50 protein-coding genes and 5 tRNA genes (1 of these 55 running past the window's edge) are annotated in these 57671 nt (G+C 47.5%); 27 read left to right on the plus strand and 28 right to left on the minus strand.

The window, feature by feature from the left end; genetic code table 11:
- Positions 1-85: 85 nt before the first annotated feature.
- On the plus strand, positions 86-853 hold the full coding sequence (locus C9I99_RS08135; protein ID WP_107348348.1) for a DUF3108 domain-containing protein: 768 nt from the start codon (positions 86-88) through the stop codon (positions 851-853).
- A 32-nt stretch (positions 854-885) separates the two neighbouring features.
- Here C9I99_RS08135 and C9I99_RS08140 read toward each other — a convergent pair whose 3' ends face one another.
- The 7 genes from C9I99_RS08140 to C9I99_RS08170 form a co-directional block, all read right to left on the minus strand.
- On the minus strand, positions 886-1137 hold the full coding sequence (locus tag C9I99_RS08140) for a hypothetical protein (protein WP_107348349.1): 252 nt from the start codon (positions 1135-1137) through the stop codon (positions 886-888).
- The gene (locus C9I99_RS08145; RefSeq protein ID WP_107348350.1) at positions 1121-1699 is read right to left on the minus strand and encodes a gamma-glutamylcyclotransferase family protein; all 579 of its coding nucleotides are present in this window, start codon (positions 1697-1699) and stop codon (positions 1121-1123) included. The genes C9I99_RS08140 and C9I99_RS08145 overlap by 17 nt, the downstream gene beginning before the upstream one ends.
- A 22-nt stretch (positions 1700-1721) precedes the next feature.
- Positions 1722-2675: a 5-oxoprolinase subunit C family protein gene (locus C9I99_RS08150; RefSeq protein ID WP_107348351.1), complete on the minus strand. Its 954-nt coding sequence runs from the start codon at positions 2673-2675 to the stop codon at positions 1722-1724.
- Positions 2657-3376, minus strand: coding sequence for a 5-oxoprolinase subunit PxpB (pxpB, locus tag C9I99_RS08155; RefSeq protein WP_107348352.1), 720 nt, complete (start codon positions 3374-3376; stop codon positions 2657-2659). The genes C9I99_RS08150 and pxpB overlap by 19 nt, the downstream gene beginning before the upstream one ends.
- Positions 3369-4112, minus strand: a complete 744-nt coding sequence (locus C9I99_RS08160) for a 5-oxoprolinase subunit PxpA (protein ID WP_107348353.1) — start codon at positions 4110-4112, stop codon at positions 3369-3371. The genes pxpB and C9I99_RS08160 overlap by 8 nt, the downstream gene beginning before the upstream one ends.
- A gap of 166 nt (positions 4113-4278) precedes the next feature.
- A tRNA-Gly gene (locus C9I99_RS08165) sits at positions 4279-4354 on the minus strand.
- A gap of 3 nt (positions 4355-4357) precedes the next feature.
- Positions 4358-4431 (minus strand) — tRNA-Cys (locus tag C9I99_RS08170).
- Between the two features lie 281 nt (positions 4432-4712).
- On the opposite strand from C9I99_RS08170, the gene C9I99_RS08175 reads away from it, so the two are divergent.
- Positions 4713-5561 carry a hypothetical protein gene (locus tag C9I99_RS08175; RefSeq protein ID WP_107348354.1) on the plus strand — a complete coding sequence of 283 codons (849 nt, stop codon included), beginning with the start codon at positions 4713-4715 and terminating at the stop codon, positions 5559-5561.
- Between the two features lie 114 nt (positions 5562-5675).
- Here the strand turns inward: C9I99_RS08175 and nspC are convergent, their stop codons facing one another.
- The 7 genes from nspC to C9I99_RS08210 all read right to left on the minus strand — a co-directional run bounded on the left by nspC (position 5676) and on the right by C9I99_RS08210 (position 13934).
- The gene (gene nspC, locus C9I99_RS08180; RefSeq protein WP_107348544.1) at positions 5676-6809 is read right to left on the minus strand and encodes a carboxynorspermidine decarboxylase; all 1134 of its coding nucleotides are present in this window, start codon (positions 6807-6809) and stop codon (positions 5676-5678) included.
- A gap of 418 nt (positions 6810-7227) precedes the next feature.
- Positions 7228-8472, minus strand: coding sequence for a carboxynorspermidine synthase (locus tag C9I99_RS08185; protein WP_107348355.1), 1245 nt, complete (start codon positions 8470-8472; stop codon positions 7228-7230).
- Between the two features lie 73 nt (positions 8473-8545).
- Positions 8546-11443 (minus strand): pyridoxal phosphate-dependent class III aminotransferase, encoded by a 2898-nt coding sequence (locus C9I99_RS08190; protein ID WP_107348356.1) that lies wholly within the window; start codon positions 11441-11443, stop codon positions 8546-8548.
- Positions 11444-12539: 1096 nt separating this feature from the next.
- Complete coding sequence (locus C9I99_RS27665; protein ID WP_107348357.1) at positions 12540-12839, minus strand: helix-turn-helix transcriptional regulator; 300 nt, start codon at positions 12837-12839, stop codon at positions 12540-12542.
- A 711-nt stretch (positions 12840-13550) separates the two neighbouring features.
- Positions 13551-13637: transfer RNA gene (locus C9I99_RS08200), tRNA-Leu, on the minus strand.
- 144 nt (positions 13638-13781) lie between these two features.
- A tRNA-Gly gene (locus tag C9I99_RS08205) sits at positions 13782-13857 on the minus strand.
- Between the two features lie 3 nt (positions 13858-13860).
- A tRNA-Cys gene (locus C9I99_RS08210) sits at positions 13861-13934 on the minus strand.
- Between the two features lie 248 nt (positions 13935-14182).
- On the opposite strand from C9I99_RS08210, the gene C9I99_RS08215 reads away from it, so the two are divergent.
- Complete coding sequence (locus C9I99_RS08215; protein WP_166645382.1) at positions 14183-15337, plus strand: family 16 glycosylhydrolase; 1155 nt, start codon at positions 14183-14185, stop codon at positions 15335-15337.
- Between the two features lie 54 nt (positions 15338-15391).
- Here the strand turns inward: C9I99_RS08215 and pgsA are convergent, their stop codons facing one another.
- From pgsA to uvrY, 3 genes are read right to left on the minus strand one after another with little or no spacing between them, the layout of a single operon-like run.
- Positions 15392-15949, minus strand: a complete 558-nt coding sequence (pgsA, locus tag C9I99_RS08220) for a CDP-diacylglycerol--glycerol-3-phosphate 3-phosphatidyltransferase (protein ID WP_107348359.1) — start codon at positions 15947-15949, stop codon at positions 15392-15394.
- Positions 15950-15987: 38 nt separating this feature from the next.
- Positions 15988-17820 carry an excinuclease ABC subunit UvrC gene (gene uvrC / locus C9I99_RS08225; protein WP_107348360.1) on the minus strand — a complete coding sequence of 611 codons (1833 nt, stop codon included), beginning with the start codon at positions 17818-17820 and terminating at the stop codon, positions 15988-15990.
- On the minus strand, positions 17820-18464 hold the full coding sequence (gene uvrY / locus C9I99_RS08230) for a UvrY/SirA/GacA family response regulator transcription factor (protein ID WP_039468571.1): 645 nt from the start codon (positions 18462-18464) through the stop codon (positions 17820-17822). The genes uvrC and uvrY overlap by 1 nt, the downstream gene beginning before the upstream one ends.
- Positions 18465-19202: 738 nt before the next feature.
- Between uvrY and C9I99_RS08235 the strand changes: the two genes are divergently transcribed.
- The 6 genes from C9I99_RS08235 (at position 19203) to C9I99_RS08260 (ending at position 26718) form a co-directional block, all read left to right on the plus strand.
- Complete coding sequence (locus C9I99_RS08235; protein WP_107348361.1) at positions 19203-19754, plus strand: ECF-type riboflavin transporter substrate-binding protein; 552 nt, start codon at positions 19203-19205, stop codon at positions 19752-19754.
- A 3-nt stretch (positions 19755-19757) separates the two neighbouring features.
- Positions 19758-21452: an ABC transporter ATP-binding protein gene (locus tag C9I99_RS08240; RefSeq protein ID WP_107348362.1), complete on the plus strand. Its 1695-nt coding sequence runs from the start codon at positions 19758-19760 to the stop codon at positions 21450-21452.
- Entirely contained in the window at positions 21452-22291 is an 840-nt protein-coding gene (locus C9I99_RS08245) for an energy-coupling factor transporter transmembrane component T family protein (protein ID WP_107348363.1), read from the plus strand. Before C9I99_RS08240 ends, C9I99_RS08245 begins: the two co-directional genes overlap by 1 nt.
- A 674-nt stretch (positions 22292-22965) precedes the next feature.
- A complete protein-coding gene (locus C9I99_RS08250) occupies positions 22966-24051 on the plus strand; it encodes a glycosyltransferase (RefSeq protein ID WP_107348364.1) in 1086 nt (361 codons plus the stop codon).
- 5 nt (positions 24052-24056) lie between these two features.
- Positions 24057-25055, plus strand: coding sequence for a glycosyltransferase family 52 (locus tag C9I99_RS08255; protein WP_107348365.1), 999 nt, complete (start codon positions 24057-24059; stop codon positions 25053-25055).
- Positions 25056-25353: 298 nt separating this feature from the next.
- Positions 25354-26718, plus strand: coding sequence for an ABC1 kinase family protein (locus C9I99_RS08260; RefSeq protein WP_107348366.1), 1365 nt, complete (start codon positions 25354-25356; stop codon positions 26716-26718).
- 9 nt (positions 26719-26727) lie between these two features.
- Here the strand turns inward: C9I99_RS08260 and C9I99_RS08265 are convergent, their stop codons facing one another.
- Both C9I99_RS08265 and C9I99_RS08270 read right to left on the minus strand, forming a co-directional pair.
- Positions 26728-27033, minus strand: coding sequence for a hypothetical protein (locus C9I99_RS08265; RefSeq protein WP_133638217.1), 306 nt, complete (start codon positions 27031-27033; stop codon positions 26728-26730).
- Positions 27034-27239: 206 nt separating this feature from the next.
- Positions 27240-28148 carry a DMT family transporter gene (locus tag C9I99_RS08270; RefSeq protein ID WP_107348368.1) on the minus strand — a complete coding sequence of 303 codons (909 nt, stop codon included), beginning with the start codon at positions 28146-28148 and terminating at the stop codon, positions 27240-27242.
- A 98-nt stretch (positions 28149-28246) separates the two neighbouring features.
- Between C9I99_RS08270 and C9I99_RS08275 the strand changes: the two genes are divergently transcribed.
- The 4 genes from C9I99_RS08275 to C9I99_RS08290 all read left to right on the plus strand — a co-directional run bounded on the left by C9I99_RS08275 (position 28247) and on the right by C9I99_RS08290 (position 32501).
- On the plus strand, positions 28247-29695 hold the full coding sequence (locus C9I99_RS08275; RefSeq protein WP_107348369.1) for an aminotransferase-like domain-containing protein: 1449 nt from the start codon (positions 28247-28249) through the stop codon (positions 29693-29695).
- A gap of 59 nt (positions 29696-29754) precedes the next feature.
- Entirely contained in the window at positions 29755-30933 is a 1179-nt protein-coding gene (locus C9I99_RS08280; RefSeq protein WP_107348370.1) for a PQQ-dependent sugar dehydrogenase, read from the plus strand.
- Positions 30934-31122: 189 nt separating this feature from the next.
- On the plus strand, positions 31123-31293 hold the full coding sequence (locus C9I99_RS27170; RefSeq protein ID WP_166645383.1) for a hypothetical protein: 171 nt from the start codon (positions 31123-31125) through the stop codon (positions 31291-31293).
- A 2-nt stretch (positions 31294-31295) separates the two neighbouring features.
- Positions 31296-32501, plus strand: coding sequence for an MFS transporter (locus C9I99_RS08290; RefSeq protein ID WP_107348372.1), 1206 nt, complete (start codon positions 31296-31298; stop codon positions 32499-32501).
- Between the two features lie 99 nt (positions 32502-32600).
- Here C9I99_RS08290 and C9I99_RS08295 read toward each other — a convergent pair whose 3' ends face one another.
- Positions 32601-34247 carry a methyl-accepting chemotaxis protein gene (locus tag C9I99_RS08295; RefSeq protein WP_107348373.1) on the minus strand — a complete coding sequence of 549 codons (1647 nt, stop codon included), beginning with the start codon at positions 34245-34247 and terminating at the stop codon, positions 32601-32603.
- Positions 34248-34528: 281 nt separating this feature from the next.
- A complete protein-coding gene (gene htpX / locus C9I99_RS08300; protein WP_107348374.1) occupies positions 34529-35407 on the minus strand; it encodes a protease HtpX in 879 nt (292 codons plus the stop codon).
- A gap of 548 nt (positions 35408-35955) precedes the next feature.
- Here htpX and C9I99_RS27175 point away from each other — a divergent pair.
- A complete protein-coding gene (locus C9I99_RS27175; protein ID WP_166645384.1) occupies positions 35956-36114 on the plus strand; it encodes a hypothetical protein in 159 nt (52 codons plus the stop codon).
- Between the two features lie 153 nt (positions 36115-36267).
- Complete coding sequence (locus C9I99_RS08305) at positions 36268-36924, plus strand: hypothetical protein (protein WP_107348375.1); 657 nt, start codon at positions 36268-36270, stop codon at positions 36922-36924.
- Positions 36925-36991: 67 nt separating this feature from the next.
- On the opposite strand, the gene bioD is transcribed toward C9I99_RS08305, so the two are convergent.
- Genes bioD through bioB form a run of 4 tightly spaced genes read right to left on the minus strand, consistent with a single transcriptional unit; the run spans position 36992 to position 40678 of the window.
- The gene (gene bioD / locus C9I99_RS08310) at positions 36992-37672 is read right to left on the minus strand and encodes a dethiobiotin synthase (RefSeq protein WP_107348376.1); all 681 of its coding nucleotides are present in this window, start codon (positions 37670-37672) and stop codon (positions 36992-36994) included.
- Positions 37665-38489 (minus strand): malonyl-ACP O-methyltransferase BioC, encoded by an 825-nt coding sequence (gene bioC, locus C9I99_RS08315; protein WP_107348377.1) that lies wholly within the window; start codon positions 38487-38489, stop codon positions 37665-37667. Before bioC ends, bioD begins: the two co-directional genes overlap by 8 nt.
- Positions 38479-39639, minus strand: coding sequence for an 8-amino-7-oxononanoate synthase (gene bioF, locus C9I99_RS08320; protein ID WP_107348378.1), 1161 nt, complete (start codon positions 39637-39639; stop codon positions 38479-38481). Before bioF ends, bioC begins: the two co-directional genes overlap by 11 nt.
- Positions 39626-40678, minus strand: coding sequence for a biotin synthase BioB (gene bioB, locus C9I99_RS08325; protein ID WP_107348379.1), 1053 nt, complete (start codon positions 40676-40678; stop codon positions 39626-39628). The genes bioF and bioB overlap by 14 nt, the downstream gene beginning before the upstream one ends.
- 140 nt (positions 40679-40818) lie before the next feature.
- On the opposite strand from bioB, the gene bioA reads away from it, so the two are divergent.
- Together bioA and C9I99_RS08335 are read left to right on the plus strand one after the other, a co-directional pair.
- Positions 40819-42099, plus strand: coding sequence for an adenosylmethionine--8-amino-7-oxononanoate transaminase (gene bioA, locus C9I99_RS08330; RefSeq protein WP_107348380.1), 1281 nt, complete (start codon positions 40819-40821; stop codon positions 42097-42099).
- A gap of 118 nt (positions 42100-42217) precedes the next feature.
- Positions 42218-42784 (plus strand): LON peptidase substrate-binding domain-containing protein, encoded by a 567-nt coding sequence (locus C9I99_RS08335; protein ID WP_107348381.1) that lies wholly within the window; start codon positions 42218-42220, stop codon positions 42782-42784.
- 74 nt (positions 42785-42858) lie between these two features.
- On the opposite strand, the gene mlc is transcribed toward C9I99_RS08335, so the two are convergent.
- Entirely contained in the window at positions 42859-44073 is a 1215-nt protein-coding gene (gene mlc / locus C9I99_RS08340; RefSeq protein WP_107348382.1) for a sugar metabolism global transcriptional regulator Mlc, read from the minus strand.
- 252 nt (positions 44074-44325) lie between these two features.
- Here mlc and queE point away from each other — a divergent pair, with 252 nt between their 5' ends.
- The 8 genes from queE (at position 44326) to C9I99_RS08380 (ending at position 54503) form a co-directional block, all read left to right on the plus strand.
- On the plus strand, positions 44326-45006 hold the full coding sequence (gene queE / locus C9I99_RS08345) for a 7-carboxy-7-deazaguanine synthase QueE (protein WP_166645385.1): 681 nt from the start codon (positions 44326-44328) through the stop codon (positions 45004-45006).
- Between the two features lie 150 nt (positions 45007-45156).
- Positions 45157-48003, plus strand: a complete 2847-nt coding sequence (locus C9I99_RS27325) for a hydrogenase expression protein HypA (protein WP_208113362.1) — start codon at positions 45157-45159, stop codon at positions 48001-48003.
- 163 nt (positions 48004-48166) lie between these two features.
- Positions 48167-48982, plus strand: coding sequence for a helix-turn-helix domain-containing protein (locus C9I99_RS08355; protein ID WP_107348384.1), 816 nt, complete (start codon positions 48167-48169; stop codon positions 48980-48982).
- Positions 48983-49069: 87 nt separating this feature from the next.
- The gene (locus C9I99_RS08360) at positions 49070-49690 is read left to right on the plus strand and encodes a GNAT family N-acetyltransferase (protein WP_107348385.1); all 621 of its coding nucleotides are present in this window, start codon (positions 49070-49072) and stop codon (positions 49688-49690) included.
- A gap of 226 nt (positions 49691-49916) precedes the next feature.
- Positions 49917-51536 (plus strand): methyl-accepting chemotaxis protein, encoded by a 1620-nt coding sequence (locus C9I99_RS08365; RefSeq protein WP_107348386.1) that lies wholly within the window; start codon positions 49917-49919, stop codon positions 51534-51536.
- 102 nt (positions 51537-51638) lie between these two features.
- On the plus strand, positions 51639-53039 hold the full coding sequence (asnS, locus tag C9I99_RS08370) for an asparagine--tRNA ligase (RefSeq protein WP_107348387.1): 1401 nt from the start codon (positions 51639-51641) through the stop codon (positions 53037-53039).
- Between the two features lie 237 nt (positions 53040-53276).
- Entirely contained in the window at positions 53277-53795 is a 519-nt protein-coding gene (locus C9I99_RS08375; RefSeq protein WP_166645386.1) for a DUF2937 family protein, read from the plus strand.
- A gap of 129 nt (positions 53796-53924) precedes the next feature.
- Positions 53925-54503, plus strand: coding sequence for a hypothetical protein (locus C9I99_RS08380; RefSeq protein WP_107348389.1), 579 nt, complete (start codon positions 53925-53927; stop codon positions 54501-54503).
- An 85-nt stretch (positions 54504-54588) separates the two neighbouring features.
- Here the strand turns inward: C9I99_RS08380 and C9I99_RS08385 are convergent, their stop codons facing one another.
- Positions 54589-55059, minus strand: coding sequence for a YehS family protein (locus tag C9I99_RS08385; RefSeq protein WP_107348390.1), 471 nt, complete (start codon positions 55057-55059; stop codon positions 54589-54591).
- A gap of 148 nt (positions 55060-55207) precedes the next feature.
- On the opposite strand from C9I99_RS08385, the gene C9I99_RS08390 reads away from it, so the two are divergent.
- Together C9I99_RS08390 and C9I99_RS08395 are read left to right on the plus strand one after the other, a co-directional pair.
- Entirely contained in the window at positions 55208-55429 is a 222-nt protein-coding gene (locus C9I99_RS08390) for a VF530 family protein (protein WP_107348391.1), read from the plus strand.
- Positions 55430-55739: 310 nt separating this feature from the next.
- Positions 55740-56489 carry an enoyl-CoA hydratase-related protein gene (locus C9I99_RS08395; protein WP_107348392.1) on the plus strand — a complete coding sequence of 250 codons (750 nt, stop codon included), beginning with the start codon at positions 55740-55742 and terminating at the stop codon, positions 56487-56489.
- 92 nt (positions 56490-56581) lie between these two features.
- Here the strand turns inward: C9I99_RS08395 and C9I99_RS08400 are convergent, their stop codons facing one another.
- On the minus strand, positions 56582-57671 hold the 3' portion of the coding sequence (locus C9I99_RS08400) for an MFS transporter (RefSeq protein ID WP_107348393.1). 257 nt of this gene lie beyond the right edge of the window; the window shows 1090 of its 1347 coding nt (coding positions 258-1347); its start codon lies off the right edge, out of view; its stop codon occupies positions 56582-56584.

Genomic DNA, 57671 nt, shown 5'->3' on the forward strand with positions numbered 1-57671 from the left:
ATGAGACAGGCCAATTTGGCATATTGCCACCAGCCCTGCTAATTTAATTACATTGTCCAACGTCTTATATCATTAAGGTGACAGTGTGCAGGTTAACCTTTTTTTGCCCCTAGCGGCTTACCTCAGCATTTTCGCCTCATCCCAGACTCAAGCGGAGCCAGCCCCGTCTTTTCATCAGTGTACAAAAACGCTGACATACCAGCTTTTTTTCAACAACCTGAAGATTGGCCAGATGACACGGATCCTGCGCTGGCAAGGTAAACAAGCCCAAATTAATGCCTACAGCAATATCGAAGTATTGGCGACAAAAACCCGGTTTAACCAACAAAGTAACGTCTTCTGGTCTGATGAACAGCAAAGCTTTCTCTCTAAAGGCTTCCAGCGCGAGGTCAAAGGCTTACTAGGTGGTAAAACGGAGGTCTCATTCAATGGTAACGGAACATCATCCAAAGTCACTGTCGATGGGGAAGTATCCTCTTTTGACAGTGATGCGCTCCCGCTTCTTGATGCCGATGCCATTGGCAGCCAAATGAGGCTGGGACTCATCGAAGGAAAAACGCAGTTTGAATACAACTTGCAAGATACAGACGATGTAAACCGTTACTATTTTCAAGTCGCTGGCAAAGAGCAGATTAACTCCAACTTCGGTAGTATCAATACCATCAAAGTTAAACAAGTCAGAAAAAGTGACCGACAATTTGTCATGTGGTTCTCACCAGATGTGGACTACCAACTGGTCCGTGCCACCTATAAGCGGAAAATATTGGATCTCAAAGCCGTTTTGCTTAGCAATAAAAAGGTTTGTCCCCCAATAAGTCAATTCTCATTAAACACCGCACCGAGTCATCCCTAACCCCATTCTAATATTTTGCCTTGGCAGCCGTGCTACTTCATCGTGACTTTGCCACCAATCATTTTCAAGGCTGGCGCACCGCGTATCAGGGTGTCTCTGGCAAAGACTTGTTCACAACTGGGACAGACGCCTTCCTGCTGAGTGAAGTCTTTGACGATTCGCTCCTTGAAACACTTCACCAAGGCCCCCTTGCCTCCTTTGCGGTATTTATACAGCTGAGTTTTACAGCCTGCACAATAGATATCGACAGTTTTGGTTGGGCCTTTCTTATTCGGTTTTGCCATGGCGATGCTTTGCTCTTACCTGTGCTAATAATTGATCGATTCGCGCGATATGCTCATCACGGACACCCGCATGATTACCGTATTTAGGTTCATGACGATCATTTTCCAAAGGATGATGCCAGCCCAGGGTTGTATCGACAAACGTTTTGGCAAAAACGCTAGATATTGCGAGGCAACCAGCGAGTACCGTATCGACATACGTTTGCATGATCGGCTGGATATGACACGGAGGCTCATGATCCGCCTTGGTATACACCCACACAGGCAAACGGTCTTCTATCGGCTGGTGACTCTCTAGCTGAGTCGGATCTAGCTCTATACGGCGGTAACCTTTTTCGCGGTGGTCAAACTGCTGCAGCGCCTTTTCATCCACCCTGACCAGAACCCCATTACAAACCCCTTCACCGAGCGCAGCCACAAGCGGTGAAATATGGTAAGTACTATCGATTTTTCCCCAATAGCGCTGCAAACCATGAACAGTAACCGGTTGTGCTTCTTTTGCCTGCCCGGTTAACAACCGAGAAGCATTGTTGATCAAACTTCCGTAACCAAAGATATACATAAACCTGCCAATGCCTCTCTCATCATTTGCTTAACCCAAAAAAAAGGGAAAATTGCAGCCATTGGTCAGAGACCTCAGCCAATGTAGCGCGTTTAAATGCCACGTCGGTGCCCGGCCTTGCTTGAGCCAAGCGGGGCAAGTCAACTCGGGCGACACAGCCAAGTTTGGGATAGCCTCCCAGGGTTTGCCTGTCATTCAGCAAAACAATCGGCTGTCCATTTGGCGGGATCTGAATCGCGCCAAGTGCAATACCTTCAGAAACAATACCTTCAATTTCAGCATGGATCGGTTCACCGGATAACCGGCAACCCATCCGATCTGTTTCCTGACTAACAGTATAGCGACTAGCATAGAAGCGCTGTTTTTCACCTTCTGGGAAGCTTTGATGCTGATATGACTCAATCACTCGCAACTGAATCGGGGTGCTGTAATCCGGAATAAACCGCGCTGAGGTCTGCCTAGTTATAGCCTGTTCGTGCTGAATGTGTAGCGCATCCACCGAGACTTGCTTGGTTGATAAGATATCGCCTTTTTCGAGTCCCTTCCCTTGGTGCAATCCGCCCAATTGGTTACGCGGTACCGCAGAGGCACTTCCCATTATCAAAGGCACGTCCAGTCCCCCTTGTATGGCTAGATATGTCCGCAACCCTGTTCGGGCAAAACCAAATACAAGATGTTGCCCTTGTTTGACCGTAACACTTTGCCACATGGGTAAAGGGCTACCGTCTAGGGTCGGTTGCATATCAGCACCCGTGACGGCTATTTGGCCATCGTATAAAATCTGAAATTCAGCTTGGCCAAGGGTAATTTCTAGCATTGCGCTATTCGGCTTATTGGCTAACAAATAATTGGCCCAGCAATAAGCGTGTAAATCAACCGCTCCGCCTTGGCTCACCCCCTGCCCTCCAGCACCATATCGCCCGATGTCTTGAATAAGGGTTAGCATTCCAGGGCGGATCACTTCCATTGCGGCCATATTTGTCCTCCTTGCTGTAAAAACTCGTCTTTGGAGATAGCGGTAAATCGTACCTGATCACCGACCTGAAACGGGGTCATGGGGGATTGCTGTGGTTGAAACAAAGGTAACGGACAGTTGCCGATAATCTGCCAGCCTCCTGGGGATTCATTGGGGTAAACCGCAGTCTGCTGGTTGGCAATACCGACGCTGCCGGCCGGGATCCATTTCCTTGGTTCAACATGACGAGGGGTGGCAATGGACTCGTCAACTGGCGCGAGGAAGGCAAACCCCGGTGCAAAGCCGATAGCACAAACCGTATATGTACGCTCAGAGTGGAGGTGAATAACCTGTTCGATGCTTAAGCCTTTTTCATCCGCTACCACAGCTAAGTCAGGGGCAACCTCTGAGCCATAGTACACCGGCAATGTAATTTGCTTGGCTTGATAATTTCCTTCCATCTCAACACCTTCAACCGGCCCTTCCTCAGGCTGAGCAAAGTAGTCCACCAGTAAACGATATAATTGTTGATAGCTCAGCACATCGGGGCGATATTGAATAAGTACCGAGGTATATGACGGGATAACCTCAACAATGGCGGGATGAGCCAAAGTTTGAAGGTGAGCGACGAACTCGCTGATCTTAGGTGTAAGCAAAAGATCAATCTGATCACCGAAGTAGATAATAGCGTTGCATTCCGATACCGCTTCAATCTTAAACATGACGAAGATCCTCAGCGAGCTGTCGAACAATCGCTATGGACTCCTCGTTATCACCGTGGACACAGACCGTATCAACGTGTAATGCCAGCGTCTGTCCGTCTATGGTGGTGACTTTGCCATTGGCTAGTTCAGCAACTTGCTGGCGGATACGATGGCTGTCATGGTATACCGAACCAACCTGAGTTCTCGGCACTAACAACCCATTGCTGCTATATGCCCTATCCGCAAAGCCTTCGAAAAGTAGTTCGACGCCCATTTGTGCCGCTAGCTCTGTATAGTGCTGGTTATCCCGCTGGGCTAAGATCATCAGTTTCAGCGCCGATGAGCGGTGTTGGTTTAAATCAGAAACGGCGCTGAGAATAGCTTCGAAAATACGAGGCTGTGCCATCATATCGTTGTACAGTGCACCGTGAGGTTTGACATAACTGACTTCACCACCAGACAACTGGCACAATGCCTCGAGCGCTCCGATTTGATAGGCAACCAAGCGGGTAATCGCTTCCGCGCTATGGGGGATAGAACGTCGCCCGAAACCACTTTTGTCGTCATAACCGGGGTGGGCACCAATTTCAACATTATCTTCAACGGCTAACTGAATGGTTTTGGCCATATGATCCGGATCGGAGGCGTGAAAGCCACAGGCAATGTTAGCCATGTCAACATACGGCATCACGTCAGAGTCCTTCCCCATCGTCCAACTGCCATAGCTTTCGCCCATATCACAATTGAGTTTCATATTTGCTCCCTGCTTCATACCAAACTAAGTCATTGATATTAAATTGACTCAAGTAAGTATAACAAGTGGGATAGCAAATGGGATGAGGAGCAAGCAGAAAGGTAACGTGAGCGGAGGGAGAAGCTGAAACGAAAAAGCCCCAGCATTTCTGCTGGGGCTTAAAATTTGGAGCGACACACGAGGTTCGAACTCGTGACCTCAACCTTGGCAAGGTTGCGCTCTACCAACTGAGCTAGTGTCGCAAATGGAGGCGCGTCCCGGAGTCGAACCGAGGTCCACGGATTTGCAATCCGCTGCATAGCCACTCTGCCAACGCGCCTTCAATACCTACGAGTTGTACCCCGCTGCGGTATGGGGTGCATTCTACGCATTGGAGCAATCGAGTCAACAAGAAATTAATCCAAACATTACCAACTGGTTATTTTGCATTCAAGCCTCACCTCGGCGATGATATTTTCACCACAATCATTGGATTGCGCTAGCTCGCCTCGACAGCATAAACGTCATCACTCCCAAAAATTATCATACTAGAACGCTTGTAAATCAGCCCAGCATCTTAGAAAATAGTGATCTTCGTCACAGTTAATCATCCAGAACATCATGACAACCCTGCGCCGTATAGGCTTTATCACTCTTGCTGCCAGCCTTTTGTCTGCCTGCACGCCAAAACAACACCAGCCTATCACGACCGGGATCAGCTTTATCACCCAGGCACCTGAATACTTGCTAGCTGCATCAAACGACCAGGTATCAAGGGAAGGTAAACCGCAAAAATATGTGTCAAGAAAAACGGAACACTGGCTCAACCACCAATATCGCGTTGCTGCAAGAAAAGCGGTAGACAACAATGCTGCCTACATTGCTTTCTACTCTGATCAGCAATATGACAAGCCAATTCTCACTCCGGCATTTTCGTATGTAACCGCTATTTCAGATCTAACCGTGGATCCCTCCAATAACGAACGCAACAACAGACTCGAGTTGGGGACCGCGGCCAACCACGCTGTTCTTGCCAGCAATATTGACTTTGGCACCGCACAAGTAGGGAGTAATCTCTATGCATACAACCCAAACAAAGCCCGAGCGGACGCTTTTGAGCAACAGGAAAGCAATGAGTCCATTACCTACCTCTCTTTGATTCGGCAAACACACTCTGGCCAAGATGCACCGCTCGCTCACGATCTGGCGCTGCTGGCACATTCGGTTGATAGACTGGCAACTCAAGGAAACAATAAAATAGTCTTACTCAATCAATATGACGCCCAGTACAATACACTGATAACCAATCACATAAAGGGACTCGATGTCATTATCAGTGCAGGTACATCCAGCTACATCGAAATGAACAACTACACCTGCCTGGCAACATTCGAGCAGACCCAAGAAAACTGGCAGACCTTGTTTATGACATTTGATTCGAAAGGAAAGATTATACAGTGTCAGTTTTAGGCGACGTTTTGAAAACCACGATCAGACAACCGTAACCAATGATAAAAGAGATATAAGCAAAAAGGCCGCCTTTGAGGCGACCTTGACAGATAATTCGATGCTTTGACGATAAACTTAGCTAACCGACCACTGCGACAGCGAACGTTTGAAGTCGTCGTAACCAAACTCGTTAAGCATTTGAATCTCGCCATTGCTACGCTCGCAGTAGATTGACGGCATCTTCAAACCATTGAACCAGTTCAGTTTCACCATGGTGTAGCCTGCACTGTCCATGATGTGAAGCTTCTGACCAATTTGCAGCGGCTGCTCAAAATTAGCCACGCAGAACTGGTCGCCGGCCAAACAAGAGCATGAACCGATCACGTATTCGTGTTCACCATTATCAGATGCTTCCAGTACAGAGGCTGGCTCGTCGTAGATAAGCGTATCTAGACGGTGTGCTTCTGTCGCTGAGTCAACGATGGCTGTTTTCTTTACGTTTTCAACAATATCGACAACAGTGACCACAAGATCTGTGGTTTTGGTAATAATCGCTTCACCCGGCTCAAGGTAGAGCTGAACGCCGTGTTTTTCTGAGAAAGCTTTCAGGGCTTGTGCCAGCTTCTCGATGTCATAGCCCGGCCAGGTGAAGAATACACCACCACCCAAGCTGACCCAATCAAGCTTATTCAGGTGGTCACCGAACTGCTCGGAGATAGCATCCAGCAAGCCAGTGAAGGCATCGACATCTTTGTTCTCACAGTTCATGTGGAACATCACACCATCAATATCGTTGAATACTTCTGGTTTAATGTGATCGGCTTGCACACCAAGGCGCGAGAACTGGCGAGCGGGGTTGGCCAAATCTTGTCCGGCGTAACTAACACCCGGATTCAGGCGCAGACCAATTGACGCTTTACCTTCGACGATATGACGGTGAGCAGCTAGTTGGCTCTGCGAGTTAAAGATAAGCTTGTCGCAGATATCCGCGACTTCGCGCACGTCATCTTCGCTGTAACCCACGCTGTAAGCATGCGTTTCGCCACCGAAGGTTTCGTAGCCCAGTTTCACTTCAAACGGGCCGCTGCTGGTTGTGCCGTCTAGGTATGGCTTGATGATGTCAAACACACCCCAGGTCGAGAAGCACTTCAGGGCCAATACCAGTTTTACCCCTGAAAGCTCTTTGAGCAGCTTGGCTTTTTCCAAGTTGGCAATCAGCTTATCTTCATCAATCATGAAGTAAGGTGTTTTCAATTCTTGTTTCTTCAATGTCATTTTTTCTCACACACTCAAGCTGTGTCTGTAAGGATGTTGGATTCAATATTTCCCTATTTTGTAACTCACTGCGTTCAGACAGGACAAAACAGGAAAATATCGACTCTCAACAGTCCCTCATTCCGATTGACAGAACAACCGAATTAAGAATCTCACCAAGAAGGGAGCAGTAGCTCCCTTCTGATATTACTCTGTAAACAAGGCTGATAAGCATCGTTACTCAACAACCTTCTTTATCTATTTTGAATAAAATTCGCAGGAATTTGAGGCAACACTTAATCATCTCTAATTCACGACAAATAAGGTATTGAGCGCCGGTGTTTCTCTTCAGGGCCAGGAGGAAGCACGGAGTTTATAAACATAAATGAGTACTTCCGACACCGCCATGGAGAGAAACAACAAGCTCAGGGCCTTATTTCAGGATTTTGATGTCAGGCTGACCTACTTCCAATTCCTGAACATGCCAATCAAGACCGATTTCAGGCATTGTTTCTAGGAACGGATCTGGGTCTAGCTGTTCCATGTTGAACACGCCTTTATCTGCCCACTTGCCACGGAAGTACTGAAGTGCTGCAGTGATCGCTGGTACACCTGTGGTGTAAGAGATCGCTTGGTGCTCAACGTCTTCATAAGCGACTTCGTGATCTGCATTGTTGTAGATAAATACAGAGCGCTCTTTGCCGTCTTTCTTACCTTGTACCCACGTACCGATACACGTCAGGCCTGTGTAGCCCGGTGCGAGTGATGTTGGATCCGGTAGAAGTGCTTTAAGCACGTGTAGTGGCTGAACAACCGTACCATCGTGCAGTGTTAGCGGATCTGGGCTTAGTAGGCCGATGTCACGCATGCAGTTGAAGTAGTTCAGGTATTTGTCACCAAAGCCCATCCAGAATTCAATGCGCTTGGCTGGGATGAACTCTTTCATTGAGCGAACTTCATCGTGCGCCATTGAGTAAACTTTGTGCGAACCACAGTTCGGGAAATCAAACTCAAGCATACGTGAGTGACACGGTACTTGTTTCCACTCTTCGTTTTCCCAGTAGAACGAGTCGCCCTGGATTTCCAGCATGTTGGTTTCTGGATCGAAGTTGGTGGCGAACTTCTTGCCGTGGTCACCGGCATTCACGTCCATGACGTCAATCGTGTCGATTTCATCGAACAGGTGCTTCACCGCGTAGGCTGCAAATACAGAGACTACGCCCGGATCGAAACCAGCGCCTAGGATACCAGTGATACCTGCTTCTTCGAACTTCTCACGGTAACCCCACTGCCAATCGTACGCCTGAGGCACTTGCTGGCCTTCAGAACACAGGTCTACCGCGACAGATGTATCTAGGTAAGACACTTTCGCTTGGTAACACGCTTCCATGATGGTCATGTTTACCCAAGGAGGACCAGCATTGATCACAAGATCAGGCTGCACGTCTTTAATCAGTGCTACTAGCGCGTCAACGTCATCGGCATTAACCGCACGAGCTTCTAGTTTCTTTGATGGATCTTTCAAGTTGTTCTTTTTCTTGATTGACTCAATGATTTTCTCACACTTACCAATTGTGCGAGATGCAATCGTGATATCACCAAGAACTTCGTTATTCTGAGCCGCTTTGTGCGCAACTACCCAGCCAACACCACCAGCACCAATCTGTAGAATTGCCATTTCTTCTTATTCCATAATTAAATGAGTAAGTGTTCCGGTACAGCCGCTTTGACCGCTGTACCGTACCTGTTTATTAACCTAGTTTGCGTTCAGCTTGCGCCGCAACCTGGTTGATTTCTTTTAGTAATGATTCAAAGTCAGACAGAGTCAAACACGGGTTCAAGATCGTGAATTTCAGGGCAACGTTGCCCTCTACCACGGTCTCGCCCAGTACCGCCTTGCCTTCAACAAGTGCATCAATGCGTAGTTGTTTGTTAATTCCATCGAGTGCCGACTCATCGTTGTTGCCAATATAACGGAACAACACGGTTGATAGCGCCGGATCAGCCAGCAGCTCAAATTCTGCCGACTTGTTAACCATATCAGCAACCAGCTGCGTTTGGTTCAGAAGGTGATCATACATCGCACCCAACGCCTGAGGGCCCACGCATTGCATAGTCATCAGCACTTTCAAGGCATCGAAACGCTTAGTGGTCGCAATCGACTTATCCACCAAATTCGGTAGCAGATCATCTTCACGGTTCAGGTAGTCAGCATGGTGAAGCAGGTACTTAAAGTTCTCTTTGTCTTTAATGAGTACCGCACCGCAGCTGATTGGCTGGAAGAACAATTTGTGGAAATCCACACTGACAGAGTCAGCCTTCTCAATACCGTGCAGGCGAGTCTTATGACGGCTCAGGATCAGTGCACCACCATAAGCGCCATCGACATGTAACCATAGGTTATGCTGCTTGGCCACATCCGCCATGCCGGTCAGATCATCAATCGCACCGTGATCGGTAGTACCTGCGGTACCCACCATCGCAAATGGCAGCAAGCCCTCGTTTTTCAACGTTTCAATGGTGTTGACCAAGGAAGCCAGTTTGATCGTACCGTCAGGGTTGGTATCGACAGTGACGACTGCATTTTCACCCAGCCCCATTAGTGATGCTGATTTCTGAACCGTGAAGTGTGATTTCTTCGAACACAAAATACGAAGCTTACCTGCATAATCCGGTAGGCCTAGTTTTTGGATGTTGTGACCGGAAATCGTATCGGCCGCCCAATCGCGTGCCAGCAACAAGCCCATGAGATTTGACTGGGTACCACCACTGGTGAATACGCCATCTGCTTGGTTGCCCAATTGATATAACTCGCATAGCCAATCAACCACTTTCTGCTCTACGAAGGTGGCGGCACTTGCCTGATCCCACGAGTCCATTGACTGATTCAAGGCAGCAATGAACGCTTCAGCGGCAACCGCTGGTAGCAATGGCGGCGTGTGTAAGTGAGCAATACAATGCGGATGCTGAACCATGATAGAGTTCTTGGCAATCAGTTCACCGGTCTGCTCAATCACCAAATCTAGTGGCATTTGCTGGTTATCAAGATCAATGTTGTTGATCATAGCTTTCAGCTGCTGCGGATCCATGCCCGAGTACGGAGTCTCTGTGTTCTCAAAAACATGCTTCAGTACACGCGTGGTTTGGTTGAGTGCCGCTTCGAATTCGTCCGCACCGCCTTTACCGGTATGGATGAAGTGCTGATACCAGTCTGCAGCGTCAGCAACAGCGGGCTCTTTAATCTGGGCTGGGCCTGCCGTTGCCAGTATCGCTTTGCTCATTGTATCAATGGCAAAATCCAACTGCTCATAAGAGATAATCAATGGCGGAAGGAAGCGCAATACCGACCCTTGTCGGCCACCTTTTTCGATGATCAAGCCACGCTCAAGTGCAGCGCGCTGAATAGCGATGGTCAACTCAGGATCAGCCTCTGGCTCACCGAATTTATTCTTGGAACCATCTGGCTTACAAATTTCGATGCCTAGCATCAAACCTTTGCCGCGGACTTCGGCGATGCAGTCAGTATATTGGGCAATACGTTCCAACCCTTCACGCAGGTATTGGCCTGCTTTTTGAGCGTGCTCAACCAGGTTATCACGGCGAATAATTTCAAGCGCTTTCGCCCCTGTTGCCATCGCCAACTGGTTACCACGGAAGGTCCCTGTATGCTCACCTGGCTTCCATGTATCGATTGACTTATCAAAGATAAGTACAGACATAGGCAGACCACCGCCTACCGCTTTCGATAGACACAGGATGTCAGGAGTAATGCCAGACTCTTCAAAAGCAAAGTTAGAGCCGGTCTTGCCAATGCCACACTGGATCTCATCAAAGATCAGCAGGATACCGTGCTCATGAGTAATGCGGCGCAACTCACGCAACCAGAATGCTGGCGCAGGGAGCACACCACCTTCGCCTTGAACAGGTTCGACGATAATCGCTGCAGGCTTTTGCACACCACTCTCATCATCATTAAGCATGCGCTCGATGTAGCGAAGAGTCTGCTTGGCACCCTCATCACCGTGAATACCAAACGGGCAGCGTAGGCTGTAAGGGAAAGGAAGGAAATGAACATCAGCCATCAGGCCTTGACGGCGGGCTTTGGTATTGAGGTTACCCATCATCGCCATGGTGCCGTTGGTCATACCATGATATGCACCATGGAAGGCTGCCATGGTATTACGACCCGTGGTTTGCTTTGCGAGCTTAATTGCCGCTTCTACGGCATCAGCACCTGATGGGCCACAGAACTGAATACGGGCATTTTTCGCAAACTCATCAGGGAGGAAGTTCATCAACTCCTTGATGAATTTATCTTTAACTGGTGTCGTGATATCCAGCGTCTGGTATGGCAGGCCAGCATGTAACTGATCAATAATGGCCTGGTTTATTTCAGGGTGGTTATACCCCATCGCCAATGTGCCGGCACCGGCTAGGCAATCCAGAAACAGTTGGCCACGACTGTCTTCGACCAGCGCTCCTGAAGCCTTGGCAATAGCCAATGGCAAACGACGTGGATACGAGCGCACTTCGGATTCATAATGCTCTTGACTAAGCAGCAACTCATCAGGCGTTAAATCATAAACATCATGCACAACAGGTACATTCGAAGCGAGTTTTAGCTCATCAAGGTCAAACACATTACTCATGTTCTTTTCCATTTGAAACACCGCACCCCTTGCTATCTTCTCCACTGATATCAATGTCAAAAGTGGTTTTTTGTTCAGCACTACAAGCACCACCTAGTAATCGGTGATGTGATTGGTGTGAACTGGAGAAAGTATCAAGGTTCGGTGCAGTTGCATCTTCTATAGATGCATTGACTATAGACAACCGATAGCTTGCGCTCTCGGCGTAACCGAAAACAAACTGATTACCTAGACAAATGTTTGTCTAAATGCCTGCCGACAAAAGCGACTGCATGTGATCAGAAAGTCAAATACCAGTAATTGTGATCAGGATGATCAAGGCTCAGTAATAATACTGCAGTTGGGTAAGACAAAGCTGATTAGAGTAATAAGAGTAAAAGTATTCACTGTTGGGTTCCTTCAATATGCGCCTGCGTTTTGACTACAGGACCGCACTATTAATGCCCTTCTACTAACCCTAAGGTTAGTACCTACGGCGCATCAAGTGGCAATCAGCCCGAATACCGCTTGATACAATGTGCCTCAGAAATGTGCTGCTGAGATTGCGCAGAAAAGTAACACACCAGAAATGTGTATGCCAGAAATATTTAATTGAATTATGTGTCAAAATCTAACTTTATGATCACCAACTACCAAACACCGAAATATCAGCCATACAAACCATAAAACACAGGCATTACAGAATATTAATAAGCAATCAACCAAGACTTTCAGTCTTACATGCTAGCGCCGTTGTGTTTCTGGCTATCGGCAAGGCTCACTGATGAGGCATATTATTCTATTCCCCTCCCCATCAGGTACAGAGCTCTGATTTTCGCCAGCGGCTAATGGCCTGTTAAGAAACCACTTTTCGCGCTCAGTCTCCGCCAACTGCTTTCTTTTCCTGAGTTCTCCCCCTACCTACTATGGTGAACCTGGGTATTGATGTGAACGTGGGGCTCCCTAACAGAAAGAGTTAAGTTAACGGAATATATTTCCGATGTGTAATTAACAAAAATCAACATGACAATTTATTAACACCAAAGCGTTGACTTGCAATCATTTTGTAAATTAATAATATGCAATATAAAGCGGTGAAGGGGAAAAGTGTAATCGCTCAGTCAGAGCTACCCGCAACTATGAGTCCGTTGCTTTCAAAAATATTGATGATTCTCTCGCCCACTCTCTTATCTGTATTAGTAAGACCTAACATATCTGTAACTTCACACTTTAAACAATTACAGATCCGATAAAGCGTTGATAATTTTATGTCTGACTTATTTGACTCAATATCAATATAAGTTCTTCTAGACACATTAATGCACCTGGCTACCTGAATTTGTGTTTTTCCACGAAACTCTCTGAGTGTTTTAATTCGATGAGCTACAAACTCAGGTTCATAAGTATTAAGTTGCATCTATCCTTACCATGTTCAAGAAATCCTACGTCACTGTTGGGAACATAATACAGCGGTGAAATATACTAAGCAGAATTAGAAGCATAAATTCTCTTCACCGGTGGTCATTATACTTTCATTAAAAATACATGTAAATTACTCAACCAATCTCACATTGTGAAAATACAGTCTCATTCAGCCATCATCAAAATGTTAATTAGATCACAAATCAGCCAGTGGATACAACTTTGCTTATCAAAAAAAAGAAATGTATCATTTTTATTGATAGCTGGGGTTTTTATGCGATAATAGGCTCATCTTGATGATTTAAGCCTTATCAAGAGTTCTACATTCTTTTACCGTCGTACCCCTTTTGTGCGACGGCTTTTTCTCTTCAAAGTCACTTTTACCCTTCACCATTTCCATTAATTTTTGTCTTATTCGTTACCCCTTCTCGTTAACAAGTCCCCCTTCAATGATAATACCGTCCCGATCTTATTTTACTTTGGTTGATCCGTTCATTATTCCCCATGATTAAAGGAAATGTCTAAGTACGGTCTATCGAATATGAGTAATTGCAACAAGATCAGCATAGTGAAAGCAGAACAGCGATGAATTTTGATAACAGGAAAGAGTGTCAAATAGCCGTTTTAATCACCAGGCCTCAGTTGACTGATAATATAGAAATAACAAAAAAAGCCCGCAAGCTAAGCTTGCGGGCTTAATATGAGATGGTGCCCCGGGCCGGACTTGAACCGGCACAACGCGAACGTCGAGGGATTTTAAATCCCTTGTGTCTACCAATTCCACCACCAGGGCACGCAATACTTTGCAATGCCGTTTAGTAAAGTAAACACCATCTTTATCTTACCGCTTGTTGCCTTACAGTAAGATTTTAATTTGGAGAGACGTGGCCGACTAGGTACAAGAGGTTCCTCGTTGGAGCACATCAATCTTTAAATTTGGAGCGACACACGAGGTTCGAACTCGTGACCTCAACCTTGGCAAGGTTGCGCTCTACCAACTGAGCTAGTGTCGCAAATGGAGGCGCGTCCCGGAGTCGAACCGAGGTCCACGGATTTGCAATCCGCTGCATAGCCACTCTGCCAACGCGCCTTAACCTTCGGGTCATCCCCGTTGGTATGGCAGCCATTTTACACAACTCAATTTTGGTGTCACGGAAAAAATGAGAAAACCCGTTCATTCGGTTTATTTTCAACCAACTGCGTTGAAAAACAACAATGAACGAGCAAATGTTCATCAAGTCTCATGAGAAATTCTCATTTCTCAGAGAATTACCAAAAATGAAACACCTATCCTCGACTATATTTCTCATGCCTTTTAAGTCGTTTAATGAGGATTCAATGCGTCATTCTTCCCTATATGCCTCTTTGTTGTTTTTAATTCCTAGCATCTGCCTATCCGCTCCACCAGCAGGTAAGGGTAACAACAAGACAATCGCGTCAGCACCAAGCTTTAGCGACCCTCTCACCTCATTCGATACCAATCACTGGCAAGCCGCTGATGGCTGGGCCAACGGTTCTCCATTTTTAAATGCTTGGTCATCGGCAGCGCTGGATTTTAGTAATGATGGATTAGGCGTGGTACTTAGTGACTCCCCGCTGCTCGGTTATGCCTACACATCGGGAGAGCTGCGAACTAATGCGTTCTACGGCTATGGGTGTTATGAAGTCGAAATGATGCCGGCAGCCGTCAGTGGGGTTGTCACAGCCTTCTTTACCTTTATGGGGCCCTTTGACAATACTCAGGGAGGTAATGGGCAGCACAATGAAATAGACATTGAGTTTTTGGGTAATAACACGAATGTCGTCCAACTCAATTTCTGGACCAACGATGACCAATATATCAATGGTCATGAAACAATTATTGACTTAGGCTTTGATGCATCACTGTCGTTTAATCATTACGCCTTCGACTGGAGTGAGACCGGGATAAACTGGTACATCAACAAAGAGCTTGTTTACAGCGTCATTGGAACGACAAATGATCCAACCCCAAACGTCACTGACGGTACCCACAAGATAATGATGAACATGTGGCCGGTTGACGCCACGGCTTCTGGCTGGGCTGGTGAGTTTACCTATCCTATGATGCCCATTCTAGGCCAATTCAAAAATGTTCACTTTACCGAAGGTAATGGATGTACCTTCGATACATCTGAGCCCCCCTCTCCCTCGCCGACGAACAGCTTAATAATTGCTAATCACGAGATCACATTGAACAGCAAAGCGACGCAAGCATCAGCGGCGGTAACAGTGACTAACAGTGAAGGAGAGCCACAGCAAGATGTTCTCATTACAGGCCAGTGGTCTGGTGCCGTAAATGATGGTGACAACGAAAAGATTACCGACCAATCAGGCGATGCATTGTTCTATTCACGCCGAAGTCGAACAGCATCAGGTCGCTATCAATTTTGTATCACTGGCTTGACTAAAGCTGGTTATTCATGGCCAGCAAACAATAGTGAACAACAATGTTCTGAAATTATCATTCCCTAGATAATGGAAAAGCGGCTCATAGCCGCTTTTCTAATGAGGGTCGTTTCACATTACTTAGAGATGCTCAGAATTGAGCAAATCATGCTTAGCCGCTTTGAGGTAGATGTACATCGACCAGTAGGTCAGGAACATTGCTACATACAGTGCAATATAACCCGTCCAGATCATCCACTCGTTTGGGTGCCACAGCAGAACGATGAGTGCGACCATCTGAGCCCCAGTTTTCACCTTGCCAACCCAAGAAACAGCCACACTTGAGCGTTTGCCAAGCTCAGCCATCCACTCGCGCAGTGCAGAGATGATGATCTCACGGCCAATCATAGTAATAGCCGGAATCGTCACCCATACCGAGTTATAGTGTTCGACAACCAGTACCATCGCCGCCGCCACCATCACCTTATCGGCAACCGGGTCAATAAACGCACCAAAGCGCGTTGTCTGATTAAGCTTACGGGCCAGATAACCGTCAAACCAATCTGTTACGCCGGCAATCAAGAAAATCAATGCAGTCGCAAAAGGAGACCAGCTATACGGTAAGTAAAAGGTGATCACGAAAAATGGAATCAAAATTAACCGTATGAAGCTTAGAATGTTCGGAATTGTTAAACGCATAATTCTTCGTTCTTATTGTGTAGATGTACCGCGCTGGCCTAATGATTCAGCGCGTCAAAAATTTTTTCTGCCATAGCACGACTGATGCCCGGCACCTTTGCGATTTCTTCTCTGCTAGCTTTCTTCAGTTCCTGTAGGCCACCCATATACTTGAGCAATGCTTGCCGACGTTTCGGGCCTATGCCCTCTATGTCTTCCAAAGCACTGCGTTTTCTTACTTTTGCACGTTGGGCACGGTGACCACTAATTGCATGATTGTGACTCTCGTCCCTGATGTGTTGAATTAAATGCAACGCTGGAGAATCCGCCGGCATCGAAAACTCTTCACCGGTTGTCAGCAACAAAGTTTCCAGCCCTGGCTTTCGAGTGGTCCCTTTGGCAACACCCACGAGCATTGCACGCTTAGGCCACTCCATCATCAATGGGTTAACTACATCATACGCTCTTGACAGCTGACCTCTACCCCCATCGATAAAAATAATATCAGGAATTCTATCCGGATCGACTTGTGAGCCATACCTACGCTCCAAAGCTTGCGCCATCGCCGCATAATCATCACCACCAGTGATCCCCGAAATGTTATAGCGACGATACTCTTGCTTCAGAGGTCCATCTTGATTGAACACTACACAGGAAGCAACCGTCTTCTCCCCCATGGTATGACTGATATCAAAACACTCCATTCGCTCTAGCCTATTTAGCTGAAGCGCGTCACGCAAAGCGGAGAAACGTTGGTGAACCGTCATCCGGTGACTGAGCTTGCTCGTCAATGCGGTTCTGGCATTAGTTTGTGCCAACCGTTGGAATTTGGCTTTATTGCCACGGGTACTCGATTTAATCACGATCTTGCGCCCAGCCAACTCGGTGAGGGTATCAGCGATAACCGCTTGCTCATCACCTAGTGCCTCTCCCAATAGAATTTCGCTCGGGATCACCCTTCCCTCAGCCTGGTTGAGGTAAAATTGGGTCACAAAGCTGGAAAGTACCTCGGTGATCTCGGCGTCGACTGGCATTTTGGGGAAATAACTGCGGCTCCCAAGGATTTTACCTTGACGGATATAAAGCGCATGGATGCAGGCCATGCCGTTTTCGTAGGCAATGCCAACGACATCAAGATCGTCGTCACTATCATGGCTGACAAACTGTTGCTCCTGCACACGCCTTAGTGCCTGGATCTGATCGCGATAGGTTGCCGCCTTCTCGAACGCCAACTGCTGGCTCGCCTGCTCCATTTTCTCGACCATCGAGGTGATGACCTGACGATCTTTACCCCTCAAGAACATCCGGACATAATTAACCTGCTCGCTGTAATCATCATTGCTCACCAACCCTTTGACACAAGGGCCAAGGCAGCGTCCAATCTGATACATCAAACAAGGACGGCTACGGTTGGCATAGACCGAGTCTTCACATTGACGGATGGGGAAAATTTTTTGCAATAGATGCAAACTCTCCCTTACCGCACCGCCATCGGGATACGGGCCGAAATACTCACCTTTACGCTTCTTGGCACCACGATGCATCGACAGGCGAGGATGAGCCGAAGCGCTGAGAAAAATATAAGGGTAAGATTTGTCGTCCCGGAGCAGGACATTATACTTGGGCAGGTAAAGTTTGATGTAGTTATGCTCAAGGATCAGTGCTTCCGTTTCGGTATGCGTAACGGTGACATCAACCTTGGCAATATTTTTGACTAACGCCCGCGTCTTCTCCCCAACCACATTGGCGCGGAAGTAACTCGAAAGGCGTTTTTTGAGATCTTTTGCCTTACCGACATAAATGACCTCATCGGCCAGATCATACATCCTGTATACACCTGGCTGATGAGTAACGGTTTTCAGAAAACTCTTTGCGTCAAACGGTTCCGACACTACAACGTCTCTGTGTCTAACATTCCATGGCGGATAGCAAGGTGAGTAAGCTCAACATCACCGTTGATGTCTAGCTTATTAAACAGACGGTAGCGATAGCTGTTTACGGTCTTTGGACTCAGATTCAGTTGCTCTGAAATATCGGTGACTTTCTGTCCCTTCGTGATCATCATCATGATCTGAAGTTCACGTTCAGAAAGATCTTTGAAAGGGTTTTCAGAATCTGGCGCAAACTGGCTCAATGCCATCTGTTGTGCAATTTCCGGTGAAATGTAACGTTGACCGCTGTTGACCATACGAATTGCATTAATCATTTCGTCAGGGCCGGCACCTTTAGTTAGGTAACCTGCTGCACCAGCCTGCATCACTTTCGTCGGGAACGGATTTTCTGTATGAATCGTCAGAACGATAATTTTGACATCAGGACTAAAGCGCAAGATTTTACGTGTCGCTTCAAGGCCACCGATACCTGGCATATTCATATCCATAAGTATGATATCCGCATGTGAATTGCGGCACCATTTTACGGCTTCTTCACCACTGTCGGCTTCCCCTACCACTTTTATACCACGGACATCTTCAAGCAGACGTCGGATCCCTGTGCGAACCAGTTCGTGATCATCTACAAGGAATACATTAATCAAGCTGTATCTCCAATATGATTTGGCTCTGCACCCAGCCGGATTGGCGGGATAGCTGTTACTGATATTACCCAATTCTACCTTAACTTCCCATCTGAACTCATGCAGTTTCTGCGTGACAGCGCATATTTTCACAGTAAGTTAAGGCTTGACAAAACAGTGCCTTGTCAATTTTACAAGCTTCAAAATAAAATAGCTTGGACAGCAGTATTTACTAAATTTAGGAAAAAATAAAGTGAAATATTCATGATATCCAATTAGTTAGATTTATCTCAAAAAGATAGCTCCAAACTGTACTATTATTGTGACAAACAATACGTTGAATCAATCATCCATAAGTGGTGTCTGTGATAGCTTTCGACGCCAAAGCTAAAAAAAAGCAATTACTTACCGTATCCCCCAGACTTTTCGGCTAGCAAAAAAAATTTATCCCCAAAAGCACCTGAGTGATCAGGCAATGACTTTTAACTACGTCTCAACGCCAGACAATGTTCAACGCAACAGCAAGCAAACTGACATCTGTCTAAGAGTTAGACGTCTAGATGTAGAGGTTTCCCTTCTGTTTGATGTTCATGTATTATGTCGCGTCCTTATGCCTGCCGGCATAATTGCTCTTGCTTAAATATGGATATTTGCAGCGTTTAACCACATCTAATTTGTGGGCATTCTTTTGGAGTTGGCAAGCAGCTTTGTGGCCGGCAATGTCCAAGCAAATACCCAAGAGCTTTAAAAGGTTATGTCATGAATCTCTCTGCCAAGACAGTTGTGCTCATCGCAATCGGTGCAGCCTTATATGGTATTGGTGGTTTACCTATGTTCGGTATTCCTGTCTTTGCAAATACCACTCTCAAACCCGCCATGGCAGTACTTGCCTTATTTGGTGTGCTATTCGGTCCTCTCGTTGGATTTCTTGTTGGATTCATCGGACACTGGGTTACCGACCTTTTCGCCGGTTGGGGCGTATGGGTCACTTGGGTACTCGGTTCAGGAATTGTTGGCCTTGTTATTGGCCTGTATCCAAAACTGACCAAAGAGCGTATTGAAAAAGGGCTATTCTCCAAGCTTGACTTCAGCCTGTTCGTACTCCTTGCCTTTATCGGCAATGTGGTTGGCTATGGTTGTTCAGCCTTCCTCGATGCGGTTTTATATGCCGAACCGTTTACTAAGGTCCTGGCGCAACTCACCATCATTGCTGCGGGTAACACCGTACTGATCGCCATTGTCGGCCACTTCATCCTTTCCGCTGTCGCAAAACGCAAGCAACAAAGCTACAACCTGATCGAGGCCGAATAAGCTATGTCCATTCAGTTTACTGACTTCTCATTCCAATACTGGGCGCTGCAAAAGCCAACCCTGAAAAACATCAACCTGACTATCGAACAAGGTGAAAAGGTTGTCATCGTCGGTCCAAGCGGGAGCGGAAAATCGACCTTGGGACAGTGTTTGAATGGCCTGATCCCTTTTTCTGTAAAGGGTGATATGACTGGCAGCCTTAAGATTAACGGCAAGGAAACCCAGACAATGGATCTGCACCAATGCACAGGCATGGTGGGAACGGTACTGCAAGACACCGATGGACAGTTTGTCGGCCTGAGCGTAGGCGAAGACATCGCATTTGCCTTGGAAAACCAAATGATTGCACCAGGCGTGATGCGCCAAGTAGTCGAAGAAACTGCCGCGATGATGGCACTGGACGAAATCCTCCAGATGTCCCCGTTCGATCTCAGCGGTGGCCAAAAGCAACGGGTATCACTGGCCGGTGTTATGGTCGATGATGTCGATATCCTGCTGTTTGACGAACCCCTCGCAAGCTTGGATCCGAAAACGGGCAAATCTACCATTGAGATCATCGATCGCCTTCACCGCGAAACCGGTAAAACCGTGGTGATCATCGAACACCGCCTCGAAGATGTGCTTCACTGTCACGCAGACCGTATTATCCTGATGGAACGCGGTGAAATCGTTGCCAACCTGACACCTGATGAGCTGCTAGCCAGCCCGCTATTGGCTCAGCACGGGATCCGCGAGCCCCTTTATTTATCAGCGTTGAAAGCGGCCGGTTGCGAAGTACGCCAATCAGACAAGCCAGCCTATTTATCGACTATCGATATTGCCCGCTTCAAGCCGCAAGTACTCAACTGGTTTAGTCAAGGTGACACGGTCACGGAAAAAGCACACGCAGCCCCTTTGCTTGAAGTAAACAATCTCAGCTATTCCTATGATGGCGAGCGCCAAACACTGGACGATGTTAGCTTTACCATTCATCAAGGCGAATTTGTCTCTATTTTAGGGAAGAACGGTTCGGGCAAGTCAACCATTACCCGTTTAATCATGGGCGTATTGGAACCGGATGTCGGTAACATTAGTTTTGAAGGCATCGACTTGGCAACTCGATCGATTTTCGAACGTAGCCAAGATATCGGTATTGTTCTGCAAAACCCGAACCATATGATTTCCCACCACATGATTTTCGATGAAGTGGCCTCAGGTTTACGTAACCGTGGCCTACCTGAAAACGAAGTCGAAACCAAGGTATTGGAAGCCTTAACGCTGTGCGGATTGGCGCGCTACCGCCATTGGCCGATTGACGCATTAAGCTACGGCCAGAAAAAGCGCGTGACGATTGCCACAATTTTGGTACTGGAGCCTAAACTGCTGATCCTTGATGAGCCAACAGCCGGACAGGATTACCATCACTACACAGTGATGATGAGCTTTATCAAAGAACTCAACCAAAAGCTGGGGATCACCATTTTGATCATCTCCCACGATATGCATTTGGTTCTGGAGTATACCCAACGTGCCATTGTCATTGCTGACAGCAAGTTGTTGGCCGACTCTAGCGTTAACGAAGTGTTCAGCCAGCCGACATTGCTCGAGCAGGCTAACCTGACCGTCACCAGTTTGTATACGCTTGCCGCACGCTTGGGTATCGAACGTATTGATCACTTTATCCGTTGCTTCATTAACCATGAGGCAGGCTCACACTAATGAAAACCAATAAGATTAAATTCGGTATTAGCTATATCAATACCGGCTCTCCCCTGCATGCGCTAAACGGGATCACCAAGTTCATTTTGTTTATGGCTTGGGTCACCATGGTATTGATGACATTCGACATCCGTATCATTGTTGCGATGATCCTAGTTGGCTTTGGTTTGCTACACCTTTCACGGGTTCCCTTTGCTAGCTATAAAACCTTGATGACAGGAACAGTAACGGTATTGCTACTTAATGCCCTATTCATGTTCCTGATCGCCCCGCAACAGGGTAAGGAGTACATGGGTAGCCAAACCGTGCTGTTGGCATTACCGGGGAACTACTCGCTGACTCAGGAAACGTTGTTTTACTTGGTAACCGTGACACTGAAATACTTCAGTATGTTTCCTGTCGCTCTGCTGTTTGTATTCACAACTCACCCAACTGAGTTTTCAGCTAGCCTAAACAAACTGGGCGTGCCATACCGTATTGCCTATGCCGTAAGCCTGACACTGCGCTATTTGCCTGAAGTGACCAAAGACTTCATCAATATCATGCATGCCCAGCAAGCGCGTGGGGTTGATATCTCAAAAAATGCGCCGGTATTAACCCGCATCAAGAACGTGGCAAAAATCCTCGGACCGTTGATTTTCTCGAGCCTAGACCGAGCAGAGGTGATCTCCAATGCCATGACCTTGCGCGGATTTGGCCAACACAAACGCCGTAGCTGGTACAGCCTAAAACCGATGGCCAAGGCCGACTTTGCGGTCTTGTTCACCATTGTTGTTGTCTTGGCGCTTGGCTTTGCCAACCGCTACCAAGCCGAGCAACTGTTCTGGTACCCTCTCTGATGAGTTACACATAATCCCAGCGCACAAAGTTCCTTCGATGGTCGATGCTCTAAAGCAATTAGAAACTAAAGCTTCTTTAGTGCTTCAAAGTCATCTCAAATACGAAACAATTGTCGTTATAGGTAAGTCTTCATTAAGGCTACAATTGATAAGATTAATAACAAATTGAGTTGATTGACATGGTGACTTGGTACTTACATAAATCGTAATGTTCACCATCTGATATAGCGCCCAAATGAGCATGGTCACATAGGATGGGACTGTTAATTTTGAATACCAAACAGCTTAAATGGAATAATTTGGAACTGCTTGGTAACTAGGATCTGTTGATCTTTCGAGTTGGTTTTTGCAGCTATTTTAGGTTTTTATACAAGTCAGAGGGTTTGAAACTTAGTCATTCACCTGATATACCAATAACGCTGTAAAAGGATTACAAGCGCTACCTGAAGGGACGGCAAAAAGCGTTTTATTGATAATCACTAAGCGGTACACCTCTTGACGCGATTAAACGCTTTAACTAAAGGTCCCAATTTGAACAAAAATCAACCATTAAAGATAAACAGCCCCAAAACCCACTAAAATTTAAAGTTAGAGGTGATATCATATGTATTGCTGCGCTTTTTGTTAGTGATCAACTTTGAATATGGTGTGTTTAGTTTGGATATAGTAAAAGTATGAAAGTAGCTATCGCGATTGATCGGTTATCTAAAGGCGGAGCGCCGAAGGTGATGCTATCACTGGCCAACGAGTTATTGACACTTGGTCATGAGCCACATTTTCTTGTGATGTCAGAGGAAAATATTTACAATTTACCTAACGGAATCAATGCCCATTTCTTCTTTAAGAATGATGACAAAAGACTTAACAGATTATTCAACCTCGATAAGATAGCTGATGAACTTAGTGCAAAGATTGCGAAAGTCGAGTCTGAAGTCGGTCAATTTGACCTATTTTTGTCTAATTTAGACAAAACAAATTTATTGATGGCAAAAACAGCAGTTAAGCCTTTATTTTTTGTCTTGCACGCATCAGTGGAAGAAGAGCTGAAAAGGCACGCAATGTTGGGACCGTTAAAGTATGTAAAAAAAATAAGGTCAAAACAAGCACTTAACGGGAAGCATTTAGTCACTGTCTCAAAAGGTATTGAAGAAGAGATTAGAACTAAGGGAAGAATTAAACCCGCATCGCTCACCACTATATACAACCCTTTTGACATTAAGGATATTGTATCTAAGTCACTAGAGTCTAATCCAGAGATTCCTACCGGTGATTATTGGATTCATATTGGGCGTTTTGTACAACAAAAGAGACATGACATCCTATTCGCATCTTTATCAAAGATGGAAAACAATCTCCCTATTGTTTTGTTATGTCATAAACCCAAGCAAGCAAGAAAACTGGCGAGAAAATATGGCGTTGAAGACCGCTTGATTATCCCAGAATTTCAGTATAACCCCTACCCGTGGATTAGAGCGGCTAAAGGGATGTTATTGAGCTCCGATTTTGAGGGGCTACCAACTGTTTTAATTGAGTCTCTGATATGCGGTACTCCCGTTGTGAGCACTGATTGTCCGCATGGTCCAAAGGAAATATTATTGGATAGTTTGGCTGAGTATTTGGTTCCGAGACGTGACCCAGAAAAACTTGCCCAAAAAGCCGATCTATTGTTGTCAAGAACGATAGACTTGACTGATTGTGACATTGAAAGCAAAGTGGCATCAGAAGTGGTGGCTAAGCAATATCTGGGGTTGATGGGTTAATTTTTATGTCTTTTTTACCAACCAAGAAAAAAATCGTTTTCGAAAATACCTATTTCAGTTTGTTCATTTATGTGCTTCTGGATGATGACTGGCAAAATAGTGATTATATCTTTTGGGGGAATCGATTTACGTTGAACTGCGTGAAGCGAATGGCAAACACTGTAAACGTGTTAGAGTGCTCCTACCATTATTTGCCTAGAATTATTCCTAAGTTGAACAAAGCGCCTGTTCAGTACTTTAAGAGAAAAATTGAGCAAAAGCAGATTTTTCGAAGCTATGATATTTGTGTTGGCAATGCACGTGAAATAAACAACCCTTTGATAAACATAGACCGAGTTCAAATTGATGACGGCGTGGGAACAACTCATGTGGAACTTGCTAAAGGTCCAAAGAAGAACAGCGTGTTAAGTCGCTTTCTTAGTCGACTCGTTCTCAAAGAAGCCACGAAGATTTCTAAAATTGAAAAGTTTTATCTCAGCCAAGACATTGAAGTTAAAGCAGAGTTCAAAGAGAAGATCGAAGTTCTTGATCTAACTGCTTTGTGGGCAGAAAAAACTGAAGAGCAGCGTGCCCAGATACTTGAATTGTTTGATGTTGATGCCAATGAGTTTGAATGCTTCGACAGCAGGTACAGTGTACTCTTCACGCAACCTTTAAATGAAGTGATTTCGGGTTATTCTGAGCAAAGTAAGGTTGATGGCTATAAGACTCTACTTAAAAACTTAGACATAGATGAGTCAAAATTGATTATCAAACCTCATCCAGCGGATCAAACGGACTATACTGTGCACTTTCCTCATGCATCGGTTCTTCGCCCAAGCTTTCCTGCAGAAATTATGTCTTTATTAGGCATGGAAGCGGATAAGGTTATAACATTAACTTCGACAGCCGTTGAGCTTTTTCGACATAGCAGTCGAGAGGTTGTCTACGCTAAAGCTCCTGATTATTTTAAATTGCCTGAAAAGCGTGCAAAAGCATTCAATTCTCTTGATTTTAAAAAGTAGTGTGAGGCTTGCTGCACCTTTCGCGCTTACCTCGACAAATGCCATGACATTACGTGGCTTGGCATTTTCTAGGTTTTAGCGTAAATACTCGATAGCCAAGACTCATAGGCCAGCAAGCTTTCAGTTAGCGTTACTGGCGTTTTTTCATTTCCGTTGCATTACCTAAGAATACGGCACTTTCCCCTCTTGCTAACATCATCATGTTCGTTACTTCCTCGTTGTTCTCGATAATCTTTTTATGAACTAACTGCTAAAGCTACACGTAAACTTAATAACTAGATTTTACGAGTAGTTCGATATGAAATCGGAGACAATTATCAACAAGGATAAACAAAGAACTGCAAGAGAATACGCAAAGGTCCCCAAAGGACGTCTCTCTCGTTTGGGACAACTCGGCTCGTTGGCAACGCGCGTAGCTGGCAGCATGGTCACCGAAGGGGTCAAGCAACTCGCCCAGGGAAACCGTCCCAAAGCCAGTGAGTTATTACTTACCCCAAGCAATGCCAAGCGGGTTGCTGAGCAGTTAGCTCAACTTCGGGGTGCAGCAATGAAGGTGGGGCAGCTTCTTTCTATGGATGCTGGGGACCTACTTCCTCCCGAGCTCAGTGAGCTACTTGCCCGGTTACGGGCAGAAGCCAAAGCCATGCCTATCAGCCAACTCAACGCAGTGCTGCAAGAAGAGTGGGAGCTCGATTGGCAAGACAGATTCCAAACCTTCTCTTTCTATCCCGTTGCAGCGGCCTCAATTGGCCAGGTGCATTCAGCCACCAACCTCGATGGCAAAAAGATAGCGCTGAAAATCCAGTATCCCGGTATAAAAGAAAGCATTGATAGTGATGTCGACAATGTCGCGACATTATTACGGGTATCAGGTCTCTTACCCAAGGATGTCGATTATCAAGATTTGTTAGAAGAGGCAAAAAAGCAGCTTCATGCTGAAGCCGATTATCTACTCGAAGCCTCTTTGCTCAAGCAATACCAGCAACACCTCGCGCCAGACTCTCGCTATCTCATTCCCGATGTCTTTGACGAGTTGACCACAGAGAACATCCTTGCCATGCAATTTGTCGATGGCTTACCGGTAGAAACACTGACGGATCAGCCACAGCATGTGCGTGACCTCGTCATGGAGCTTGCCTTTGAATTATTGTTCAAAGAAATGTTTGAGTTCAAGCTCGTACAAACCGACCCCAATTTCGCTAACTTTCTGTTTAATGCACAGACCCAACAATTGGTATTGTTAGATTTTGGTGCGACACGCGCCTACCCCGCCCACGTGGCCGATGGTTATCAGCAACTGCTCAGCGCTGCTCTCTATCACAACAAAACGTCTATGAATGATGCGCTACGACAAATCGGCTTTTTCAGCCAGCCAATCACCCCTTCACAACAGGACGCCGTAATTGAGCTTTGCCTGGAAGCCTGTGAGCCAATTATGACGGATGGTGAATTTGATTTTGGCCAAACTGACTTAGCCCGAAGAATTCGTGATGCAGGTACCGCGCTGAGCATGAAGGAAAATTACTGGCACACCCCACCCGCTGATGCGATATTCTTCCACCGTAAATTAGGTGGGCTGTATCTTCTGGCAGCTCGACTTAAAGCAAGGGTCAATGTCAGGGAGATCTTTTCACCTTATTTATTGTCACCAGCAAGTACATAACGCGTTGTTTTACGAAGAAGGGCTCAGATAATGAGCCCGCCAATAACCTGCGTCATCAAACAGTTCTTCATTGAGAGCAATAGCATTTTCGATCGACAAGAACAGCTCTGAATTTTCTTCGCCTAACGACTGAAGCTTTTCACGTGCCCTGTACAGTTCAGCTATGTAATCTTGCTGGATTTGCACTGACGGGTTTTGAGACTGACTCTGAGCAGCATAACTTTGGCTTCCTTCACCGGCTTGCGGTCCATCTTGTTCCAGACTGACAACAAGTAACGAGAAGCCTAGAGCCATACCTAACAAACCTGTCTTCATTACACTATTCATCATCATGCAACCTCAAACCTGAACATTGACATTATAATGGCAACCAATTAAACAATGTTCAATTGATGCAGGCTGAACGAGAGAAATTTATTCCACACCGCGCATAAGCTCAATCTTCTGCTCGCTCACATATACATATAACTGAATTTTCTTAACTATATGGGGATAGGGAGGCGTACGGTACCTCCTTCACATTAGGACGCCGATTTGGCAGACGTTGAATATGCATCCGACTTTATTAATTTCGGTTTTCGGGTAACAAGGAACACAGCAACGGCGGCCAAAATAAACCCGACAGCACCCAATTCATCAAAGCTTTCACCAAAAATCAGCCAAGCTTGGAAAGCGGTCATTGGTGGCACCAAGTAAAAAGTCGAGGCAACGTTGGATGACTCACCATGCTTGACCATATACAGCAGCAACAGAATTGCAACGACCGACAACACCAGTACCAACCAACTCAAGGCGAATACAAATGTCGGGGTCCAGTTAACTACCATTGTCTCGGTAGTCAATGCCACCGGTAAGAACAGTAACGCCGCCGCACTGTATTGCCACACCGCGCTTCCCACCATATCGATCCCCTGGCAGAATTTTTTCTGGTATAAGGTACCAAAGGTGATCCCCACCAATGCCAAGAATGTGAAGAGATATGCAGCCTCACGGCTACCGTCCTGGTGCCAAGCCATATTGCCTTGTAAGACAAGGTTAATCCCGATAAAACCAATGACAAGTCCAATCCACTGTGATGCCCGCATCCGCTCGCCAGCACAACCAAACATCACCACGGCGGTCACTATCGGCTGTAACCCGACCAACAGCGAACACAACCCTGCTGGCATACCTAGACCAATGGCGATATAGGTCCCCCCCAGATAAAAGCCGTGGATCAGTAACCCTGCGACCATACAGTGGGCCATCGCCTTCCCGGTGGGGATTCGGGAACGAAGAATAACAACCAGCAACAAGAACACGGCGATATTCGCCACCATCCTCAACAGCAAGAATGTCGCCGGCTCGGCATAGGGTAAACCCAACCTTGCGCCAATAAAGCCGGAACTCCAAAGCACAACAAACAAAAATGGGATAAAACGCGTCATCATAGCCCTCTCACTTTCTTTTTCCCTCAATAGCTTTTACTTTATAGGGGTACAAAAAACTTGGTAGGGACAGATTTGTGTGTTTTTTAGGGTACAGATAAATGGATGACAGCCACAGCCAGTTAAAAACAAAATACCACTATGTATATCGATGGATTGCAGAGCGCATTGATAAACAAAGTTTTCAACCCGGAGAGCGCTTGCCGTCTATTCGTGGGCTGAGTCAACAGCTGTCAGTGAGCAAAAATACGGTGATCCGTGCCTACCAGCAGCTGGAGGCCAACCAGAAAATCACCGCCCTGGCTCGTTCTGGCTACCGAGTCAATACACCCGCGATGGCTTCAATCAACATCGAGCCAGTACCAGAGCCCGGTTTTGTCGATTTAATGGCCTTGAGCAAGAAAATTATGGGGCTACCAATATCCCGTGAGGTACTACCGATGGGCTCAGCTCATCCTGATACAGACTTCCCTGCTATCAATAGTTTGTATGCTGAGATTGGCCGTCATAGTCGCTATCAAAGCCATATTCCCAGTCACTACCAACTCCCCCCCGGCAACGATTTGCTATTACAGCAATTAGTAGGAATAAACCGAGAGCTGGGTATTACCACCTCCAAACAATCATTGCTGGTTACCCACGGTGCCCAACAAGCAATCAGCCTGAGCCTGCAAGCTATCACCTCTGCTGGTGATATTGTTTTGGTCGAATCTGCCAGTTACTTTGGTAATTTGATGTTGTTGGAATCTCTTGGCCTGAGAGTGATCGAAATTCCTGCCAGCCCAATAACGGGGATCCATCTTGATGCCCTTGAGCGGGCCCTCAATGAATGGCCCGTCAAAGCTATCTTGATCAACCCCAGCTTCAACAATCCGACTGGGTATGTGATGTCGACGGCCGATCGGCTTCGCTTTCTGGCGATGACCCGCAGGATCCCGATCATCGAAGATGATGTCTTTGGCGGGTTGGCCTACCAGCAACGTCCTCTACCGCTGAAAACCCTTGACCAAGAAAACCGGGTGATTTATTGCAACTCTTTATCGAAAACACTGGATTCCCGGCTTCGTATCGGCTGGGTCATTGCCGGCAAATACCAACCTGTGATTGAAAAACGATTACTGACGGACAACATGGGTAGCCCCAACCTGATCCACTCTGCTGTTGCCCAATTCCTTGAAGGAGGTAAATACCGTCAGCATCTTGGAAAAATCCGCCGGAGTTATGCCAAAAAGCAGACGATGTTTTCTGAGCAGTTCATTCAAGCTTTGGATCAATACCCGCAGTTGCAGGGCCAGTATCAGCTTACTCAGCCAAACGGGGGCTTCTTGTGTTGGCTCGCTTTACCCGAGAAAACAGACAGCCAAGCCATTTATCAAGAAGCGTTAAAACGAGGGATCAGCGTACTGCCCGGTAGCATGTTCAGCACCAACAGGCGCTACGCCCACTGCCTGCGCTTGAGCTTTGCCAATTTCCGCAAAAACGACACCTGGCAACGAGGCTTAAAGCAACTGGCAGAAATCATTGCCAAGCAAATCATCCCGCCAGCCTGAGACACCAGAACCAAACTGCTACATTACTTGTACCCTACTGAACTGAGGAAGGAGCCTTCATGATTTCGGATCATATTTTATCTACTACGGTAAATTCTGTATTCATCACACTGCTATGCTTTATCGGCTTAGCATCAGCACCTAAGGTTCTGTCAGCCCCTGCAGTTGCACTTCAAGGTAGCAGTCAGGGAATGGACTACGTCGTTGAAAAAATCACGCAAACTGACGGCGTGCCATGGGGGATGGTATTCACACCCGATAATCTACTGCTGATCACCTACCGTGATGGTACTGTTCGCCTGATCAATCCTGATGATGGTTCGGTACAAGAAGTGTCTGGACAGCCGGCTATTCGTGAATACGGTCAGGGCGGTTTGCTAGATGTTGCTAAGTTGACAGCTCCTGACGGCAACAACGCTGCTCAAACTTGGTACTACTTTACCTACAGCAAGGCCAAGGATGGACAAGCTGCAACTACCCTCGCCCGTGCCCACCTCGAAGGTCACCGGTTAACACATTGGCAAGACTTATTGGTTACCCAGTCACTCAGCGATGCATCTCAACACTTTGGTAGCCGTATTACCTTCGATGACAAGGGACACGTCTTTTTTTCTATCGGAGATCGGACACATCGCCCTAACGGACAAGATCTCTCTAGCCATGCTGGCAGTATCCTGAGGCTCAACCACGACGGCTCAGTCCCCACAGACAATCCTTTTGTCGATACCGCCAATGCATTGCCAGAGATCTGGAGTTACGGTCACCGCAACCCACAGGGTTTGCAGTTCGATCCGCAAACCCATCGCCTTTGGTCCAATGAACACGGACCGCGTGGCGGAGATGAAATTAATTTAATCACCGCAGGCGCAAACTATGGCTGGCCCGACGTTTCCCATGGAAAAGAATACTGGGGGCCAATTGCCGTCGGTGAAGCCACCGAGAAAGAAGGCATCACCTCACCACTCAAGGTATATATCCCCTCCATCGCGCCGGGTAGCCTGCTACTTTATCGGGGCCCAGCCTTTCCCAACTGGCAGGGTCACTTATTTAGTGGCGCACTGAAGCTTCGGCATTTAAACCGTGTTAACGTCACCGAGACTGGACAGCTAGCCAATGAAGAGCGGTTGCTCGAAGCATTGGATGAGCGGATCAGGGCACTGGTGCTGGACTATCGGGGCTGGATCTACTTCTCAGCTGACTCTGGCGCTATCTACCGGCTAAGGCCCCAAAGCCAATAAGCCCCAATGTTCCGTACCAAGCAGGAAAATACTCCCCCTGCGGCAACATTAACACCGGACTGATATCTCAGTGCAGTTCCGAGCCATCAGGCCATGCATATTATGCATGGCACCCTTGTTGTTTTCTCATTTGAGTCATACGCTGAATTCCACTACTATCCCTGCTCTTTTTTTCACGTTGAGACACTGATGTTTTCACAATCACTCCCAGCCCAACTCATGCGTATGGTACTGATGCTAACTCTGACGCTGGTCGCGGTTCATCACTGCCAGCCGTTGTTGGACTCGCTGGCTGAGCATGCCATGAGCGGCGGTTGCCATCAGCAAAACTCAAACGATCACACTTTGACCGGACTATAACAATGAGTATTTTCCGCTTTCCACTGCTTGTGTGGATGGGCATTGCAACACTAATTATCAGCCTAGGGATCAGGCAGTCTTTCGGTATCTTCATGATGCCGATTTCGATGCATTTTGATACTGGCCGCGAATTTTTTAGTCTGGCTATCGCAGTACAAAACCTACTGTTTGGGGTCTTCCAACCGTTCGTTGGAATGGCTGCCGACCGCTGGGGCGCACAAAGAGTCATTTGGGCGGGTGCCATTGCCTATGGTTTAGGTTTGTACCTCACTTCTATCGCAGTTGAACCCAACTGGCTCTTTGTATCCCTCGGCGCCTTGGTTGGTCTTGGCTTGAGTGCGACCAGCTACGTTATCGTACTGGGGGCCGTTGCGCGCGTCGTTCCAGCGGAACATACCGCTAAAGCTTTCGGCCTTACCACTGCTGCAGGGTCTTTCGGTATGTTTGCGGTGATCCCAGGTGCGCAATACCTGCTTAGCGAATTCAACTGGCATACAGCACTGCAAGTGTTCGCGATGCTTTGTGCACTGATGATGGCATTCTCATTCTTCATGAAAGCCAACCACCAAAAATCAGCCTCAACGGCGACACCACAACACGAACTGACCCTCAAAGAGGCTCTGAAAGAAGCATTTAGCCACCGCGGTTACTGGCTGATTCACATTGGTTTCTTTGTATGTGGCTTCCACGTTATGTTCATTGCTACCCACCTGCCAAGCTACCTGGCTGATAAAGGACTACCGGGGTCGGCTGCCGCCATGGCCCTAGCCTACGTGGGGATTTTCAATATCTTCGGAAGCTATTTCTGGGGAGTGATGGGCGATAAATTTAGTAAGCGCTATGTGATGTCAGCCCTTTACATTATGCGCACCTTGGTCATTGCCGGTTTTGTTACTCTGCCTGTCACCACAGACACAGCGGCCTTGTTTGGTGGTGCGATCGGTTTTTGCTGGTTAGGCACCGTACCACTCACTTCTGGCCTGGTTCGCCAGATCTTTGGCCCTCGCTACCTATCAACACTTTATGGCTTGGTTTTCTTTACCCACCAAGTAGGTAGCTTCCTTGGTGCCTGGTTCGGTGGTCGTATTTACGACTACTATGGTAGCTATGAGCCAATCTGGTGGACAACTGTCGCACTGGCATTCTTGGCGGCGCTTATCCACCTGCCGATCAACGATGAACCACTCTACCAGCCGAAGGCCGCATAATAGGCACATAGCCAAACGGGCAGTTAAAACTGCCCGTTTTTATCTCTGGCTCATTGTGAGCCAGCGAAACAACAACCAACCAGCGCTTGCAGGTCCCTATCAAACCTTGAACTGGGATACCAGACTATCAAGCGCTTCGCTCTGATTCGCCAGGCCGTCACAGGTTTGCTGCGCACTCTGGATATTGCTCAGGGTCTCTTCGCACGCCATCACAATACTGCGGATATTGTCGCTCAAGTTTCCTGTAACCACCGTCTGCTGATCGGCCGCGATTGCAACCTGACGGTTCACATCGCTGATCATCACAATCGAATCGCTCATCGCTTCCAGCGCCATATTGGTCTGCTGCGCACGCTCTACCGTTGTGGTGCCTGCCTCGGAGTTATTGCGCATCGCCTCTACTGACTGGCCCACCGTATATTGGAGCTTTTCGATCATCACATGAATTTCACTGGTGCATGATTGGGTCTTGTTCGCCAATGAGCGCACTTCATCTGCCACCACAGCAAAGCCCCGCCCTTGCTCGCCAGCACGGGCAGCTTCAATCGCGGCATTAAGCGCAAGCAGGTTGGTTTGATCGGCAATACCGCGGATCACTTCCAGAATCGAGGAAATACCGGCGACATTCTTCTCCAGCTCCTTGATCACCACGCTAGAGCCGTCAATATCGTTTGCCAACTGCCCAATGGCCGTCACCGACTCACCCAACGTCACCTGTACTGTCTGTGACTGCTCACTGATGGAGTCCGTTACCTGAGCCGCATCCGCTGCGTGCCCGCTCACCGTTTGGCTGGTAGCGGTCAATTCGTGGGCTGCCAACTCAACTTCGTTGCATTGGGCTTGCTGTGAGTGGCAGGCGTTGAGCACCTGCGCCGTCAGCATACTCAGCTGCGACGCATCACTGCGAACATGGTGAGAAGTCGTAACCACCTTCGCCAATGTGGTATGGATCTTACTGACAAAAGTATTGAATGCCGTCGCCAGCTGGCCGATCTCATCGCTGCCAACCACTGGGATCCGGGTCGATAAATCACCGTCACCCGCAGAAATATCTTCCAGCGCCGTGGTCAACTGCTGCAGCGGATTGACGATAACACGGATCACAACCAGCGTGATAAATGCAGACACCAACAGAGAAATAATCGAGCCCGCCAGCAATATCGTGTTGGTTTCCTCACTCTGGGCCTGAACGTCCGAGACCAGCGCTAAGCGCTCGGTTTCGATGTCTTTACGTACAACTTTAAGCAGCTTTCGGATGGCTTCGAAGTCCTTCTCTGCTATTGCGTCGTTTGCATAATAGTAACTCAGCGCCTGCTCAGGGTTGGTCACCATATATTCGTAGCGCTTCTGCCATTTATCATACTCTTGCTCAAGCTTGCTTACCGTGGCACGACTGCTTTCCGATAGAAAACCGCTATCGATAAGATCATGTACAGAAGCAAGGCGAGGAAAGGCTTTGGGCGCGTTGTCATAGAAATTGAAGCGGTGGAGTTCGAGGCTGGCGTGATCATCGGGCTGGCTCAGGGCCATCGCCATCCCAGCCGTCATCACCTGGTACATATCCCGGTAAGCATCTTCCAAGTTATCCAGCACGGGTTGCACGTCTTTGCTCAACAAGCGATTGGCCTGCTGCTGCTCGTTATAAACAATAAATACTTGGGCAATTAAACCAGAGAATGCCAAGGCCACAATCGCGATAGGAATTGCCAACTTATACTTGAAACTTATATTGTTTAGCCAGCTCATACTGTCCTTATATCCTAGAGTTAGTTATTTGAATTGTCTGAAAAAATAATCAGATGTTATTGTTATTGATGCCTTGTACCACTTTTTCTCCCCCGCCTTAAAACAAATATCCGAATGGTGGTCATTGACCATCTTTATTAGCCCCGAAAGGTACCTTTAAGCATCTGTTTATATTGAAAAACCATCTGGCGAACAAGATACCTCACCGGAAATCACAGGCAAAAAAAAAGCCCCCTGAAGGTTCAGGGGGCTTGAGATAACATATTGTTAACTATGAATGATTACAGATGCTCGCCACGGCGCAGGGCATCGATACGCTTATCTAACGGCGGGTGTGTCATAAATAGTTCGGACAATGATTTCTTACCGTTGATACCAAATGCCATCATTGAACCTTCTAGCTGAGATTCGTGGCTCATCTTCAGGCGCTCTAGCGCAGCAATCATCTTCTCTTTACCGACGAGTTGGGCAGAGCCCGCATCGGCCTTGAATTCACGGTGACGGCTGTACCACATCGTCAGAATGCTCGCCAAGAAGCCGAATAACACTTCCATAATTGACGAGACAATGAAGTAGGTCATATAGCTACCACTGCCGCCTTCTTCGTCACTGTTATTGACCCCACTGATAACGCCAGCGATCAAACGAGATACAAAGATAACAAAGGTGTTCACCACGCCCTGCATAAGCGTCATGGTTACCATATCACCATTGGCAACGTGGCTGACTTCGTGGGCCAGTACTGCTTCAGCCTCATCACGGGTCATACTGTGCAGTAAGCCAGTAGAAACTGCCACCAGCGAGTCATCGCGCTTTGCTCCGGTGGCAAAGGCGTTGATATCCGCTGAATCATAAACCGCAACCGTTGGCATACCGATACCAGACTGCTGAGCCTGACGGGCAACAGTTTCCATCAGCCAATGCTCAGTCTCATTGCGCGGGTGCTCAATGACCATCCCCCCCACAGAACGTAGTGCCATTGACTTCGACATGAACAGGGAAATCAATGAACCACCAAAACCAAACAAGGCCGCCATCACCAAGAGGCCAGAAAGGCTCCCTGGTTGCATGCCTGTTACCGCATAAACGACGTTCAAGACAACACTGAAAACCAGCATTACAGCCAGGTTAGTTGCCAAAAACAATGCAATACGCTTCATAAAATACTCTTTCTCCAGAAAAGAAGGTGCTGTTCCCCCAGTAATCCCCATAACAGGGGCCACGGAGGCATCATCCATTTGTTATTGATATGTATAGTATGGTCGCTGAAACAGAAAACAAGTGGAAGTGGAAAATTGTTACGTTTCATTTTTGCTATAAAACAATTAAAGACTATTAAACAATCTTTTTATGATAATAGAAACAGCTTTAATTGGGGCTTAACGTCGAATATGTATCCCCCGGTGAATAGCGTTTGGCTTATATACTTTCATCGATTGGGCGAATACTGATTATCTCTCAAGCCCCGTATACCGATAGGGATCATCACTACGCTCTCAAGTAGCCCAACGGATAGTGGAATGCCAACAAACACGATAGCACATACCTAGCATGCGTATAATGACAAGACAACAGCAAATATGAAACAAAGAGCACTGATTGGACTAGACAGGTTTAGACTTTAGTCTTATTGTATCTAGGATTAAGATATTCTATTGTCGTATTTCGTTAGTGATGATGCATGGTATTCAATTATCAAGGAGGAATGATGGCCGATCATGAAAACTACCAGGTAGCGATTGACATCTTACGCTGTCATCTTGGTTTGACTGCAGATGAAGCGCGCAAAGAGCTAGGGTTAGACGGAAACAACAAAAAGCTTACTGATACTCAAGAAGCGCTTATTGGCTTAACTGGCAATCATTAAGTACTTCTGCTTATCACCAGATTTACCAAAAACCTCTCTGCAAAGAGAGGTTTTTCATTTTTAGCGTGATAAAATTCACGATTAAGCCGTGATTCAGCTGATAAGCATAGACTGTGCTACCTTCATTCCGCTTTCAACATACACAGGCAAGCTATGCAGTCTACAACGACCCAGGCCAACCAGCACGTGCAGGCCAACTCAGTTTATCAACCGCTCCTCAAAAGCATTTCACTGTTCCTTTTACTTGCACTGCTAATGGCTTTTTCCGCCTTCACTATCCATTACGATGTCGTGCACATCCAAAACAGTGTCGGTGAAAACTCATGGACCGAGCTGCTGCAAGAGACTTACCTCTTCCTCGTATCCGGCCTCTTTGCCATCGTTGCAATCCGCCATCCCCAGCAGCGTGGTTTTGCGGTGCTGGTAGCGGCATTCTTCGCGATCATGTTTATCCGCGAGATGGACTCGGTACTGGATCAAATTGTCCACGGCTTCTGGAAGTACCCGGCTTGGCTATTGGCGACGGCCGCCATCGGCTATGCGGTGACCCATCGCAAGACGACAGTCGAACCGCTAATACGCTATACCCAACACCATAGCTTCAGCCTGATGCTGGGTGCAATGGTTACCTTGCTGGTCTTCTCGCGCATCTACGGTATGGGGGTATTGTGGCAAGGGATCATGCAAGATCAATATATTCGTGGTGTAAAAAACTTGGCCGAAGAAGGCGTCGAGCTCCTAGCTTACAGCCTGATCCTGTTCTCAGCCGCGTGGTATTGCCTGCCGAAGCTCAAGAAAACCCAGAAATAAAAAAAACCTGCCGGCTGGCAGGTTTTTTATTTATCAATGCGTAATAAAAAGCGCATACCGCAACCTGTTAAAGGCTAAGTGGAGACAAGTCTATGTAGCTCGACAAGTTGCGCTTTTTGATACCCGGCATATAAGGGATTTCACCCAATTTTTTACCCGGTAGGTTTTCTTCCAACATACGGATGATGTCCGCGTAGTTCTCCGTACCTGGATTAATACGGTTTGCAACCCAGCCAACCACTTCCAAGCCATCATGTTGAATCGCTTCAGCAGTTAGGATGGCATGGCTCAAACAGCCTAGTTTCACCCCGACAACCAAGATAACAGGCAGTTTTTCCTGCTTAACCCAAGTCGACAGGTAGTCGCTCCAAGAAACAGGGACACGCCAGCCACCTGCTCCCTCTACCAAAACAACGTCAGATTTTTGTTTAAGGCCATCTAACCCTTTAGACAGGACATCAAACTCAATAACACGATTTTCCTGTTCCGCAGCCAGATGCGGAGAGATCGCGGCTTCAAAAGCGTATGGGTTAACTTCGTCGTACTCAAGCTCGACAACCGATGCATCTTGAATATACAAGGCGTCTGAATTACGCATACCATTAGCAGTCGGTGCACTGCCCGATGCAACCGGCTTATAACCCGCCATCTTGATATTCGCGCTAGCTGCAGCATGAAGAATGGCGCGAGAGGCTACAGTTTTACCTACTTCAGTATCTGTACCTGTTACAAAGAAAGCGTTAGTCATTAATAATTACTCCAAAACAGACTTGGTATGTTGCCGGCAGCTGGTTGTCCTCATGTCGAAACTCATCATAAGCGCTCTCTAATGCCTTAAATGTCTTGCGACCGGCCAAGCCTGCTTTTCGCCCCTGATGAATATGTGTTGCCCCTATACCTTTCAAATCTTTCATAAGGTCAACTGCCGAGCGGTAATACATGGTGATTGGCTCGAATTCTAGGTCAACCGCAGTACACCCCGCTTGCGCCAGCGCAAGTTTTATGGCCTTTTGCGAAAGAAACTGGTTCACATGTTGATATTGATCAACCTGCTCCCATGCATGAGCAAGTTCATGCAATGAGCCTTCGGCCAAGGTGGAAAACACTATTTTCCCACCCGGCTTGACGACACGCTGAAGCTCACGCAGAGGAACGGACAGGTCATCACACCACTGCAAAGCCAAGCTAGTAAAGGCAAAATCGAACTGATTGTCTGGCAATGGCAGGCATTCTGCATCTCCCTCTACATAGCTGATTCCCTCGCCACAGCGCAACCTGGCTTGCTCAAGCATCTGGCTAGACAGATCTGCCGCGCATACATGCATACCTCGTTGCTCCAGCTGCTGACTAAAATAACCCGTCCCGCAACCTAGATCGAGCACTTGGCTACCCGCAACATTAAGCACCGGTAGTTTAGCCAATAAGTGATGGCCTACCTGACGCTGAAAAGCCGCCGATTGATCATAATGTTTCGCGGCCTTGCCAAATGCATCTGCGATAGCTTGCTTATCAGTAATAACGGCACCATCCGGACCAGGGGCTGCCATTTCTGCATTATTTTTCATGCCATACCTCATTGATAGCCTGTGCCAGCAAATGAATGTCTGCTTCTTGGTGGGCTGCTGTCAAAGTAACCCGCAGCCTCGCGGCATTAGCGGGGACTGTCGGCGGCCGGATAGCACTGACCCACAGCCCTCGCTGTCGCAATTTCTCGGCTATGCTCACTGCTCTCTCACTACTCCCTACCATTAACGGTTTAATCGGGGTTTGGGTTTCGAGTACCTCAACAACCGGTGATAAGTGTTCAGCCAAGGTTTGCCCAAGCGCTGTGAGTTTTTCACGTCGCCAATCGCCCTGCTGAATCATGAGACACGCTTTGGATAGTGCGTGAGCCTGAGCGGGTGGCATCGCGGTTGAGTAAATAAAGTGGCGGGCAAACTGCACCAGGTAGTCAGCCATCGCTTTATTGCACAATATGGCGGCCCCTTGCAGACCAAAGGCCTTGCCAAAGGTCACCACTAAAATATCCGGCTTGATGCCTGCGCGATCACAACTGCCGCGACCAAAGTCGCCAAGCACCCCACAACCGTGGGCGTCATCAACCACCAGCATACTATGTGCTTGCTGGCAGACACGTGCGATATCTCGAAGCGGCGAGAGATCCCCGTCCATACTAAAGACCCCTTCTGTCACCACTAACTTGGGAGCATCTTCAGGAAGACGAGATAACAGACGAGATAAAGAGGATGGATCATTGTGGGCAAAACGTCGCATCGTTGCCGGTGAGCGCATCCCCGCCTCAATCAGCGATGCGTGATTGAGCTTATCTTGCAGCAAGTGGTCCCCCTCTTGCAGCAAGGCAAACAACAACGCTTGGTTGGCACTGAAACCACTGCTGAACAGCAGGGCATGCTCATAGCCTAACCATTCTGACAGCTGTGCTTGCAGGTGAGCATGAGGAGAGTGGAACCCGGTAACCAATGGACTCGCACCGCTACCGGCACCAAAGCGGGATAGCCCTTCTTGCCATGCTCTAACCAACTCGGGGTCTTGCGCTAAGCCAAGGTAGTCGTTGCTTGAAAAATTACGCAACGATTGACCGCCATACTGCACCGACATGGCCTGCCCACGATTTAAGCAATTGAGCTTTCGGTGTAACCCTTGAGCCTGCCTTTCCTCAAGGGCTGAAGTGATCCGTTGGTTAAACCGATGCATCGTAGAACAAATCATCCTTGCTTGGTCGTGCCGCGACTCGCTGGGCAACTTGTCCCAACAGCTCCTGCGCTTGCACTTCATCAGGCTTGGCACTTTGCTCCGTACGGTTAATACCTAGCTTGGCAAACAACTGCATGTCTTTGTCTTCGCCAGGGTTCGGTGTGGTTAGCAACTTGCAACCGTAGAACACCGAGTTGGCACCAGCCATAAAACACAGCGCCTGCATCTGCTCGTTCATGTCTTCACGTCCTGCCGATAAACGTACCGCCGACTGCGGCATGATGATACGGGCAACCGCGATGATACGAACAAAATCGAACGGGTCAACGTCATCGACAGACTCTAGCGGCGTGCCCTTAACCTTGACCAGCATGTTGATCGGTACGCTCTCTGGGTGGGTCGGTAAATTGGCAAGCTCAACCAATAGTCCCGCTCGGTCACGGGAGCTTTCTCCCATACCGATAATCCCACCCGAGCAAATTTTCATCCCTGCCTCCCGGACATGACTCAAGGTGTCAAGGCGATCCTGGTAAGTACGGGTCGTAATAATATTGCCGTAGAACTCCGGGGAGGTGTCTAGATTGTGGTTGTAATAGTCCAAACCGGCTTCAGCCAACTCATTGGCTTGATCACCGGAGATCATACCGAGCGTCATACAGGTTTCGAGCCCCATGGATTTCACCCCGCGTACCATATCGAGCAGGTAAGGCATATCGCGTTCTTTCGGATTTTTCCATGCCGCCCCCATACAGAAACGCGTTGCGCCGGATGTTTTTGCTTTTTCCGCCGCGTCGAGCACCCGTTCAACTTCCAGCAGTCGTTCGCGATCAACATCGGTGCGGTAATGCGCACTTTGTGGACAGTACTTGCAATCTTCCGGGCAAGCGCCCGTTTTAATGGACAGCAGGGTACTCACTTGCACCTTGTTAGGATCGTGGTACTGACGGTGTACCTGCTGCGCGGCAAACACCAAATCCATAAATGGCTGGTCAAATAGCGCTTGAACTTCCTCGACTGTCCAGTCGTGACGTACTTCCACGTGTAATCACCTCTTATTATGTGTCCAGCAACCCCATGTTATTACCACTGGAGTTATGCATTCATTGCTTCTTGTTACTTGGCTAGTCTACTTTGAGACGGTAGACTGTCAACTACCAAGAAGGAGCAAGGTTTACAACTGTGCAAAAAACAAACAAATCGGTCGATTTGGAATTTGACCAACAGCATGTCTGGCACCCATATACATCTACGCTCAACCCACTGCCATGCTATCCAGTTGTCAGTGCCAGCGGGGTATATTTGCAACTTGAGGACGGCAGAGAAATTATTGACGGGATGTCGTCATGGTGGTCAACAATTCATGGCTACAACCACCCCGCGCTGACCGAAGCAGCTAAAGCCCAGCTCGACAAGATGTCACACGTTATGTTTGGTGGCATTACCCACCAGCCAGCAGTGGAGCTCTGCCGCAAGCTGGTTGATATCACACCGGAGCCTCTCCAGCATGTCTTTCTGGCTGACTCTGGCTCCGTCGCGGTGGAAGTGTCCCTGAAGATGGCGTTGCAGTACTGGCATGCCAAAGGCGAACGCCGATCGAAGTTTCTCACCGTCAAGCATGGCTACCACGGTGATACTTTTGCTGCAATGTCAGTCACCGATCCCGATAATTCCATGCACAGCCTATACAAAGGATTCTTGCCTGAGCATATTTTTGTCCAGTCACCAGAATGTGGGTTTTCCGAACCCTGGCAAGAATCAGATATCGACGATTTCCGCCACCAGCTAGAGCAGCATAAGAATGATGTGGCAGCAGTGATTATCGAGCCTATCGTTCAGGGTGCGGGCGGGATGCGGATCTATCACCCAACCTTCCTCAAGCGGGTACGTCAACTGTGCGACACATACGGGATCTTGCTTATCGCTGACGAGATTGCGACCGGTTTTGGGCGTACAGGAAAATTATTTGCTTGTGAGCATGCCGGTATCAGTCCTGACATAATGTGTGTTGGCAAGGCATTAACCGGGGGCTATATGACCCTTTCCGCAACCCTCACCACTGCCCATGTCGCAAATACGGTATGCAGTGGGGCGGCGGGGTGCTTCATGCACGGACCGACGTTCATGGGTAACCCGCTAGCCTGTGCGGTTGCCAACGCCAGCTTAGATATCCTCGCCCAAGGCCATTGGCAGGAACAGGTAAAAAACATTGAAAAACAATTATCTGAGTCGTTGCCAGAGATTGAAAAACTGGACAAGGTCAAGGCTGTTCGTTGGCTGGGGGCTATCGGTGTTGTCGAGCTTCATGAGCCTGTCGATATGGCCAATATTCAGGAAACGTTTGTAGACAGTGGCGTCTGGATTCGCCCTTTTGGCACACTTGTCTACATAATGCCTCCATTTATCATTAATCAACAACAACTTAGCCAACTCACTTCGGCGATCAAGCTAGCACTTAAGTAGTATCGAAAAGCAGACAACGTCTAATGATTGTCTGCTTATACTTTTCCTGAACGTTATAGCAATCCCAACTTATGGTTGGCTCGTATTTATAATGAATAACGTCAGTAAGGCTAGAACTATGCAATTACCACTATTTCCGTTACAGATATACCTACTACCAGGTGGGATAAGTAAACTGAGGATTGTCGAACCTCGCTATACCCGGTTAGTCAAACTAGCTATGGGTGACGGCAACGGTTTCGGCCTCTGTATGAAAGATGGAGACTCTCTGTGTCATTTCGGAACCCGAGTGATCATAACGGATTTCGAAAAACTCCCTGATGGCCTACTGGGCATTACCATTAGAGGTGTGGAAAAATTCTTAATCAATAAGCATTGGCAGGAGGATGACGGATTGCGGTTTGGCGATGTCACATCGATGTCCAACTGGACCCCAAGTCAAATTAAATTCGTTGACCGAGACATATCCAATAGCCTAAAAGCGCTATTTGAAGAATACCCTGAGCATGCAGAGAATTATCCGTTGCCGGATTACAATGATATGACCTGGGTATGCCAACGCTGGCTTGAACTATTGCCGCTGGAAACTAACCAGAAGCAGTGGTTTATGAGCCGCAATGATCACCGTGCAGCATTATCCTTTCTGCACAATGTCATTGACGATCAATTAAAAAGAGAATGCTAGGCTAACAAACAATACAAGCACATGTCTGTGGATGTGAATTTTTACAAAGGCATGATGGTTTCGCATCAAAGCAATTAACCGTCAATCAACTTCATCAACAAGTGACCATCATACATCGCCTGTTTGACCAAGGCCGCACCAGGCATTGTCGCCTGGGTATAAAACGAGCTTTGTTCGATAACCAAGCTACGGTTGTAAATAGGTAACGATTGGTTACGGACACACTCCATGATCGCCGGATACAAAAGATCCTTGGCCCGATTAAATTCACCACCGATTAGGATTTTTTCCGGGTTGAACAAGTTCACCATAATAGCGATGGCCTGACCCAAATTATGCCCCAGTTCAACAATCACCTGCCTAGCCAGGGTATCTCCTGCAAGCGAAGCGTCACAGATACGTTCAATGGTCAGGGTTTTACCGTGCAACGATGAAGGATGGCCCTCACGCAATCTCTGTTCGACCTGTTCGATGACAGCCTTCAGGCTCGCCACGGTTTCCAAGCAACCATGGTTTCCGCAGAAACAGCGCTTACCATAAGGTTTAATCTGGATATGACCCAATTCGCCGACATTACCACTGCGTCCCTGCAGCACCACATTATCAAGCACGATACCGGCACCGACACCGTGATGGATAGAGACCAAAATGGAATTGGCAACATCACGCGAATTGCCAAACAACTTCTCAGCCAACGCCCAAGAGCGGGTATCATTGCCGATGAATACCGGTAACCCCGTTGCTTGATGGATAGCCGGCCCGAGTTCAAGGTTATGTACATCATAGTGCGGCATCTGAATAATCATACCGGCATCAGAATTTACCAATCCCGGTAATGTCACCGCGATGGCAGTAATGCGATCCAATTCAGTCACATGATTGGCGAAAAAGGTATGAATTTCAGCAATCAGTTTTTTCATTACTTCATCTTGATGAAGAACATCAATATCCTGACGCTCTTCCACCAAGATATCTCCACCGAGTTCATGCAAGGCAATGGTTAAATAACCACGGCCAAGACGAATCGACAAGAACTGCCAACCTTCATTAGCTGGCACCAAGCCTACCGCAGGTCGTCCCCGGCTGGATGATTCCTGAATCGCCGTTTCCTTGATGAGATGGGCTTCAATCAACTCACGAGTAATCTTGGTAATACTTGCAGGTGCCAATTGGCTACGCTTGGAAAGCTCAATGCGGGAGATTGGGCCAAACAAGTCAATAAGCTTGTAAACGCTGCCGGCATTATTTCTTTTGATATGGTCGATATGACCTGGCTGAGCGACATACATGCCTAAACTCCCGAAAAAATCTGTCATTATTTAATACATATTTAATTTTTTTACTTTGCGAAGTAATTGTGAAGCCGATTATGTTAAGTACGTGACAACGGTCACGGCGAATCATGAAAAACACCACAATTTTTGCCCTGCGTCTCATTCTACCGCAAAATTATTGCCTTTTTTTTAACAACAAAAATTAACCTATTTAAAGACAGCCTGCTGCAATTTTGCGATAATCGCCGGTCGCGAAAATCCCCCACCATGAGGTTAACGGTGTACAAAATTAACGAAGTCTTTGAAACGATCCAAGGCGAAGGCGTATTTACCGGTGTGCCAGCCATTTTTGTCCGGCTCCAAATCTGCCCTGTCGGATGTGCATGGTGTGACACCAAGCAAACTTGGAGCGCCGAACCTCAAGATCACGGCTCGGTTGTCGACGTTATGGCAAAGACGGGCGATTCACCGATTTGGACTGAGCTCGATGCTCAAGGTATCGTTAATCTGCTGACAGAGCAACAGTACACTGCCAAGCACGTGGTCATCACCGGTGGTGAGCCTTGTATCTATGACTTGCGACCGCTGACTGAAGCGCTAGAACAAGCCGGCTTTCGTTGCCAAATTGAAACCAGCGGTACATCAGAGGTACAAGCAACGGAAAACACTTGGGTTACCGTGTCTCCGAAGATAAACATGAAAGCCAAGCTGCCTGTACTTGAAAGTGCACTTGAGCGAGCTGATGAGATCAAGCATCCCGTCGGTACCCAAAAAGACATCGAACAACTTGATGAGCTACTTGCCGGCAAGCAACTCAAAACCGAGGTTGAAATAGCGCTGCAACCTATCAGCCAAAAGCCTAGAGCAACTGAGCTGTGTATCGAAACCTGCATCAAGCGTAACTGGCGCCTTTCTATTCAGACTCATAAGTACTTGGCCATCGCATAAATCGGGCCGAAGACGGCTGTCTTACTTTCAGGACAGCCGCTCTATATCCGAGACCCATCTCCTTTCTTAACTTTGTATCTTTTTGTCCTATCTATACTCAGCTGAAAACAAATACCAATAAAAGAGTTATCACCTATTGGGGAATGCAATATGCGCAGTTATATGGGATATACCCTGCTGTTTGTCAGCAGTATGCTGCTTTCTGCCTGTGGCGGCGGCAGTGACAGCCCCGCTCCTGTCGCGGGGACACCGGTACCGGTATCAACAACCTTCACGGTTTCTGTCGATGCTCCCGACGGTGTGGTTCTTGCTAAACAACAAGGCTTCTCTTTGATTCAACCGGCCTATGCTAACGCAGTCAAAGACCTTACCGATCAGAACTTTGCCGCAGTCTGGCTGGATGATAAAGGCAAAGTCTTTGATTCTATCGACATCACTCGGTTTGAAGCTCAAGGGGATGGCAAATATGTCCTAGATGCCGGTACCCGGGCAAGAATAAATGCAGTACTGCTTGTTGATCTCGATGGTGTGCCCGAGTTCACCCTCGGTGAAAGCCTACCTAAAGGCTTGTACATGACACCGCTCGCCGCTGAGCGCTTGGCAATATCTCTGGAGTCATCACTGACCTATTATGCCCTTGCCCAGCGTGTCGTCGCCGATGAGAGTTGGGGAGTCTTCAGCGATGTCTTTGAATCCGGCGCTCAAGGTGCTGTGGCCCTCGCCCTGGAAGACATCAACAAAATAGCCATTGATATTCGTGACACACTGTTTCCCAAAATTGGTGTTCAAGGGCTAGCACTGATCGATCTGATGAACCTAACCATTGTCAAAACGATGACTGAAGGTCGGCTGGAACGTTTCTTCACCGAGCAATCCGCCACTCAGGCCAACATACTGGCGATCCTAAATGACGGATATTGGGAAATCAGTGCCTCTGAGGGTAACGACGGCAAAGGTATTTTTGCTGACAAAACATCCTATGACGGTAGCGAAACGACAATCAGCGAATTCAGTTGGGATAAAAGTGGCAGCGAAGATATCACTCTCACCGAACTGTTCACTTACCTCAGTAATTCAACCAGCTTTGGTTCCGATGATATCCGCTCGCAAGTCTTGACGAATCAAGGCTGGACTGGACTTTTTGAATACCTCAAGGTGCAATTTTCTACCGACCGCAACGCTCTGCTGACAGATGCGGCACTTACTACCGCAGCAGAAAAAGGGGTCACGTTAGAAGCCAAAGTCTATCCGTTATCAGGTAAAAAAATGCACGATTTTTTATCGAGCAGAGACAATCATTACCTGACCCGCTATATCCCAGATGACACTATGTTTTCAGCCGGTTCCTCAGGCTTTTTCTTCACATGGCGCCCAGAAAACGAGACTTACCTGCTGTGTGACACGACCAACAACAAGGACACCTGCCGTGCCTACCCAATCCTGACACCGGATGCTGGTTTTACTTCTCTTGAAGACATCAAGACACCACTATTCGATATCGGTATCACTATCGATCAGGTCAACGGTTTCAAACTGAGCGATAATATTGTCGCTGAGTTCATCGGTGATGATTTCTTTACCGTGCGCTACTGGAGTCGTATTGCCGCCAACGAGTGGACGATCCAAGACACGGGAGTCTGGGCTCCCACCACCGTATCAGGCAAGCCGGTGATCAGGTTCGATATACCGGATATCATCAAGCAGCTAGCCGATGACTACCCATACAATGGCCGCAACCTGTTCCTTGTCGAAGACCGGGGGTTCGTCAATATCGGTGAGGTATTGCTAAAACTGTCAGAGTTCAACTTCTCAGGTTTTGACAATGATGCCAAGGCCCAAATCTTTGCCGCCGCCACCCGAGACAACCTGCCACCGTTTGGTGAATGTGCCTTCGGTGACACCCGCTTTGCCAATGAAGGGTTGTTCCTCAACGCCGTGACTGAATGTGGTGGTGATGAGCGGTTCACGACCCAAGCAGTCAACGATTTGGTGGATAAAACCCTGGTACAAATCAGCAATGATGGGGAAATCACCGCCCATATCCTACGCAATGACAACAGCTGGGAGCATTACCGCAACACTCTCGAAGAAGCTGGCTCCCGCAATTGGTCTCTTACTGAAGAGGGCTACTTGAAACTCGTCGGTGATACCAACATTGAAGATGAATTCGACTATTGGTCGCTGACCAGTTACGAATACCAACAGAAGCTACTGGCGATTAAGGTATTCAGCCAACAGGGCCAGCAAGCCCAAATATCTAGCTTAATGGCCCGCGAATATATACCAGGCACATTGGCTGCCTGCCTTGATGGCGACTCGGGCTGGGATCAAACCACGACCACACCTATGGTCAAAGAAAGCCTCTCAAGCTACAACGATCACGTTCAGCAGTGTAAGCAAGTTTGGTTTGGTCGAAACCCTGTATTTAGTGAAGGGCTACTCATTGGACAAACCGGCAACAATAGCGATGATAAAGCCCTGACATTTGCCAGTGACAGTTCACGCTACCTAAAACTGAGTGATAATTTTAAAGGGGAATATTTCTTAGGCAGCTATGTCGATCAAGACGGTTGTGGTTTTAACTTCGACATTCGTTGGAAGATTGAGGAAGACGGGACCCTATACTACGAAGCCATTGATGGCTCGATGAACGAACGGATCCAGCTTACCGATACCGACGGTTTGAAACTGGCCATCAAAGCCTTCAACCACCAAACCCGCTGGCAAACAGATGAAACCTTGCTCTATGGCAGCGATGAAGGTGAGGTTTGGAGTGATATTGTCACGCTGATTGATGCCAGCCAAGTGCCAAATGTTGTGCCCGTCGAACCACCGCCTCCGGTTGAAGAAGAGACACCACCAGAGGGTGAGACCCCACCAGCTGAAGGTGAAACACCGCCGGCTGAAGAAGAGCCTGCGGGGCCTCCTGGCGGCACGATCCTCAACGATGGCCAGAGCTGTGCCTACCTTGAAGTGCCTGAAAATCCTGTTCCGTAATTGGCACCAAGATGATAAAGAAGCCCGGGAAACCGGGCTTTTTGCATCGACTTACCCTCCCAGAATGCTATCCCCCCGTCACGCAAAACAAGAAATGATAAGCCCGACTGGTTTAGAATATCGAAGAGAGAGCAAATCGATCAGTCAATGAAAGGTAGGGTGAATGATCACTTGGAAACAACCACTAACAGGCTATGAATGGCTGATCCACCAGATATGGTATCTGGAGGTGGAACACGGTGACACCATTGAACAACTGCCACAGCTCATCCCAAATCCTAGGGCGCATCTTCTCTTTACCCCAATGAAGCAAAGCTTCAGTTATCAGGGCAGTAGTAAGCACATTTCCGGCCAAGGCAGTCACTTACTTGCAGCCAGTGATCAACTGCTCACCCTTGTCGACACCGCGCCACTTAGGCGAATCGGTATTACTTTTCGGCCTGAAGGGCTCTATCTATTGAACAAAGCCAGCAAAGATCTGATCAATCAGTGTGGCTGGTTTGATTGGCTAACACCCATGTTTGATAACCAGTTTCAAAATGCCTTATGGCAGTGCCGATCTAAGAAAAACATTATCGGTTGTATTAACCGCCAAATTGACGCATTAAGTTTGGCCACTAATATCGATAAGCCATTCTCCATATCGCAAAAAGCGATTACGGCCATGGAACAGCATGACTTAGATATAAATACCCTGGCAGAACAATGCGCTTGCTCGAGACGTACACTGGAGCGTAGCTTTCGCCAAGTCACGGGGTTAAGTATCAAGAACTACCAGCTGATGATGAAACTAGAGCAAATGATTTTAGCTCTCTACAAGCAACCCGGAGACATCGATTGGGCGACATTTTCGCAGCAGTTTGGCTTTAGCGACCAGTCGCATTTGATTCGACAGATCAAGCAGCAACTCAAACGTACACCTTCCCGCTACCTAGAGAAAAGGGATTTGACTATCGACATCTACGGTGATTTTGAATAACACAGCCTTTTATTTTTCTTTTGTCGCAAAAGTCCAATAGCTATCGAATCAGGTTGGTTAATATAGCCGCAAGAAAACGAGGTCGTTATGTCAAAATCAAAAGAAAACCCAAGGTCAAATTCAGAGTCATATTCACAATTAAAACAAGGTGAGTCAGTCGCGTTTCACGACACATTGACCATCAGGCTTATTCAACCAGCGGACTTGAGCGAGATCATCACCATGCTTGGCGATGACAGGGTAAACCAATACCTCTTTTTTGCTCCAGCGGATGAGAGCTTGTACCAAGACTTCTTCACGCCAATTATTGAGAACACCCAACACGCGATTAGCGACGAAATTTGGCCAGATAACCCTACTTTCGTTATCCGCGACCAGCAGGATCGCTACATGGGGATGGCCGCTATCACTCAGGTCATGTTCTGTGTAGGCAATTATGAAGTGGGATACCAACTGCCCGTTCACGCTTGGGGGCAAGGTATCGCCACTAGCGCCTGCCAACTGATGACAGAAATTGGCTTTAGCGAATTAGGCAGTCACAAAATCAGCGCAGATTGCTACGGCACCAATATTGGTTCATACAAAACGCTGGAAAAATGTGGCTACCAACGTGAAGGATGCCAAAAGGACTATTACAAGCTCGAGCAAGGCTTCGACGATAAAGTCTACTATGGTATGACAGCTGTACAGTTTACCGCCCAACAATAACGTAACAATATCAACCTAGGCATTCGCCTGGGTTGTCATTCTCTAAAATCACCCTTTGCCGTGAAAGATCATGTAATAACAAGCAACTTCGACCTTGCACAGGTCACATTCGAGTCACCTTTCTCCGTCGAATATTTGCTCGTCATCACACCCACCCAACACCAACCATCTCTTAACAATTCAAACACATTACAATAGCCATAATAAAAATAAGAGATCATGGAAGATGCGCCTTACAATTGCCAACAAACTGCTGCTTACCCTATTTTCTGTTTTCACTATCGTATTGGTCAGCAGCCTCATCTATGAGGCCGGACAGCAAAAGAAACTGCTGGAATCGGTGATCAGAGAGCAAACCCTCGATAAAGCCGGTAACTATTTTGATAGCTTAAATATGATGATGCTCACCGGCACCATGTCGCAAAAAGAAACCCTGCGTGAAAAAGTACTCTCCCACAGTGGCATTGAAAATGTTCGGGTGATCCGTGGCCCCGGCATTACCCAGTTCTTCGGCCCCGGCTTGGACAACCAAGCTCCGGTAGACAGTTTTGACCAACGGGCGCTGGCTGGCGAAACCATTACGGAAACCATTACCTCAGAAAACGGCAAAAAATTATTAGTCGCCCTACCGATGAAAGCCCGTGCTGACTACCGAGGCACCAACTGCTTGCAGTGTCATATCGTGCCTGAGCACGAAGTACTTGGCGTGGTTAGGCTGGAGTATAATTTGGTTCCGCTCTACCAACGGGTAAACCAGCAATTGCTGTCAGCTGGCAGTATTATGGCTGCTATCGCCGCGACGGGATTCCTGTTCACCTTGTTTATGATTCGCCGGATTATCGTCAAGCCGCTAAAGCGGCTGTCAGGTTACATGCGAACCACCAGCAAGAATAAAGATCTAAGCCAGCGCCTGAATGAAAAACGAGAGGATGAAATCGGTGAGCTGTGTAATAGCTACGACCAGATGCTGGATAACTTCTCTGGCAGCTTGATGCAAGTCCAGCAAACCTCAGAATCGCTAACCGAGCAAGCCAATCATTTAATTTCAGTCTCCTCCCAGACCACTCAGGCAGCCGATAGCCAGCGAGTTGAAACCAGTGAAATGTTCAGTGCCATCGATACGATGCAGCACCAGCAACATAATATCGAGCAGCGCACCACAGAATCCGCCACATTGAGCCAGCATGCCGCTGAATCGGCAATGACCGGTACCCAGCTCGCCGCTGAAGCCGGTGACAGTATCCAGCTACTGGTCAAAGACATCGAACATGTGAAGCTCAAAATCGATCACCTCAATCAACAAAGCCTACAGGTCGGCACTATTCTTGATGTGATCCGCAACATTGCCGAGCAAACCAACTTACTGGCGCTAAACGCGGCCATTGAAGCGGCAAGAGCGGGTGAACAAGGACGGGGTTTTGCCGTCGTTGCCGATGAAGTCAGGAGCCTTGCCACGCGTACCCACCAGGCCACCGGCGATATTCAAACCATTATTGAAACCCTGCACAATGGCTGCGAGGCCTCTGCAGATGCTATCGACAATACTTGCCAAACTGCTTATGACAAAGTTGGTACTATCCAAGAGTTGTCTGCCGCTCTTTCATCGATGGGCGATCAAATACAGGTCGTCAACACTCATGCCATCGACATTCAACAACAAAGTGCTCGCCAAGCCTCATTGGCAGATGGTATCCGTTCAAAAGTCGACACCATCACCCGACATGCAGACGATACCGCTACTCATGCCCTATCCTCGAAAGAAATTAGCGTAAATCTTGAACACTTAGTAGAACAATTAGAGCGATTACTGCATCAATTTACCCTTTCAGGCAATAACAAGGGTTGATGCTAAACGTAAGACAGGTAATATGGTCTCCTTGGACTGTGTATTGGGATAAAATACTCGGCAATACACAAATAAAGTGCCTTAACGGAGAATAATTTACACATGACTTACGCGCCTGTAACAGACGTACTTAGCGGTAAGCTAGCGGTTGACAGTGAAGTCACTGTCCGCGGCTGGATCCGTTCACGTCGTGATTCCAAAGCTGGGATCTCTTTCCTTGCCATTTATGACGGCTCTTGTTTCGACCCGATTCAGGCCGTGGTCCCTAATGAGTTAAATAATTACCAGGAAGAAGTGCTTAAGCTGACAACTGGTTGCTCTGTTGAGGTCACAGGTAAGATTGTTGAATCACCAGCAAAAGGTCAGGATTTCGAACTAGCAGCAACTGAAGTAAAAGTGGTTGGTTGGGTTGAAGATGCAGATACTTACCCGATGGCGAAAACTCGTCACTCAATCGAGTACCTTCGTGAAGTGGCACACCTTCGCCCTCGTACCAATGTAATCGGTGCGGTTGCTCGTGTTCGTAACTGCCTATCTCAGGCTATCCACCGTTTCTACCACGAGCAGGGCTTCTTCTGGATGTCTGCACCACTTATCACTGCATCTGATGCAGAAGGTGCTGGTGAAATGTTCCGCGTTTCAACGCTGGACTTGGTGAACACACCAATGACCGATGCTGGCGAAGTGGATTTCGACAAAGACTTCTTCGGTAAAGAAACGTTCCTGACGGTTTCTGGCCAGTTGAACGCTGAAGCATATGCTTGTGCACTTAGCAAGGTATACACATTCGGCCCGACTTTCCGAGCTGAGAACTCAAACACCAGCCGCCACCTAGCGGAATTCTGGATGGTTGAGCCTGAAGTCGCATTTGCTGAGCTTGACGATGTGGCTAAGCTTGCAGAAGACATGCTGAAGTACGTATTCAAAGCGGTACTTGAAGAGCGCCGTGATGACCTTGAGTTCTTTGCTCAGCGTATCAACAAAGATGCAATCACTCGTCTAGAGCAGTTTGTTTCTTCTGACTTTGCCCAGGTTGATTACACCGACGCAATCCAGATCCTGAAAGACTCTGGCCGTGAGTTTGAGTTCGATGTTGAATGGGGCATCGATATGTCTTCTGAGCACGAGCGCTACCTGGCTGAAGAGCACTTCAAAGCACCGGTTGTCGTTAAAAACTACCCGAAAGACATCAAAGCGTTCTACATGCGTATGAACGAAGATGGCAAGACAGTTGCGGCAATGGACGTTCTTGCTCCGGGCATCGGTGAGATCATCGGTGGTTCTCAGCGTGAAGAACGCCTAGAGCTTCTAGACAAGCGTATGGTTGAGATGAACATCGACCCTGAGCACATGAGCTGGTACCGCGACCTACGTCGCTACGGCACCGTGCCGCACTCAGGTTTCGGTCTGGGCTTCGAGCGTCTAGTCACTTACGTGACAGGTATGGCTAACATCCGTGATGTGATCCCATTCCCACGTGCGCCACGCTCTGCAAACTTCTAACACCTAATCATTGTTAGAAAAATACAGGACGAGCTTTATGCTCGTCCTGTTTGTTTTCTACCTCATAAAATACCCCGACCCCCTTACTTTTCCGTCCCCCCTTTATCCCCCACTTTTGACATTCGCAGAACATCTACCAAGCGCAATGCGCTATAAATAATATCGCAAAGGCTTGGCCGCTTTTCTTTCTACGATATTTCTGTTTATATGCAGTGCGAAGCAAAGTATGGAGGCAACATGGTTAAACGGATAATTGATAGGCTTATTTTCGGTGGGCTATTAATAGCTACGCTGCAAATCCCCATGCTGGCTGATCATTACCTGCAATACCTTTCCGGCTTTTATGATGCCACCAGACAACAGGTTAGCAGCTATGAGGATAATGCTCACCGGCACGGCTTTGACAGTGCCGAAAGCCTGATCGATGCACTGTTACAAGAAAAGAGCTCTATCATCCGGGTCGATGCAGAACAAAAGCGTGATGTTCTCCAACAGCACCAGATGCTTGAGCAGGCGATAGCAACCCTTTCAAACGGCCACCTGATCGAAAAGGCAGTATATATATTTAATCCGCTAAGGGTCGACGAACTTCAACGGGTGCTCATTCATTTCAAGCCCGGTATTCCGATTGATGTGGAAAGTATTGTTATCTGTGTAGTCATCGCTTTTGGACTCAACGCCGTGCTGTATATCCCCTTGGTGTTATTTCAACGCCGCCGGAGCAAAGCCTCTCGCCCGGCCGCCTCCCATGGCTAACTGGTGGTGAAAACAGCAGATACGGGGTTAATCGGCACGAGCCAATAGACTTAGTTATGGGCTTCGCATAAGCTTATGCCAATCCGCTTGAACCTCTCAAGCCACAGCCAGATACCCAATGAGCCTACTATGATCAGAGATGTCACCCTAGCCCCTGCCAACCAATGGAAAAAACCCTTCGTTTCCGAGGTGGCTGAAATAATCAACCGGCTCAAAGAGTATGGTTACGATGGTGCTACCCTTGCGCGATTAACGGGTCTACAAGAGAAAAAACTCTCGGCCTGGATGTCTCGCTACAAGCGTGAGCCTGAAAATATGTCTGATATCCCTTATCCATGCTGGTGTTTCCTTGCAGCACTGGCTGGCCGACCAAACATTCAGAATAACGGTCAGCCGCTTGAAGTCGATGCCAGAAAAGTGATGCGCGCGTTCAAACCAACCGCATTTAAAAGCAAGAGCGCTTTTGAGATGCCGACGGAAAAAGAGTTCAAGCGCGTAATTGGCGACAACACCTTTACGGGGATCACGATTGAAAGCCTTTGTGAGACTTTCCAGTGGAAGCCAGCCCAGCTAGCCGAGAGCATGACCAAAGGTACACTGCCTTTCTTGAACTGGTGCCTGATCTTAATGCTGTGCGGCTTCAATGTTCAGAAGATGCTACTGAATGAGCATGAAGGTGAAATTAGTCTGGATGAACAAGCCAGCTAACAGACACAATAAAGGCTGCCCTTGGGCAGCCTTTATTCAATCAGTCAAAATCCAATCTACCCCATTGCGCGGTTGAAAATCAGATTTACTCAGCCGCTTCCGGGCGGAATTTATTCTGCACCCCGAGCAAAAAGTTACGCAGGATTTGATCTTTACACTCACGGTAATGCTTGTTGTCAGGCTTTCTGAAGAAAGCACTAAGCTCATGCTTGCTCAGATTGAAATCAGCACTCTCCATGATTTCAAGAATATCTTCCGCTTTATAGTTCAACGCAATACGCAGTTTCATGAAGATCATGTTATTGGTCAGACGCGACTCTGGCTCAGCCTGCGGGCCTTCTTTCTTGCCACGTTTTTCATTGATCAAGCCATTTAGAAAAATAGCTAATTCACGATCAGTGCATTTTTTAAATGCCGGATCGTCTTCTTTTTTCAACCAATCACTAACTTGCTCACGTGTCACCTCGTGTTCCGCTGCAGCAAAAATATTGATCATCGCTGAGTCGTTGAAGTCGAAGGTGTAGCGGATACGTCGCAAGATATCGTTATTGAGCACAATAAATCCTAAAAAATAATGCAGCCTTGCCAATATGGCTCGCTGCGAAGTTCTTCTATAGTCTAACAGATATTAATAGCTGAAGATTCAATCGTGCAACCCAAGCTGGTATAGTGCCACTCCCAGATCAAACCATGAAGTAGACTCAATGAACCAACATCAACCCAACAACCCATTACACGGCCTAACCCTGCAAAACATCGTGCAAGAACTCGTCGACCATTATGGCTGGGAAGAACTGGGTAAAATCGTCAAAGTGCGTTGTTTCAACAGCGACCCGAGTATCAAGTCGAGCCTGAAATTCCTGCGTCGCACTGAATGGGCAAGAAAAGAAGTCGAGCAACTGTATCTCGATACTTTTATCATTTAATTAGCCCTGACCGACCAGTGCCGATAACTGCTGACGCGCTTCCTGTGGCGAGTCAGCATGGCTATATCCAAAAACTATGGGTAGAACACGCATACACACGGTTATAGTGTGTTAATTACTTCAATATCCTCCTCGGGCAACACATAAACACCTCCTAACCATTGCACACAATTCGGTTATATAGCTCCTGACTAAACCTCTCTTTCTAACTCAAGCTCTCACTTTTTGTATTATTGATTGGCATCCAGTTAGGCCTTGTCCATGATTACAAGGAAGAAGCAACTCCTCTTACCACTTAAGGAAAGCTGAAATGGATATTCGCATTACCCACAACGGTCCTATTCTCGATATTCAACTTACCCGTCCAGAAGCTAAAAACTCCCTCAATCAATCGATGTATCACACCTTGGCTGATACCATTACACAGGCGAACCGTTCAGCAGAAACAAGAGCGATTGTATTGCGTGGGCTACCGGAAATTTTTTGCGGGGGCAATGACATGCAAGACTTTGTGGCTATTTCACAAGGTATGGCTGACTTTCATGGCGAGCGGTTTATGAAATCACTGGTAGAGTGCGAAACGCCGATCGTTGCCTCTGTTTCAGGCCCTGCAATCGGTATCGGTACCACTATGCTGCAATTTGTCGATGTGGTGTATTGCTCACCATCCGCTGTTTTCAAAACGCCGTTTGTACAATTGGGACTTTGCCCAGAGATGGCTTCGAGCACCGAGTTCTCCAAACTGGTTGGCCCAAGAAAAGCCAAAGAAATGTTATTACTGGGTACCGCTATGACCGCCGAAGAAGCCCTGACAGTGGGCTTTGTCAATCAAGTCAGTAATACGCCAGATGACACCGCTCAGCAATGTGCCAAGCAAATTGCTCAACTCCCTCCCAAAGCGATGCGGATCAGTAAGCGCATGCTTGGGCAGCAAGATAAAGCACGTTTGCTGCGAACGATTGAAGATGAAAACGTCGAGCTAATTAAAAGGATAAGGAGTGAAGAGGCCAAAGAGGCGGTCAGTGCCTTTTTGGAGAAAAGGCCGGCTCAATTTAGCTAACTAAGTGGCTACTGACTACTTACTCATCATGTCGAAAATAGAAAGGCCAGCATTAAGCTGGTCTTTCCATCGCTTCAGTTCACTAATTCGAGTTAGACGGTAACAGGTTTTACCGATACACCCTGTTCTACCTTGTTAGGCTCATCTTCATCTTTCACAATACAGACGACAAGACCGGCGAATACCATTGATACTCCACCCAGAACAATCGCCATCATGGTATTGCCGTCAAACGCCCAACGGGTAAAGAATCCCAGGATACCGGCAGCCAAGATTTGTGGCAGTACAATAAAGAAGTTAAACACGCCCATGTAGAAGCCCATCTTGTGTGCAGGCAATGCCCCAGCAAGAATAGCGTATGGCATACAAAGGATACTGGCCCAAGCCAACCCAATACCGACCATATTCACCATCAGCATTGCCGGGTTCTCAATAAGAGAAATTGACGCTAGGCTCAAACCGCCAATGATTAGCGACAGGCTATGAACAAACTTACGGCTGGTACGCTGTGCCAGCCAAGGTAGCGCAAAGGCAGCCAGGGCAGAAATGCCGTTATAGGCAGCAAAACACAAGCCGACCCAATCAGCACCTTCGTTATACAGGGTCGAGCTAGTATCTGTGGTCCCGAAAATTTGCGAAGTCACCGCCGAGGTGGTGTAAATCCACATTGCAAAGAGTGCAAACCAAGAAAAGAATTGCACCACGGCCAATTGCATCATGGTCTTCGGCATCGCCTTGATATCAGACAAGATTGCTTTCAGGCTGGCTTTTTCTTCCTGTTGTTCAGGCTCTGTATTATGAAAAGCGGCCAACTCTTTCGGCGTGTATTCTTTGGTTTTGAGCACTGTCCAAAGAATCGATGCCACAAACACCAAAGCACCGCACATAAATGAAATTTTCACCGAGGGTGGTACTTCTCCCGCCGGCGCAGTATTGGCCACATTGAACACATTGCTAAGCAAGTAAGGCATAGCAGACGCGACCACCGAGCCAACACCAATAAAGAAAGTCTGGACGGCAAAGCCTTGGGTACGCTGCTCAGAAGGAAGGTTATCGGCCACCAAGGCACGAAACGGCTCCATTGAAATGTTGATAGATGCATCCAAGATCCACAGCATACCAGCGGCAACCCACAGATACGGCGAATAAGGCATGATGATCAATGCCAATGACGAAGCGATG

Source organism: Photobacterium lutimaris (assembly GCF_003025555.1).
In the GTDB taxonomy this organism is placed as follows: Bacteria; Pseudomonadota; Gammaproteobacteria; order Enterobacterales; family Vibrionaceae; genus Photobacterium; species Photobacterium lutimaris.

Coding starts and splice junctions, on each gene's coding strand:
- C9I99_RS08140 (WP_107348349.1), bottom strand. CDS start 1,137: ATGGCAAAACCGAATAAGAAAGGCCCAACCAAAACTGTCGATATCTAT.
- C9I99_RS08145 (WP_107348350.1), bottom strand. CDS start 1,699: ATGTATATCTTTGGTTACGGAAGTTTGATCAACAATGCTTCTCGGTTG.
- C9I99_RS08150 (WP_107348351.1), bottom strand. CDS start 2,675: ATGGCCGCAATGGAAGTGATCCGCCCTGGAATGCTAACCCTTATTCAA.
- pxpB (WP_107348352.1), bottom strand. CDS start 3,376: ATGTTTAAGATTGAAGCGGTATCGGAATGCAACGCTATTATCTACTTC.
- C9I99_RS08160 (WP_107348353.1), bottom strand. CDS start 4,112: ATGAAACTCAATTGTGATATGGGCGAAAGCTATGGCAGTTGGACGATG.
- C9I99_RS08175 (WP_107348354.1), top strand. CDS start 4,713: ATGACAACCCTGCGCCGTATAGGCTTTATCACTCTTGCTGCCAGCCTT.
- C9I99_RS08185 (WP_107348355.1), bottom strand. CDS start 8,472: ATGGCAATTCTACAGATTGGTGCTGGTGGTGTTGGCTGGGTAGTTGCG.
- C9I99_RS08190 (WP_107348356.1), bottom strand. CDS start 11,443: ATGAGTAATGTGTTTGACCTTGATGAGCTAAAACTCGCTTCGAATGTA.
- C9I99_RS27665 (WP_107348357.1), bottom strand. CDS start 12,839: ATGCAACTTAATACTTATGAACCTGAGTTTGTAGCTCATCGAATTAAA.
- C9I99_RS08215 (WP_166645382.1), top strand. CDS start 14,183: ATGCGTCATTCTTCCCTATATGCCTCTTTGTTGTTTTTAATTCCTAGC.
- pgsA (WP_107348359.1), bottom strand. CDS start 15,949: ATGCGTTTAACAATTCCGAACATTCTAAGCTTCATACGGTTAATTTTG.
- C9I99_RS08235 (WP_107348361.1), top strand. CDS start 19,203: ATGAATCTCTCTGCCAAGACAGTTGTGCTCATCGCAATCGGTGCAGCC.
- C9I99_RS08240 (WP_107348362.1), top strand. CDS start 19,758: ATGTCCATTCAGTTTACTGACTTCTCATTCCAATACTGGGCGCTGCAA.
- C9I99_RS08245 (WP_107348363.1), top strand. CDS start 21,452: ATGAAAACCAATAAGATTAAATTCGGTATTAGCTATATCAATACCGGC.
- C9I99_RS08250 (WP_107348364.1), top strand. CDS start 22,966: ATGAAAGTAGCTATCGCGATTGATCGGTTATCTAAAGGCGGAGCGCCG.
- C9I99_RS08255 (WP_107348365.1), top strand. CDS start 24,057: ATGTCTTTTTTACCAACCAAGAAAAAAATCGTTTTCGAAAATACCTAT.
- C9I99_RS08260 (WP_107348366.1), top strand. CDS start 25,354: ATGAAATCGGAGACAATTATCAACAAGGATAAACAAAGAACTGCAAGA.
- C9I99_RS08265 (WP_133638217.1), bottom strand. CDS start 27,033: ATGAAGACAGGTTTGTTAGGTATGGCTCTAGGCTTCTCGTTACTTGTT.
- C9I99_RS08270 (WP_107348368.1), bottom strand. CDS start 28,148: ATGATGACGCGTTTTATCCCATTTTTGTTTGTTGTGCTTTGGAGTTCC.
- C9I99_RS08275 (WP_107348369.1), top strand. CDS start 28,247: ATGGATGACAGCCACAGCCAGTTAAAAACAAAATACCACTATGTATAT.
- C9I99_RS08280 (WP_107348370.1), top strand. CDS start 29,755: ATGATTTCGGATCATATTTTATCTACTACGGTAAATTCTGTATTCATC.
- C9I99_RS27170 (WP_166645383.1), top strand. CDS start 31,123: ATGTTTTCACAATCACTCCCAGCCCAACTCATGCGTATGGTACTGATG.
- C9I99_RS08290 (WP_107348372.1), top strand. CDS start 31,296: ATGAGTATTTTCCGCTTTCCACTGCTTGTGTGGATGGGCATTGCAACA.
- C9I99_RS08295 (WP_107348373.1), bottom strand. CDS start 34,247: ATGAGCTGGCTAAACAATATAAGTTTCAAGTATAAGTTGGCAATTCCT.
- htpX (WP_107348374.1), bottom strand. CDS start 35,407: ATGAAGCGTATTGCATTGTTTTTGGCAACTAACCTGGCTGTAATGCTG.
- C9I99_RS27175 (WP_166645384.1), top strand. CDS start 35,956: ATGGCCGATCATGAAAACTACCAGGTAGCGATTGACATCTTACGCTGT.
- C9I99_RS08305 (WP_107348375.1), top strand. CDS start 36,268: ATGCAGTCTACAACGACCCAGGCCAACCAGCACGTGCAGGCCAACTCA.
- bioD (WP_107348376.1), bottom strand. CDS start 37,672: ATGACTAACGCTTTCTTTGTAACAGGTACAGATACTGAAGTAGGTAAA.
- bioC (WP_107348377.1), bottom strand. CDS start 38,489: ATGAAAAATAATGCAGAAATGGCAGCCCCTGGTCCGGATGGTGCCGTT.
- bioF (WP_107348378.1), bottom strand. CDS start 39,639: ATGCATCGGTTTAACCAACGGATCACTTCAGCCCTTGAGGAAAGGCAG.
- C9I99_RS08335 (WP_107348381.1), top strand. CDS start 42,218: ATGCAATTACCACTATTTCCGTTACAGATATACCTACTACCAGGTGGG.
- mlc (WP_107348382.1), bottom strand. CDS start 44,073: ATGTATGTCGCTCAGCCAGGTCATATCGACCATATCAAAAGAAATAAT.
- queE (WP_166645385.1), top strand. CDS start 44,326: ATGAGGTTAACGGTGTACAAAATTAACGAAGTCTTTGAAACGATCCAA.
- C9I99_RS27325 (WP_208113362.1), top strand. CDS start 45,157: ATGCGCAGTTATATGGGATATACCCTGCTGTTTGTCAGCAGTATGCTG.
- C9I99_RS08355 (WP_107348384.1), top strand. CDS start 48,167: ATGATCACTTGGAAACAACCACTAACAGGCTATGAATGGCTGATCCAC.
- C9I99_RS08360 (WP_107348385.1), top strand. CDS start 49,070: ATGTCAAAATCAAAAGAAAACCCAAGGTCAAATTCAGAGTCATATTCA.
- C9I99_RS08365 (WP_107348386.1), top strand. CDS start 49,917: ATGCGCCTTACAATTGCCAACAAACTGCTGCTTACCCTATTTTCTGTT.
- asnS (WP_107348387.1), top strand. CDS start 51,639: ATGACTTACGCGCCTGTAACAGACGTACTTAGCGGTAAGCTAGCGGTT.
- C9I99_RS08375 (WP_166645386.1), top strand. CDS start 53,277: ATGGTTAAACGGATAATTGATAGGCTTATTTTCGGTGGGCTATTAATA.
- C9I99_RS08380 (WP_107348389.1), top strand. CDS start 53,925: ATGATCAGAGATGTCACCCTAGCCCCTGCCAACCAATGGAAAAAACCC.
- C9I99_RS08390 (WP_107348391.1), top strand. CDS start 55,208: ATGAACCAACATCAACCCAACAACCCATTACACGGCCTAACCCTGCAA.
- C9I99_RS08395 (WP_107348392.1), top strand. CDS start 55,740: ATGGATATTCGCATTACCCACAACGGTCCTATTCTCGATATTCAACTT.